The sequence below is a fragment of the Nocardia sp. GCM10030253 genome, assembly GCF_042675075.1.
GTDB lineage: Bacteria > Actinomycetota > Actinomycetes > Mycobacteriales > Mycobacteriaceae > Nocardia.
The window spans coordinates 224,885-281,840 of sequence record NZ_JBHTDL010000006.1 but is presented as its reverse complement, the minus strand read 5'-3'; the positions used below and the strand labels follow the sequence as shown (position 1 = coordinate 281,840).

The following is a 56,956-nucleotide window of genomic DNA, read 5'->3' as shown; positions in this document are numbered from 1 at the left end:
GGGCGGCACAATCGGATTTGTTACTGCTGGTGCGCAGGTGTACTCCTGTTACGGCAGTGAATGTTCGTGCTGTACTGATCTACCTGAAATACCTTGTGCTGGTTGCGGATTCGCGCTGACAAGCGGTCGGCGAGCAGTTGCTACGGCACAGGTGCTGTGAGGTGCGGCTCCACCCCATCGATGAGGCCGGTGCCGCGCGGTAGCCGGGTCGACGGAAGGGGCGAAGCACGTGACGAGGAAACCATTGCACCGGATAGCCATCGGGTTTCTGGTGTCCACCGTCGTGACAGTCGTTCTCGCGAGTCCGGTCTGGGGGGATTCCGGAAGTGCGGGGTCCGGCTCGGCATCCGGATCCGGGTCGGGCAGCTCCAGCGGCTCGGCGATGCTGCCGGTACCGAGCTCGCACGGGCTCGGAGCGCTCGCGGCGGCCGTGACGCAGACAGGCAAGGCCTACGAATGGGGCGCGGCCGGCCCCTTCACCTGGGACTGCTCGGCTCTGGTCCAATGGGCGTTTCGCCAGGTGGGGGTGAATTTGCCGCGGACAACGTGGCAGCAGGCCAGGGTGGGGATGCCGGTTCCGTTCGGAGCGCTCTCGCCGGGCGATGTGGTTGTGTTGAACCGCGACGCCTCCCACGTCGGCATCTACGCCGGGTTCGGGCAGATCTTCAACGCCTACGACTGGGGCGTGCCGGTCGGACTGAGCCCGCTGAACGAGTTCGACATCTTCACCATTCGTCGCTTCTGAGCGTTGCTCGTCCGCGACGCCGGTCGCGCCGCGGGCTCTGTCGAGCCACCATTCAACCGGATCACTGGTGCGGCCCGGCCGGCTGCGCATGCTGATGGAAGAGGCAGCCGGACCAGGGCCGTCTCGCGGCCGGAGAGTCCTGCGCGGCGTCAGTCGACGAGGGCGCGCACTCGCGGTCCGTACTCGGGATGCGCCAGGGCCGAGGCGAATTGGGCGACCAGGTAGTCGGCGGGGTTGCCGGTGTCGTACCAGCGGCCGTTGATGACCTGGCCGAAGACCGGGTTTTCGGCGGCGTGCACGTTGATGGCGTCGGTCAGGTAGACCTCGCCCTCGCGGTGTTCGTACCAGCGTTGGGTCTGCCTGCGCAGCTCATCGACGATGCCGGGAGTGACCACGTAGCCGCCGATCGCGGCGAAGTCGGACGGCGCGTCCTCCGGCTTGGGCTTCTCCATCAGGCCGGTGATGCGCAGCAGGCCGTTGCCTTGGTCGTCGGCGACCACCGGTACGCCGTAGCGCTGGGATTCGGACGGGTCCATCGGCATCAGCGCGAGCACCGGCGCGCCGGTGGCCTCGTAGGCGTCGATGAGCTGCTGGGCGCGCGGCACCTCGGCGACGAAGACGTCGTCGGGCCATAGGACCAGCATCGGTTCGTCACCCGCGTTGCGGGCCGCGTTCAGTACCGGGGTGCCGTTGCCGTAGGGGCCGTGCTGGTCGAGATAGGTGATGTGGCCGAGCCGGGAGAGTTCGCCGACCTCCTCGACGGCGTCGGCGTATGCGGTCTTGCCGTCCGCGCGTAGCTGCGCGACCAATTGGGGGTTGGGTCGGAAGTGGTCCTGGATCAACGACTTTCCGCTGCTGACGACGATGGTGATGTCGGTGATGCCCGACGCGACCAGCTCACGGACGGTGTGCTCGATGACCGGCTTGTCGCCGACCGGCAGCATCTCTTTGGGGATGGCCTTGGTCAGCGGGAGGAGCCGGGAGCCGATTCCGGCGGCCGGGATCACGGCCTTGCGGATCTTCATGAACCGATCATCACATACCTCGGTGGCCGAAAAGTCCGATCCCCGACCTTCGGCGGTTCCGCGACCTGGCACGTATACCTCGGGTTGCCTGCCGGATCGGGCCAGGTCACGGCCGTTTCGCCGCAGCGGGGGTGGTTCGGGAACGCGCCGTAAAGGCTTCAATGGCCTTTACCCAAGATCTGCGGCAACCCGACAGTGACCGCACAGTTCGGCGGGTGCCCGATCTGTCGGTAGGGCGGCGTAGATTTCGGGTCGTGAGCACCGACAACACCGCCATCGCCGCAGGCGCGGCAGGCGGCGTCCTCGGTGCGGCGGGTGCGACCGCGGCGGGTGTGGCGGCGTCTGCCACGAGCCGCGCGGCCCGGCGATGGGTGCTGCACATCGACATGGATGCCTTCTTCGCTTCGGTCGAGCAACTGACCCGTCCGACCCTGCGCGGTCGCCCCGTTCTGGTGGGTGGCACGGGCGGGCGCGGTGTCGTCGCCGGTGCGAGCTACGAGGCGCGGGTGTTCGGCGCGCGCTCGGCGATGCCGATGCATCAGGCGCGACGGCTGGTCGGCGGCGCCGCGGTGGTGGTGCCGCCGCGCGGAGCCGTGTACAGCGTGCTGAGCGCGCAGGTGTTCGACGCGTTGCGCAGCCGGATCCCGGTGCTGGAGACATTGTCGTTCGACGAGGCGTTCGGCGAGCCCGCCGAATTGGCCGGGGCGACGGCGCAGCAGGTGCACGAATTCTGCGAGCACCTGCGGAGGCTGGTGCGTGAGCGGACCGGGCTGGTCGCCTCGGTCGGGGCAGGAACCGGCAAGCAGCTGGCCAAGATTGCCTCCGGCCTGGCCAAACCCGATGGGATCCGGGTGGTTTCGCCGGATGAGCAGCATCGGCTGCTTGCCGGTCTGCCGGTGCGCAAACTGTGGGGTATCGGGCCGGTGGCCGAGAGCAGGCTGCGCTCGCTCGGCATCGAGACCGTCGGCGCGTTCGCGGCGCTGCCCGAGTCCGAGGCGGTATCGATCCTCGGCGGCAGCATCGGCGCGGCGCTGCATCGGCTGGCCCGCGGCATCGACGACCGCCCGGTCGCCGAACGCGCCGAGGCCAAACAGATCAGCGCCGAAACCACCTACGAGAGCGACATCGTCACCCTCGCCCAGCTGCGGCCCGCGATCGAGGCGATGGCCGGTGCCGCGCACGCCAGGCTCGACAAGGACGGACGCGCCGCCCGCACGGTGGTGCTGAAGCTGAAGAAATCCGACATGAGCATCGTGACCAGGTCGTTCACCCTGCCGTACGCGACAGCGGATCTGGCGACCCTGGGCACCGCCGCGCAGCGCTCCGCGATCGATCCTGCCGAGCTCGGCCCGATCCGGTTGGTCGGCGTGAGCTTCGGTGGACTCTCGACGGTGCGGCAGGAATCGCTGTTCCCCGAACTGGATCAATCGCCGGTCGAAGAGCACAGCGAGGAGCCCGAGTGGGTGCCTGCTCCCGTCGCGGAGCCGGGTTCCGAGGCGCCGCAAGCCGATTCGTCGACCAGGCGGGCGGCCCAGTGGTATTCGGGCATGGACGTGGCGCACCCCGAATTCGGACACGGCTGGGTGCAGGGCGCCGGACTCGGTGTGGTCACCGTCCGGTTCGAGACCAGCTCGACAGGGCCGGGTCCGGCGCGTACTTTCGCTGCCGACGACATCAGTTTGTCCCGGGCTGATCCACTAGGCAGTCTCCGCTGACCGGTAGCCTGTGATACTCGTGCAGCGGCGCAGGTTCGGTTGGACGCTGCCCGGGTTGACCCGTACCTACTCGAACGTAAAGGACGAGCAGTTGAAGCTTCGTAAGACTGGACGCATCGCGATCGCCGGCCTGGCCATCGCCGCCACCCTGAGCATGACCGCATGTGGTGGCGACGACAAGAAGGAAACCGCCACGCCGACCCGCACTACGACCAGCGCCGCGGCCGCGGCGTCGGCGAACAACCTGCCGCCGGTCCCGACCGTGGCGGAGCTGAACACCGCACTGCAGAAGGCGCTGGATCCGTCCATCCCGAACGCCGACAAGCTCGACATGGTCCAGGGTGCGCAGGCCGACCCGGAGCTGCCCAACCGCCTCGCCGAGGCCGCCAAGAGCGCCAACATCCAGGTCGCCGTCACCGAGGTGACGCCCTTCGGTGACAGCGTCAACGCCAAGGCGAACTTCACCATCAACGGCCAGACCAACATCGTCGACGTGCCCTTCGTCGCCGAAGACGGCAAGTGGAAGGTCCAGAAGACCTGGGCCTGCACCATGCTGAGCAACCTCGGCCAGCAGTCGGTGGCCTGCACCAGCTAGTTCTTTCGGTGTCGGTCGGCCCCTGCAGTTTCGGGGGTCGGCCGCGCCTCCACGGCACGCAGCCAACAAGTTTCGTCGGCAAACTATTCCGCTACTATCGGGCACCGTGGCTGACACGATGGTGTGGGCGGGGCAGCCGTCCGTCGAGGCATCCGAGCCCGGGACGGCACAACCGAAGAGACGTGGGGGATGGGCCGCGCCCGTCGCGTTGATCGCGGGTCTGCTCGGCGCACTGTTCGCGGTGGCAGTGCCCTTGCTGCCGGTGCGCGTGGACGCGGCGACGCTGACCTGGCCGCAGGCCGGATCCGCACGCAGTATCGAGGCCCCGCTGGTCTCTTATGCGCCACTGACTTTCGACGCCACCCTGCCCTGCGCGGCGATCAACCAGCTCAGCCTCACCGGCGGCGTGCTCGCCGCGACCGGACCGGCAGGAGCGCCGAATCTCGAGCGGTACGGGTTCGTCGCACGAGTGCAGCCACCCCGCGCCGACACTGCGGCGCGACTCGACGTGGTGCTGAGAAACCAGGCGCTGCTCAGCGTTCCGGTCGACCAATTGGTCCCTGGCTGCGAGCTCACCGTGCACGCCGACACCACCAGCGCGACCGCCACCCTGGTCGGATTCGAAGCTCCGGGCTTCCCGGTGGTGCTCAACGGCGACTTCCGACCACAAATGGTCGGCGTCTTCAGTGATCTGGCCAGTGCCGACGGCGCGCGGGTCACCGCGGCACTCGACACCAGGTTCTCCTCCACTCCCACGCCGATAAAGCGCGCGGCGATCTGGCTTGCGGTGCTGTGCACCGTCGTTTCGCTGGTCGCGCTGTACCGGCTCGATCGGCGCGACGGCCGCCGCACGCGTCGGGTCCTCCCGCAGCGCTGGTGGATGTTCTCCCTGCTCGACGGCGTGGTGCTCGGCACGATGGTGCTGTGGTATTTCATCGGCTCCACCACCTCCGATGACGGTTACCAGTTCGGCATGGCGCGCGCGTCCGGCGTCGCGGGCTATATGGCCAACTACTTCGCGTATTTCGGGGTGCCCGAAAATCCGGTCGGGACACCGTATTACGACCTGATCCGGCTCATGACGGAGGTGAGCACCGCCAGCCCATGGGTGCGGCTGCCCGCCCTGCTCTGCGGTGTGCTGATGTGGCTGCTGCTCAGCCGTGAGGCGGCGCCCCGCCTCGGAGTCGCGGTGCGGCACAACCGGGTCGCGATGTGGACCGGGGCGCTCGGCTTCCTGACCATCTGGTTGGCCTACGACAACGGGTTGCGTCCGGAACCGCCGGTCGCGCTCGGGCTGCTGCTGACGTGGTGCCTGGTCGAACGCGCCATCGGGACTCGGCGGTTGCTGCCCGCAGGCCTGGCGATCCTGGTCGCGGCGTTCAGTTGCACGGCAGGGCCCTCGGGTGTCATCTGTATCGCCGCGCTGCTTGCGGGGTTGCGGCCGGTCGCGCGAATCATCATGGCCCGCATCGGTGGCGAGGGTTCGGTGCGCGCGCGGGTCATCGGCTACGCGACGTTGCTCGCCCCGCTGCTTGCGGCAGGCGTCGTCGCGCTGGCGGTGATGTTCGCCGACCAGCCGCTTGCGGCGATGTTCGAGATGAAGCGCGTACATCACATCGTCGGCCCGGATGTGCAGTGGTTCGACGACTATCTGCGCTACCAGTACCTGTTCCAAGGCGAGACCGACGGTTCGGTCGGCCGCCGGATCGGCGTCTTCGCGATGCTGGTCGGGCTGGCCGTGTGTGTGCTCATGTTGCTGCGCAAGGGCGGCCGGATCCCGCGGACCGCGGCAGGCCCGACGCGACGCATCCTCGGCGTCACCGTCGGCGCGCTGCTGCTGGTCATGATCACGCCTACCAAGTGGACTCATCACTTCGGCGTGTACGCAGGGGTGGCCGGGGCCGTCGCGATGGTCACCGCCATGGCGGTCGGCCCACGGGTATTGCGGGCGCCGCGTAACCGGGCGCTGTTCGCCGGGCTGCTCGCGTTCGTGCTCGCGCTGGTGTTCTCCGGGCCCAACAAGTGGTGGTACGTCTCGTCTTACGGCATTCCGTGGTGGGACAAGCCGCCCGTCGTTGCCGGGCTCGGGCTCAACAAGTTGTTCCTCGTCGCGACTGTACTGTTGCTTGTCGTGGCTGCGTGGTGGCACATTCGTGCGCCGGAACCCGGTACACCGCATCGGATTTCGCGATTCGCCTGGCGAGTGTCGCTGCTGCCGCCGCTGACCATCGCGCTTGCGTTGCTCGTGGTGTGGGACGTCGGCTCGTTCGCCAAGGCGGCGGTGGCGCAGTATCCGGCGTTCTCGCTGGCGCGCTCGAATATCGCCGCGGTGTCGGGGGATACGTCAGGGCTTGCCGGCCAGGTGCTGGTCGAGACCGATCCGAATGCGGGGATGCTGCGGCCCTTGACCGGCGACGCGGTCAGCACATTGGCGGGCAGCAGCGGAACCGGATTCAGCGGCAACGGTGTCGCCAACGATCTGCGCCCTGACGACGAAGCGAGCTCCTCCGGCAGTATCGCCGACGTCCTCAGCAGCAAGTCGGCCACTGAGAACACCGCCGGAACAGCAAGTGCCGCATTGCCATTCGGTCTCGACCCGGCGACCACGCCGATGCTCGGCACCTACCGTTCCGGCGACGCGGGCCCCGCCGGCCTGACCACCGGCTGGTATCGCCTGCCCGACCCGGGTGATCGCGCGGGCATTTTCGTGCTGAGCGCGGCAGGGCGGATCAGGTCGGTCGACGCCGATGGCATCGTCACGCCGGGGCAGACTCTCGAAATCGAGTACGGTGCCACCGATTCCGCGACGACCGCGGAAGCCCTCGGCCGGATCACCCCGATCGACATCGGCCCTGCGCCGTCGTGGCGGAACCTGCGGGTGTCGTTCACCGACATTCCGGACGGTGCCGACGTGATCCGGATCGTCGCCGTCGACCGGGACCGCAACCCGAAGCAGTGGCTGGCGCTGACCCCGCCGCGGGTGCCACAGACCAGGACGCTCGACGAGTTCGTCGGCTCGAAGGTCCCGGTGCTGACCGATTGGATGGTCGGACTGCAGTTCCCGAACCAGCGTCCCTACGACCACCGCAACGGCATGGCCGAAATCCCGGCCTACCGAATCCTGCCCGACCGCCCAGGCGCCGAAATCACCAGCCTGTGGCAGAGCCACGACGGCGGCGGCCCCCTCGGCTGGACCGACCTGCTGCTGCGCTCCCGCAGCCTGGCCACCTACCTGAACAACGACTGGCGGCGCGACTGGGGCGAGCTCCAGCAGTTCAGCAGGATCGATTCGAGCGCAGATCCGGCACGGCCGACGATCTCTGAACAAGACCACTCCGGACTCTGGACCCCGGGGCACATCAACACGGACTACTGAGCGCCCGGGCACAGGGAACCGGCTCGTCAACGGAGCACGGTTTCCGTAGCATCCGAGGATGCGGTTCGGCAGTCGGCGATCACAGCTGTGGCGGAGAGTTCGGTGAATGGGTCCATCTGCGTGGTTTCGTGAGTGTGCCCAACGCCTGACCGCCGCATTCGGTAAGTCGGAGGAGGGGCCAGCCGGATTGGTCAGGCGACACGCCGCCGGAGTGGATGAGGTCGGGCGGGTTTCCCCTCGGGGTGATGGCGATAGCGCCGATGCCATCGGCAGAAGTGCCGCAGACATGGAGGCCGGGTCGTCCGCGACCCATTCGGCTGGATCTGCGCCTGGTCGTCGTGCCCCGCTGACCGACCTTTCGGATGTGCCACAGATGAGTGAACTTCTCCGTGTGGGACCGACTGCGACCAACGCGGAATTGCGTTCGCTGTTGTCCGGGATCGAACGACAATACGGTCCGTATACTTTGCAACTTCGCGACGTCCGATATTCGAACGCGACCGAGACCATCAGAAGCGGCCAGGGTGTTCCCGGGATTCGATACGATGCTATGCTTTCCGATAAGTACGGCAGGCATGTTGGAACTGTCTCCAACATATTTTATAGAGACCCGCAAGGGCGGTTGGTTGTCGAGAATGCCGATCTATCCTTGATTCCCAAGGCTCAGGGAAAGGGGTTCGCGACGACATTCAATGCTTCGATGGATCAATACTATCGTCGGTCTGGCGTTGATCGAATTGAACTGCAAGCAGTGGATGATGGCGGTCTCGTCTGGGCGCGGTCGGGCTACGACTACATTACCGACGACCCGAACTTGCTAGCGAAATCGAGATCCTCTATCGAGGAACGCATATCAAAAATATACGGGAAATGCTCGGACGCCGATAAGGCACAGCTGGACGACTTTATCAGAAGGTTTGGAACGGGAAACCCAGCTGAGTATCCTTCTCCGAACGAGCTGGCCAGCCTGACAAGCGCTGATCCTGGGCGTGGCGAAAAAGTTTCGCTCGGCGAAAAATTGATGAAGACTTCGAGATGGTTCGGAATGAGGGTTCTATGAACGTGTCACCCGCTGAAGAAAATTTCATCCGAGCGCGTAGCAAGGCAATGTCGGATCATTTCATGGAATTTGTTGTCGCTCGCGGACTCGACATGGATGCCGACACCTGGCCCGACGCTGATCGCAGCGAGTTCGAAGTACGCAACCGCGCTCTTATCGACGAATGGAAACGCAAAGCCGAGCGATTGTGAGCGCGGTGCCGAACTACACGGCGCCGAACTAACTGCCTCCAGCACCGATCGCCTGCACCCTGGTCCGCCTACTATTCCGGGCGCGGCGTAGGGCATCGGTGGTGAAGATGGCCAGTGCGGCCCAGATCAGTGCGAAACCGGCCCAGCGCGATGCGGGCATGGGTTCGTGGGCGACAGCGATGCCCCAGGCCATCTGGAGGGCGGGCGTGAGGTACTGGAGCAGGCCCATGGTGGACAGCGGAACGCGTTGCGCGGCAACGGCGAACAGCAGCAGCGGAACAAGCGTCACCGGACCGGTCGACATCATCAGCGCGGTATGCCCCGCGCCGGACCCGAATTCGCTGTCCCCCGCCACCGCCGACACGACGACGAACGCCAGCGCGAACGGCGCCGCGACCATGCCCTCGGCGGCGATCCCGCGCAGCGCATCGAGCGCGATCACCTTCTTGACCAATCCGTAGGTCGCGAACGAACAGGCCAGCGCGAGCGCGATGACCGGCGGCCTGCCGTAGTCGACGGTGAGCACCGCGACCGCGACGGCACCGAGACCGAGCGCGGCCCACTGCGCCCTGGCCAGTCGCTCGCGGAAGATGAGCACGCCGAATGCCACGGTTACCAGTGGATTGACGAAGTAGCCGAGCGCGCACTCCACCACGTGCCCGGAGGTGACCCCGAACACATACACACCCCAGTTCAGCGACAGCGCCGCCGAGGCCACCGCGGCGAGCCGCCAGGTCTTCGCGTCGACCCCGCGCATCTCGCGCAGTCGTCCGGTCGCCATCAGCACCACGACCACCAACACGAGCGTCCACAGAATCCGTTGCGCTACCACCTCCGCCGGACTGGCGAACGCCAGCAGCCCGAAGAACGCGGGGAAAAGACCCCAGATGAAAAATGCGCCCGCACCGAAGACAACACCTGGGACCGAGCTGCTACGCCGCACGCTACTGACCGTAGTTTCTCGGTAGCCTTGCGGTCATGTCGATAACCGTGCAGGCATCGGGTGCCACCGGACTAACCACGGCGGAAGTCGAGCAACGTCGCAACGACGGGCTCACCAACGACGTCCCGGACCGGGCCAGCCGATCGGTACGCGACATCATCCGGGCAAACGTCTTCACCCGGATCAACGCCATCCTCGGTGTGCTGTTCATCCTGATCCTGGCCACCGGATCGATCATCGACGGCATGTTCGGCCTGCTGATCATCGCCAACAGCGGGGTCGGCATCATCCAGGAGATCCGCGCCAAGCGCACCCTGGACCAGCTGGCCATCGTCAGCCAGGCCAAGCCGACGGTGCGCCGCGACGGCAAGTCGTTGGAACTCGCGCCGCGCGAGGTCGTGCTGGACGATCTCATCGAGCTCGGTCCCGGCGATCAGATCGTGGTCGACGGTGCCGTCGAGGAATCCGCGCAGCTCGAGATCGACGAATCGCTGCTCACCGGTGAAGCGGACCCGGTGGACAAGAAGGTCGGCGCGGAGGTGATGTCGGGCAGCTACGTGGTGTCCGGCAGCGGCGCCTACCGCGCCACCAAGGTCGGTCGCGACGCCTACGCGGCGAAGCTGGCCGAGGAGGCGAGCAAATTCACCCTGGTGAAGTCCGAGCTGCGCAGCGGCATCGACACGATCCTGAAGGTCATCACGTATCTGCTGATTCCCGCGGGTCTGCTGAGCGTCTACAACCAGTTGTTCTCCAGCAAGGAAAGCTGGCGGCCCGCGGTCAGCGGCATGGTCGCCGCACTGGTGCCGATGGTGCCGGAGGGCCTGGTGCTGATGACCTCGGTCGCGTTCGCGGTCGGCGTGGTGCGGCTCGGTCGGCGTCAGTGCCTGGTGCAGGAACTGCCGGCGATCGAGGGGCTGGCCCGTGTGGATGTGGTGTGCGCCGACAAGACCGGCACCCTGACCGAGAACGGGATGCGCCTGTCGGATATCAAGGTGCTCGGCGATGCGGACGACGCCGAGGTGCGGAAGGCGCTGGCCGCCTTGGCAACCGACGATCCGCGCCCGAACGCGAGCGTGCAGGCGATCGGTGAGGAGCTGCCCGACGGTCCCGGCTGGCAGCACACCGCGGTCGCTCCGTTCTCCTCGGCGAAGAAATGGAGCGGGTACTCCTACGGCGAGCACGGCGACTGGCTGCTCGGTGCGCCCGATGTGCTGCTCGACCCGGCGTCCGAAGATGCCAGGGTCGCCGAGGAACTCGGTTCGTCCGGCCTGCGCATCCTGCTGCTCGCGCGCAGCGACCGCCCCGTCGACGCCCCCGACGCTCCAGGCACCGTGGCGCCCGCCGCCCTTGTCGTGCTCGAGCAGAAGATCCGTCCCGATGCCCGCGCGACGCTCGAATACTTTGCCAGCCAGGACGTCTCGATCAAGGTGATCTCCGGCGACAATGCGGTGTCGGTGGGCGCGGTGGCCTCCTCACTCGACCTCCCCGGTGGCGACCACGCGGTCGACGCGCGCGAATTGCCCGATGATCGCGACGCACTCGCCGACGTCCTGGAACGCGAGACCACCTTCGGGCGGGTGCGCCCGGACCAGAAGCGAGCCATGGTGACCGCCTTGCAGTCGCGCGACCACACCGTCGCCATGACCGGTGACGGCGTGAACGATGTGCTCGCCCTGAAGGATGCCGATATCGGCGTCGCGATGGGCGCGGGTAGTCCCGCGACCCGCGCCGTCGCGCAGATCGTGTTGCTGGACAACAAGTTCGCGACGCTGCCGTACGTGGTCGGCGAGGGCCGCCGGGTCATCGGCAATATCGAGCGGGTCTCGAACCTGTTCCTCACCAAGACCGTGTACGCGGTGCTGCTGGCCTTCCTCGTCGGTATCGCCGGTGTCGGTTCGGAGATTTTCCACTATGAGCCGATCCCGTATCCGTTCCTGCCGAGACACGTCACGATCGCGGCCTGGTTCACCATCGGCATCCCGGCGTTCATTCTGTCGCTGGCGCCGAACAACGAGCGGGCCCGCACCGGATTCGTCCCCCGTGTGCTGCGTTTGGCCATTCCCTCCGGCGTGGTGATCGGCGTCGCGACCTTCGTGTCCTACCTGATCGCCTACGCCGGACCGGATGCCAGCGAGCAGCAGAAAGAGCAGGCGGGCACCACAGCGCTGATCACGCTCATCATGATCGCGGTATGGGTGCTCGCCATCGTGGCGCGCCCGTACGTGTGGTGGAAGGTCGTGCTCATCACGACTTCGGTTGTCGCGTACTTGTTCTTGTTCACCGTCCCGTTCACTCGGCACTTCTTCAAGCTCGACCCCTCGAACATCAGGCTCACCACCGCGGCGATCATCTGCGGCGCCGTCGGTATCGCGCTCGTCGAGGCCGCCTGGTGGATCAGTGCGGCGCTGCACGGAGAGGGACGAAAACTGCTTCCCGCCGCCCCCGGCGGCGGAGCCTGACGAACTGGACATCTGACTCGCCGCGCCGCGAGATACCTTGTGCGAGGCGATCATTCGGTGTTGGAGTACCTTCTCGAATATGGAGGTACTGCTGCACCAGATCGACGCGTTCGCCGACGCACCGTTCTCGGGCAACCCAGCCGCGGTCATGCCGCTGTCCGCGTGGTTGCCCGACGAGCTGCTGCAAAATCTGGCGGAGGAGAACAACCTCGCCGAAACCGCCTTCTACACCCCGCAATTACCCCCGGAGGCCGGCGCGCGACCGGGGGAGTGGCCCGCGTTCCATCTGCGCTGGTTCACGCCGACCCTCGAGGTGAACATGTGCGGCCACGCCACCATGGCCTCGGCGGTGCAGATCCTCGAAGACATCCACCCCGGCGAGGATCGGGTGAGCTTCTTCACTCGCAGCGGCTGGCTGCACGTCGACCGCACCGACGACGACGAGTACGTGCTCGACTTGCCCGCGCTCGAATCCAGGGAGGTCGAGCCCGATCCCGTGCTCGTGGACGCACTCGGCGTGCGCCCGCTGCGCGCGTTCACCGGATTCGACGAGGTGATCGTCCTCGGTTCCGAACAGGAAGTGCGCGACGCCCACCCGAACTTCGCGGCTTTCCCGCCGCTGGCGTTCGACGCGGTCATCACCGCCCGCGGCGAGACTTCAGACATCGTCTCCCGGGTTTTCGGCCCGGATCTCGGTGTGATCGAGGACCCGGTCACCGGATCGGCGCACGCTCAGCTGGTTCCGCTGTGGACCCGCGAACTCGGCCGCACCGCGCTCACCGCCCGCCAACTGTCCCATCGCGGCGGCAGCATGCGCTGCGAGCTCGCAGGCGACCGTGTGCTGCTCATCGGCCGCTGCCGCCGCTACCTCGACGGCGTGGTGACGCTGCCGGACTGAGGCGGACCCGCGGCATCGACTTCCAGGGTGCCGGGTGTGGATAGGGTGATGAGATGCCGCGCACCACGCTGACTCGGGAGCAGATCATCCGGGCCGCCGTCGCGGTGCTGGACGCCGAGGGCGTCGGCGGCCTGAACATGCGGCGGCTCGGTGCGGAACTCGGCGCGGCGCCAACGGCGATGTATTGGTACGTCAAGAGCAAGGACGAACTGGTGGTGCTGGCCGGGGACCATGTCTGGAGCGAGATCGAGCTACCCGACGCCGCGCAACTCGGCTGGCGGGCGGCCGCCGCGGCGCTCGCGCACGGGGTGCACGACATGGTGAGCAGGCACTTCTGGCTGGTGTCGACCATGGGGACGCACCTGATCTACGGCCCGGGCAAGGCCCGCTATGACGACCATTGCCTCGCGGTCTACGAAGCCGAGGGTTTCAGCGGAGCCGAGGCCGATCAAGCCGCCGCGACCGTACTCATGTTCGCGATCGGCGCCGCGCAGGGCGAAGCCGCCGAGCTGGCGTGGCGGGCTCGACTGCGCCGTGCGGGCGCGGACGAGGAACAGCAGCTGCGCGAGACGTTGGCCCACATGGGTGAGGTCGCACGGCAGTTTCCCAGGCTGCGCGAGCGCGTGCTGTCGACGCCCGAGGTCGACGCTGGCCCATCGAGCCGGTCCGCCTTCGAGTTCGGCCTCGACACCATTCTCGACGGCCTGCAAGCGCAGTCGAGAGCTCGTCAGCCGAAGTAGGCCCCCGCCGCCGGAGTGGTCAGCAGCACGATCACCAGAATCGAACCCAGCGTCGCAAGCGCGAAGCGGATTATGCCGAGTGGGCGCAGTGCGGCTGGAAACTCACGCGCCGCGGCCTCGACTACGGCTCGCCCGTCGAGCGCGCGGACCGCGACGTCGCTCGATTTCCGGAACGCCGCCTCGGTGTACCGTGCCGCGAAAATCTGCCCTGCCGTAATGAAGCCGACCACGACAAGCACGATCAGTTCGAGGATCCACGACGCGATCCGTCCGGCCTCGATCCCGGCGAGCGTCAGTGATCCGAGCACCGCCAGCGCCACTCCGATGCCGAAGGGGAGGATCGTCTCCCGTCCACTCTCGGCGAACCTGATCCGGTGCGCGGCCAACACCGCCGCCGACGACCCCTGCCGAATCATCTCGGCTTCGGCGGCCTGCTGCGCACCGTCTCCGTAGCGATAGGCGATCACGGGTATGACGAAAAATGTTGCCGCCAAAAAGAACTGAAGTGTCGAAGCAACCACTGCCATAGGCATGATCTCTCCCGAGGTCTCTTGTACTTAGTTCAAGTCGGAGGATACGGCCTACTTGAACTAAGTTCAATATCGAGACATCGACTGATCGAAAGGTCAGGTGTGGTCAGGTCGTGGGTGCTTCAGCAGGCGCCGAGGAGTCGGTCGGCGCTCGGCCGTCGCCTTGTCAACGCTCGGGCAGCGGGCCGTCGTCCGGACCGGGCAGCACGAGACCGGTCTGGTCCGGCAGCAGCGGGACCACGGCGAAGCGGCCGGATACGGCGTCCGAGGGGAGGGCTTGGACGGCGCGGATTCCGTTCTGGGTGGCCAGGACTCGGAGGTTGGGGAGCGTGCCGCGGACGACAAGGCCGACGGTGCAGGCGCAGCCTGCGCGCAGGCGGGCCGCCGAGATCGCGACGATGCGGGCGAAGCGCTCGTCGGAGACGGGTTGTGCGAGCAGTTGCCAGGCCGCGTTGTCGGCCGAGGCGACCGCTACCGCGTCGCCTGCCGGGACCTGGACGGTGACCAGCGGAGTTTGGACGCGGGGAATCTGGGCCTGGTGGATTACCTGGGCAATGCGGAGGCCGCCGCTGTGTGCCGGAATCCGGTCGGGGGTAAGGGTTTCGGTGAAGGAGACCAGGGCCCAGTGCTCGTCGGTGTCCGAGCCGGAGAGCGAGTCATCGGCTCGGGCGAGGTACTCCGCGACCGGCTCGCCCCGTTCGGGGCCGAGCCGGTCGGTGGAGACGCCGGACGGGACCGGTGGATTCAGCTTGCCGAGCACCGCCATGAGCGTGACAAGACCGACAGCCGCCACCGCGACGGCGATTGCGCGCCGAGGTGTGGACCGAGGGCCTGGTTCAGGCATTGCGCAGGACGTCGAGCGCGTTCTTCAAGTCCGCCGGGTACTCACTGGTGATCTCCAGGTACCGGCCGTCGGCGGGATGGTTGAAGCCGAGGGCGCGGGCATGCAGCCATTGGCGTTCCAGGCCGAGGCGCTCGGCAAGGCGCGGATCGGCGCCATAGGTGAGGTCGCCGCAACATGGGTGACGGATCGCGGAGAAATGCACCCGGATCTGGTGGGTGCGGCCGGTTTCCAGGTGGATGTCGAGCAGGCTGGCGGCCTGGAAGGCCTCGACGGTGTCGTAGTGGGTGATGCTCGGGCGTCCGTCGGCGATGACCGCGAACTTCCAGTCGTTGCCGCGGGCCCGGCCGATGGGGGCGTCGATGGTGCCGCTGCTCGGATCCGGATGCCCCTGCACCAGCGCGTGATACCGCTTATCGATGGTGCGCTGCTTGAAGGCACGCTTGAGCACGGTGTAGGCCCGCTCGGACTGCGCGACCACCATCACTCCGGAGGTACCGACGTCGAGCCGGTGCACAATGCCCTGGCGTTCGTGCGCGCCGGAGGTGGAGATGCGGTAGCCGGCCGCGGCCAGCCCGCCGACCACCGTCGGTCCGCTCCAGCCGACACCGGGATGCGCCGCGACGCCGACCGGCTTGTCCACCGCGACGATGTCGTCGTCGGCGTACAGGATGGTCATGCCCTCCACCGCTTCGGCCTCGATCGTCAGTTCCCGCTTCGGTTCCGGGAATTCGACCTCCAGCCAGGCCCCGCCGACGAGGCGATCGGATTTGCCCGCGGCGACGCCGTCGAGCTGCACCGAGCCGTCCTCGGCCAGCGCGGCCACCGCGGTGCGCGACAAGCCGAGCAATCGCGAAAGACCCGCATCGACGCGCATGCCGTCGAGCCCGTCGGGCACGGGCATGGTTCTGGTTTCCCTCATGCCGCGTTCTCCTGTCCGGTGTTCTCGGGCTTGCTGTCGGAATCCTTGCCGTCGGGCAGATCCCGGTCCGGCGCGGTGTCGGAATCACGGCCGGTGCGGCCGCCGTCGGGTTCGAACCCGAACACCGTCAGCACCACGAGCAGGATGGCTCCGCACACGATCGAGGAATCCGCCACGTTGAACACCGGCCACCAGCCGATCGCGACGAAGTCGACCACATGCCCCTGCAGCGGTCCCGGCGCACGGAACAACCGGTCGACCAGATTGCCGAGCGCGCCGCCGAGCACCATGCCGAGCCCGATCGCCCACCACAGCGAGCGCAGCGTGCGCCCGATGCGGATCACGCCGATCACCACGCCCGCGGCGACCAGCGTCAGCAGCCAGGTCATGCCGGTCGCCATCGAAAACGCCGCGCCAGGATTGCGCACCAGCGTCAGTCGCGCGAAATCGCCGATGATCGACACTGGTTCGCCGGGCGTCAGCTGGGCGACCGCGATCACCTTGGTGAGCAGATCCAGTCCGAGCAGCACCGCCGCGATGATCAGCAGTGTCCGCAGCCGCAAGGGCGCGGCCGTGGCGGCCGCCTCCTTTTCGGTCGATAGCCCAGGGGTCGATGGCACCGGTTCGGTCGGTGCACTGGCAGTGCTGTCCTCTGGCGGTCGGTCGTCACTCACGCCGACCATCATCTCTCGAGCAAGCATGGGCTGGTTACACGCGGTCACCCGCATGTCCCAGCTGACACTCAGGAAGCGGTCGTACTCTGATCCTCGTGACGGTGTTGTCTTCCCCCCACACTCCTCGGCTCGCGCGGTCGGGTGTGCTGCTGATGGTGCTCGCGCTGGGGCTTTCGGCGTTCGGTGTCGGTTGCGGCGACGGGACCGAGGCGCGCAGCGAATCCGACAGCACCGAGCCGCTCGGAATCGGTAAGGAAGTGACGGTGCCGATCGCGGCGGCGGTCACCACGGTCGTCTCACCGGGCGCCGAGCCGCGCGCTCTGCTGCGCCCGAGCTATCTGCCAGGCACCGCGCAGCAAGTGACATTGCGCACCGACTACCGCATCCAGCAGCAGATCAACGACCAGCCGCCGCGCGATTTCTCGACGCCTGCGCTGGCGATCCCGATGACCGCACGCGCGGGTGACGACGACGATGACGTCGACCTGACCCTCGGCACCATCACCAGCCCGGACCCCTCGCTCGCCAAGGCACTCACCGCCGCCGACGGTTCACGCGCCGGCTTCGATATGAGCGAGCTCGGCGCGATCACCGCGCTGCGACTGGAGCCGTCGCCGGATACTTCGAATGCCGCGCGGACCGCGCTCGAGCAAGCCTTCTACCAAGCGGTCTACCGCTCGATCGCGTTTCCCGACCAGCCGGTCGGCGAGGGCGCGGTGTGGACGGTGCGCCAGGAGGTGACCGGCGGCGTCACGCTCGACCAGGTCACAACGGCGACGCTGACCAAGCGCGAGGGCGACCGGCTGACCATCGAGCTCGAGGTGACGCAGACGCCGAAGTCGTCGGTGTGGGCGATGCCCAACAACGCGGGCACCCTCGACATCCAGGACTACGTCATGCAGGGCACCGGAACGATCACCGTCGACCTCGGGCTGCCACTGCCGGTGTCGGGCGCCATCACCGTCGGCGGGCATCAGGCCTACCGCGACTCGCGCAGCGACAGTGTGTTGCGGCAAACGATCAATACGCAGGTGTCGTGGACGGAATGAGCCGATGAATCGCGGACGGAATTCCTAGATCATCGGTTCGATCGGACATTTTTGTCCGCGCTCGGTAATAGGCTCGGCTAGTCCGACAAAAATCGCCTTCTCCCGGAGGTCAATCAATGTCCGATGTCAAGCCTCTTCCCGATGGATATCCGGTGGTCTCGCCAGGATTGGCGATCGATGGCGCCGCGGCTGCCATCGATTTCTACAAGCGCATCTTCGGCGCGTCGGAGCGGATGCGCATGCCGGGCCCGGACGGGAAGATCGCGCATTGTGAATTGATGTTCGGCAATTCCGTCGTCATGATCGGCGACCCCGCTCCCGAAATGGATTTCCTCGACCCGAAGACGGTCGGCGGAACTCCGGTCAACCTGCACGTCTACGTCGAGGACTCCGACGCCGCCCACGCCGCCGCCCTCGCGGGCGGCGCACGGGAAATCACGCCCGTGGCCAACCAGTTCTACGGCGACCGCAGCGGCTCGTTCGAAGACCCGTGGGGTCACCGCTGGACCGTGGCCACCCATGTCGAGGACGTCTCGCCGGAGGAGATGGACAAGCGGATGGCCGAACTGTTCGGCAATTCCTGACCGAACCGCTCACTGAAGCGTTCCTGGTCAGTGCGTCGCCCTGCGGGCGTTGCGCCGCGCCCGCCGGGTGGCCATCTGCATGCGCGCCAGGTAAGCAGGGCTGGGTGGTGCCCAGCCGAGTTGGGTCGCGGTGCCGAGGTCGTCGCGGTTGGCCCAGTGCTCGATCGCTTTGCCCTCGGCGATGCGGACCCAGTGGCTCTGGGTGGTGAGAATGCCGATGTTCTTGGTCTCGACGTCGGTATTGGACATGTCGATCTCCGTAGACTTCTATCGGACGAGCTCTACCCCAGGATCACCGAATCGCCCTCGACGCGAATATTCTTCGCGGCGAGTGGGCGGGTCGCGGGGCCGGTCACCACCGAGCCGTCGAGGCCGAACTTGCTGCCGTGGCAGGCGCAGTTGATGGTGCCGCCGGACACCTCGGCCACCTTGCAGCCCGCATGGGTGCAGACCGAGGACAGACCGACGAAGGACCCGGCGCTCGGCTGCGTCACTACGACGTCGCCGGTGATCAGGCCGCCGCCGACCGGGACGTCGGTGGTCTTGGCGATGGCACTCGGGTTCGGTTGTCCAGCGGCGGCATTCGGGCCGGGCGCCGCGGCGGTGGCGGGTTTCGGTGCGGGTGCCTGCGCGGAATCGTTCTTGCCGTAGGTGCTGCACGCGGTGAGCGCGGCCGCGGCTGCCACCACGCCCGCGCCCGCCACCACGGCGCGCCTACGGAGGATGAGTTCGTCGTTCGTCATGGGTCGATCTCCGTTCAGAAGGTGATGCCGTTGTTCTGGAAGAACCACAGGGCGGAGGTGAGCCAGATGCCGGTGAGGCCACTGAGTGTCAGGCCGCCCGCGACCGGAATCACCCAGCTCGGCAACCCTTTTCGGGTCAACAGCAGCATCTTGGCGACGAAGGCCCCATAGAAGAAGCAACCGAACAGCGAGTGCAGCAGCACCCGCGTGTCGTAGTCCTGGAACCCCAGGGCGTACAGGCAGTGCACCGCGACAGGAACGCTGGCGAGTACGGCGAGCCTGCCCGACCAGACGTGTGCCACGCCGATCCAGGACGGTGCGAATCCGCGGATTTTGCCGTACATGCTCAGCGCGGAAGCGAGTTGGAACAGGGCCAATGCGGTCGCGAGCGTGGCGAGCCACGTCTTCACCGCCGTTGGGCTGGAGAATCCGGCCACGTTGACCGAGAAAAACTGTGGGTCATGCACTTTCCCGTACACCCCGAGCGCTACGGCGACGGCCGCGCCGATCAGCGCCGGGATGACGATTGCCGCCGCCGACGCGGCGCTTGGCTGAACCCGCACGGTCGGGGCCTCTCGATCAGCCGACACTGTCACCACCACTTACCTTGTTCGCGGTTATCTTCTTGCCGTTGACGATGGCCGTCGCGTCGGTCGCGAGGGCGGGTGCGGGTGAGGTGGAACCGTCGGCCGCACGCTGGACTCCGGTGACGCCGCCGTTCGCGTCGACGATCCAGCTCTGGCGCTGGCCTCCTTCGCTGTAGACGTACAGCCCGGCAGGCGGTTGCACCGGCGCTGCGGTGAACCCCCATTGCTTGCCGCCGATCCACAGCGTCCCGTTCACGGCTCTGCCGTCGAAGCCGCCCTCGAGCCGGGCGTCGTTCTTGCCGGTCAGCCGCAACGATCCATTCGTCGCGCTGCCCTGCAGCCAGGACTCGATCGACTTGCCGTCACACGCGTATGCGGTCGCTTTGTCGCCCTGCACGGTGATCGAGAGGGTGATGGTGCCGCCGGACTGCACCGGGATCGTGCCGATGTAGTCGGCCTTGACAGGGAACGGGGTTGCCGCGGGGGTGCCGGTGGTCGGCTGGGGCTGTGTCGTCGGCCCCGCCGCGGGTGCGGTGGTCGTCGCGGACATCGAATTCGGCTTCGCCTGCGTCGGCTCGGTCTCCTTGGACATATTGACGACGAGCAGGACAATGGCCAGTGCGGCCACCGCCCCGAGGGTGAGCAATGGTCCCAGACGTTTCATAGGGTCTCCTAGATGTGCGGCCGTCGACGGACCGGCCGAAGCGATCTCCGAACCCCACGCTGCGTCGGTACCGCTGTCTCGCATTCTCTACGTGGTAGACCACCCGAGCGGTTCAAACGGACATTCACGGCACCGTCGATCGGCGTGTCATGAATGCGTGTTTGCTGGTCACGCGCCTGGCCCGCGACGGGCAGGGCGCGCGTGAATCAAGCCCGAGGCGTCAGGGCCGCGGAGGCCAGCGTGGACCTGCCGTGACCGCTATCGGGGCACTACGACGTCTCGGCCCGCGTTGCCTCCGGGGATTCGCGGTCGACGAACACCTGCCTGAGGTCGCCGGGCCGGAAGGCCATCAGCCGCGATCGGCCCCGGCGGTGTGATGCGATCGCTGCGCCGCTGCCGCCAGCGCTCTTGCCTCGCTCGGTGTCAGTTTGGCGCCCGCGACGTGGGCTGCGACAAACGCCCGATTACCGATAGCCGCTCGGACGGTGTCGGTAGGGCGGTCGATGTCCGGGCGTTCGGCGGGGAGCAGCGCAATACCGTTGGCCAGGCGGACGGCTTCGGCGGCACCCAAAAGGTGTGCGGCGGTGTCATATTCGCCGAGGCCCGCGCTGGCGGTGGCCAGTCCGGCGAGAGCGAAGGCCGTGTCGCGTGGCGCGGCGATGCGTTGGGCGCCGTCGAAGGCGGCGAGGTGGAGGTCGAGGGCGGCCGCGGACTCGCCCCGCTCTTCGAGGATGTAGCCGAGTTCGACCTGGAGCATCGGCAGGAACAGCGGGGTCTCTTCGGCGTCGGGCGGGGTCAGTGCGAGCATGTCGCGCAGGATGTGTTCCGCGACATCGGGTTTGCCGTCCCGGCGGGCGGCGAAGGCGAGTACCACCGAGGCGAAGACCCGGCCGGGACCGTAGCCGTGCTCGGCCGCGATCCGCTGTGCCTGTTCGCCGAGCGCGGTGGCACGGTCGAACTCGGTGTGCTGCATGGTGATCCAGCCGAGCCAGCACAGGTGGGTGCACACCTGGCCCCAGAGTTCCAGTTCCTGGGCGAGACCGAGCGCCTCGGTGTGGATCTCGGCGGCGCCGGACAGGTCGCCGGTCAATTCGGCGAGGCCGCCGAGCCATTCGGCGGCCTGCAGCCTGCCCCAGCGGTCGTCGATCTCGGCGAAGATCCGTGCGGCGGACCGGGCATTGTGCTCCAGGGCGGCCAAATCGACCCGACTGTGCGCGAACTTCGCCAGCGCCACGTGCGCGGCCGCGATACCCCAGCGGTCACCGAGCCGCTCACACACCGGAAGTGCCCGGCGCACCAGTGCTTCCAGCTCCGGCAGGTCGCCGGCTTCCAGCGCGGAGAAGGCGAGGAACAGCTCGGCACGAGCCCGTCCCGCCGGATCATCGACGGTGTCATAGACGGCGAACACCGCGGCGCGCTTCGCGGCACCGTCGGTGAATTCGCCTTGCTGGAAGGCGAGTCCGACCTTCCACGCGAGGGCGGGTGCGCGATGCTCTGGCGCACCGCCGAGCGCGAGGGCCGCTTCGAACCACCGCCGAGCCTCATTCAAGCGACCACGCAGTAGCCAGTACCAGGCCAGCGCATTCACCAGTCGCAGCGCATGATCGGCGTCGCCGCCGCGCACGAATCCATCCAGTGCGGCACGCAGATTCGCGCCCTCGCTGTCCAGGCGGTGCAACCACCGGTGCTGGTCCGCGCCATACAGCTCGGGCGCTGCCCGTTCGGCAAGCAGCAGGTAGTACCGGTGATGCGCCCGATGCACCGCAGCGGCCTCACCCGCTTCCGCCAGCCGATCCATGCTGAATGCCGCCACCGATTCCAGTAGCCGATACCGCCGCCCGGTTGTGTGCATCAGCGAGCGATCCACCAGTCGCGCAACAATATCGGCGACAGTGGACGGGTCGAGCCGGACCGGTGCGGTGGCAGCCTCCCCATCAATATCTGCCGCACATACTGTTTCGGCGGCGTCGAGAGTGCAGCCGCCCGCGTGTACGGCCAGTCGGCGCAAAACCGCGCGTTCGGCCTCGTCGAGCAGCCCCCAACTCCAGTCGATCATCGCGGTGAGGGTCTGCTGGCGGGGTGGGGCACCGCGGTGGCCGGTGGCCAGCAGGCGGAAGCGATCGTCGAGGCGGGCAACCATCTCGTGCACGCCGAGCGCCCGTACCCGGGTCGCGGCCAGTTCGAGGGCGAGGGGGATGCCGTCGAGTCGGCGGCACAGGGTGGCGACCGGTTCGGCGGTGTCGGCATCGAGAACGAAGTCGCGGGCGCTCGCGCGGGCCCTGGTGAGGAAAAGCTGGACCGCGCTGGACTGTTCGAGCTCGTCGATTGTCACCTCGCGCGCGGGCACCGGCAGCGGCTCCACCGGCACGATGTCCTCACCGGGCAGCCGCAGCTGTTCGCGACTGGTGGCGAGGATATGCAGATTCGGTGCCGCGCCGAGGAGCAGTTCGGCGAGGTCGGCCGCGTGGTCGACGACGTGTTCGCAATTGTCGAGGACCAGCAATAGCTCCTGGTCGGCGAGCACCTCGCAGAGCAGGTCCGCCGGATCGGTGCCGTCGGTGGCCCGGATGCCGAGCACCTGCGACACCGCCTCCGCCAGCCAGGTCGCGCCGTCGGTCGCGGTCGGTTGCAGCGGCGCCAGCTCGACCAGCCAGGTGCCCTGCGGGAACCGATCGGTCAGTCCGGCGGCCGCGGCCAGTGCGAGACGGGTCTTGCCGACACCGCCGGGACCGGTCAGCGTCACCAGTCTGATGTCGGATACCGTGTCGCGCAGGCGCGTCAGATCCGCGTCGCGGCCGATCAACTCGGTGCGTTGGGCCGGGATATTGGAGTTGCGCCGTCGGAGCAGGGTTTCCGGTCGTGGCGCGGCGAACTGGAGCTCTTGCCCGAGGATCGAGCGGTGCAGGGCAACGAGCTCCGGACTCGGGTCCAATCCCAAGTCGTCGGCCAGCTGTCTGCGCAGATCCTCGTAGCTATCGAGTGCCTCGGCCTGACGGCCCGCACCGTAGAGCGCCCGCAAGTAGCCCGCGCGCAGCCGCTCACGCAGCGGATGTTCGCGCACGAAGGCCGCGAGATCACCCGCTACCTCGCGGTATTCGCCCAGCGACAGCCGCGACTCCGCCAGTTCCTCGACGGCGACCAGGCGCTGTTCCTCCAGCTGCGCGATCGCGGGCTCGGCGAAGGTCGCATCCCGGAAGTCGGCGTAGGCAGGGCCGCGCCACAGGCCGAGCGCCTCGGTGAGTGCCCGCACACGCGCGGCCGTGTCCGTGGCTGCGCGGGCGGTGGCGACCAGTGCGCGGAAGCGTGACGCGTCGACATCGGTACCGCCGAGGCGGTAGCCGGGCGGCGGCGACACCACCAGGTCGCGACCACCGGGCTCGGCATCCTCCAGCGCCCTGCGTAACTGTGATGCCTTGGCCGCCAGCGTGCCCGCGGGGTTGCCCGGCGGGTCATCGGCCCAGATGTCATCGATGAGCCGGTCCGCCGAGACCGGCTGACCGCCGTTGACCAGTAGGTCTGCCAACAGTGCCCGCACCTTGGCACCCGGAATGGGTACCACCGCGCCGGCATCCGTCCAAACCGTCAACGGACCCAGCACACCGAAACGCATGTGCGCAGCTTATGCGGTGCCCTCGCCTGCGCTCGGCCGAGCGCGGGACTGTCGACGGACTCTGTCCGGCCGCGCCTATCGGGTGCCGCCGGAATCGGACCGTAAAGAAACCGGAAGGTGCGCGGGCCAGAGTTGGTGACAACGCAGAACACCGACCACCGAAGGAACCGACATGAAACTCGTCACCGCATTCGTCGCTGCTGCCCTCGCCGCCGCCGCGCTGCTGTCGGGCTGCTCAGCTGCCGATGACAAGAAGGCCCCCGCCGCCGCGTCGCCCGGCGCTTACGCCGACGTGAACGGCCTGCACATGTACTACGAGGTGCACGGCACCCCGACCGAGCAGCCGCCGCTGGTGTTGCTGCACGGCGCGCTGTCGGGCATCGGCACCGACTTCGGTGAGCTGATCCCGGAACTGTCCAAGACTCGTCAGGTGATCGCCGTCGAGCAGCAGGCTCACGGCCGCACCACCGACATCGACCGCCCCCTGCGCACCCCGCAGATGGCCGAAGACACGGTGGCGCTGCTGCAGCAGCTCGGCGTGCGCCGCGCGGATGTCCTCGGCTACAGCATGGGCGCCGGTGTCGCCCTGGAGATTACGCTGAAGCATCCCGAACTGGTGCGCAAGCAGATCCTGGCCGCGGGCGGACTCGATGCCGGCGCCATGCACCCGGGTCTGCTGGAGGGCCTGGCCGATCTGCAGCCCGAAATGCTGCACGGTTCGCCCTTCCACAACGACTACCTGAAGAACGCCCCGCGCCCCGAGGACTTCCCGAAGTTGGTCGCGCGGGTGAAGGACCACGACCAGAGCGGGATGCCCGCTTTCGCCGCGGAGGCGGTGCGCCAGATCAAAGCGCCCACACTCACGGTGATCGGCGACTCCGACATCGTCAGGCCCGAGCACGCCGTCGAACTGTTCCGGCTCTTCGGCGGCGGCATCATGGGCGACACTCCCGCGGGTCTGCCGAACGCGCAGCTGGCCATCCTGCCCGGCACCACCCACATCACTCTGGTGCACCGCCCCGACCTGTTGCTGCCGATCATCCCGGCCTTCCTCGAGGCAGCTGTCAAGGACGCCCGGTGAGCGAGCTCAGCGTTCGAACAGTGGGCACCGACGAACCGGGCACCAGCCCGGCCGTGGCGGTGCCCACCACGGGCCCGGTGCGGGTGGCGCTGATCCTCGGCAGCACCCGCATCGGCCGATTCGGGCCGACGGTGGCGGACTGGTTCGCCGGCCGGTTGCGTCGCCGCCGTGACGTGGAGCTGGACCCGATCGACCTCGCCGCCGTGAAACTGCCCGATCAGCTCACCGATCACGACCAACCGGTTCCCGCCTTGGTACGGAACCTGGGAAAGCGCTTGGCCGCCGCCGACGCCTTCGTCGTCGTCACTCCCGAATACAACCGCAGCTTCCCGGCGGCGGTGAAGAACGCCATCGACTGGTTCGACACCGAATGGGCCGCCAAACCGGTCACCGTCGTCAGCTACGGCCGAGATTCCGACGGCAGCCAGGCCGCCGCCCAGCTGCGGCAGGTGTTCGGCGAACTGAACGCCGTCCCCATTCGCCGCACCGTGGCAATCGCCAAGGTCTGGCAGCGCTTCGCCGCCGACGGCAGCTGGCCCCGCCGCGACGCCGAGCTCGACGAATCCGTCAACGGTGCGGTGGACCAACTCCTCTGGTGGGCACACGCATTGCGCGATGCCCGCGCCAGAGCACCTTTCGTGCTGTAAGAAAAACCCAACCGAACAAGGAGCAGACCATGGGAAAGATCATCGAATCCACCAATGTGTCCCTCGACGGCCTGATGGACAACATGCAGGATTGGCATTTCGAATATTTCCAAGAGGGAGCCATGGAATTCGCGGGCGCCCAGCTGAAATCGGCCGACGCTCTGTTGATGGGGCGTCAGACCTACGAGGGTTTCGCGCAGGCATGGCCGCAGCGCACCGGCGACTGGTTCTCCGACAAATTCAACGCGATGAAGAAATACGTCGTATCGAGCACCCTCACCGACCCGACGTGGAACAACACGACTGTCCTCGGCTCCGACGTCCCCGCCGAAATCGCTCGCGTCAAAGCCGAAACCGAGGGCGACATCCTGATGTACGGCCACGGCCCCGTAGCTCGTCTGCTCCTGGAACACGGCCTGCTCGATGAGGTCCGCCTCTGGATCCATCCGATCTTCGCGGGCCGCGCCGACCCCGAACACCTCATCTACCGCGACACCACCAAGACCCCGATGCGGCTGCTGGACACCAGGATTCTCGACACCGGCATCATCATCGCCACCTACGGCCCGGAAACCCCCGCCGCCTGAGCTCGGCGACCAGCGGTCCGGCGAATTCCCAGCCGCGCTATCGGGGGAGCGATACTGATGGCATGGTCGCCGTCACACGTACTCCGCGCAGCAGTTGGATCGAGCAGGGCCTGTCGGCGCTGGCGGCCGGCGGTCCGGATGCCGTTCGCATCGAGGCCCTCGCGCAGGCGCTCGGCGTCACCAAGGGTGGCTTCTACGGGCACTTCGCCGATAGGAACGCACTGCTGGCGGAAATGCTCGACACCTGGGAACGCAAGAGCACCGACGAAGTACGGGCCCAGGTCGAACGCGAGGGCGGCGACGCACAGACCAAGATCCGCCGCGCGGGCCTGCTCACCTTCTCCACCGACCGCCAGCTACCGATCGACCTCGCCGTCCGCGACTGGGCCCGACGCGACGAAGCGGTCGCCGAGCGCCTCCGCCGCGTCGACAACTACCGCATGGAATATGCACGCGAACTGTTCGGCAGCATCTGCTCGGACCCCGACGAAATCGAAGTCCGCAGCCTCCTCGTCTTCTGCCTGGCTATCGGCAACCATTTCCTCGCCGCCGACCACCCCGGCCGTACCCGTCACGAAGTAGTCGTCCGCGCCGCCGACTTCCTGTTGGAACGCCCGCGGGCTCGTTGAGCGGGTCGCCGGCCTGGCGTGTCAGAGATTTTCGTGCACGGCAATCTGCCGAAGCAATCGAGACTTGGCCTTGAATTGCACGAAAAGCGTTCTGCTCCCATGCCTCTCGCGGTACGAGACCGTTCCTTCGGGAGGTATTCTCGGATTGACGTCGACGTCGTCCAAGGAAAAATTGAACAGCCCGCGCAGGTCGCCCTGGTTTACCCGGACGTCATCTCGCACCTTCATTGCCACCAGGCTGGTCGGCTCGCCCTCGGGTGATTTGGGCCCACGATATTCGATAACGGAAAAAGGTCCGTCGTCGGGATTTCCCTCGTATTGCTGCATTGTGCTGCTCATGGATGTGCTCTCGTGCAACAAGACCGCACATGCATCCGCAACGGCCGTCGGCGTGAAGGAGCCCTGGATGCTCAATACGCGATCGACCAGCCTACGTATCTCGATCTCGAACCCGTCGGTCAAAACGTTTCCCTCCCGACTTCCTCGTCCCAGATACTTCGGTACAGGTTGACATAGTAGTCGTGGTAGTTACCCTCTCCGGTGCTCAACTCCTCGTCCCGGAAGAAGTTACGGCCGACCTCGATACGAGCCTCATCTCTGGTCAACTCACCTGCCACATGCCGGTCGTATATGTCCATGTACGGCACCGGGAACTTCCGGATCTGATCAGGCTGCAGGCCGTCATTGTCCATTATCTCGCGAAACGTCTGGTGCGTGATCAGCTCGGCCTCACCTTCCATCTTCATCATGACACCGACCCGATCGGAAACCCACTGGTCTCGTGTCATTCCCGATGTCAATGGAACGAATTCCTTCGGGTACAGGGCGTGGCCGACCTCATGAGAAAGAACTCGCGTCGAATAGACGCTGCCCCTTATCAACTCGCCATCGATAACAATGATCTTGTCGTCGAGCTCTGTGTAAATTCCGTCGCCTTCCGGACCGTATTGTATCTTCCATCCGTCACGTTGCAGCTGAGCTACTCTTGCCGAGAGTGAGGGAGACTTGGCAACCAGTGCGTCGACCTTCGCGCCCAGCCCTGTTTCGACGAGCGGCGATGGTCCGATCCCGTCTCGGTTCTCACCGGAATCTTCTACCGGCTCACCGTCATTTCTTCGCTCCGGCGCATGAACTCGAGTATCTGCGCCGTGCAATCGCCCATTCGGCGTATCGGTGGGCTCATCGACGGCATTCCGGCGGACCCTCCCTCCGCCGTCACCATCGGCAACGGGAATTACCCGGGTGCCCTTTACTCGCTCTGCCGCACCGTCGAACAATTTTGCAGTGTGGCCCGCAGCTTGGCCCAATGATTCGACCAAGTCGTTCGCCACTCGCTGGACGACAATGGCCGACTTCGAGAACTCCACCCGCACGCCCACCTCACTTCACCTCATCGCACCCGGACGCCACCCAACCCTGCTCCATCGCAGAAGAAGACACGCATCCAATCCAAAACGTACTACCCAGCGCCTCGTCGGGAAGGTCGGTGCTCCCAAGCCTGAGAACAACAGTCGCGATTGAAGACTGGAACCAAGCACGGACACCGGCACGCGAAGCGCTCGAGCGCTGGTGTCCCTGGACGCGGAGCGGCGGACCCGGTCCCCCTCATCGTTGTGGTGATCGGGTCCGCCGCATTCCGCGTCGCCTATCCGCGCGCGATGGTCTCGAAGACCTTCGGGTCGACGAGGGTCGAAGTATCGCCGAGTTCTCGGCCCTCGGCAACGTCGCGGAGCAGACGGCGCATGATCTTGCCGCTGCGGGTTTTCGGGAGTTCGGGGACGATGTGGATTTCGCGTGGGCGGGCGATCGGGCTGATCTCCCTGGACACTTCGGCTTTCAGTTCGGCGATCAGTGCCGCGCCGGTGTTGTCCGCGCCCGCGGTGAGAATGACGAACGCGACGATGGCCTGACCGGTGGTGTCGTCGGTGGCGCCGACCACCGCGGCCTCGGCGACTCCGGAGTGGCCGACGAGCGCGGATTCGACTTCGGCGGTGGAGATGCGGTGGCCGGAGACGTTCATGACGTCGTCGACGCGGCCGAGTACCCACAGGTCGCCGTCGGTGTCGAGCTTGGCGCCGTCACCGGCGAAATACCAACCGGCGTCGGCGAATCGGTCCCAGTAGGTTTCCCGGAACCGGTCCATGTCACCCCAGATGCCGCGCAACATCGACGGCCACGGCTGGTCGAGGACCAGCAAACCGGAGCGGCCGCTGTCGAGTTCGATGCCCTCGTCGTCGACGATCTTGGCGGAGATGCCGGGCAGCGGCGCCATCGCAGCGCCCGGCTTGGTCGCCGTGACGCCGGGCAGTGGAGAGATCATGATGGCGCCGGTCTCGGTCTGCCACCAGGTATCCACGATCGGAGTTCGGTTGCCGCCGATGACATCCCGATACCACCGCCACGCCTCCGGGTTGATCGGCTCGCCCACCGAGCCGAGCAGCCGCAGCGAGGAGAGGTCGTGCGCATCGGGGATCTCCCTTCCCCATTTCATGAATGTCCGCACCAGGGTTGGCGCGGTGTAATAGATGGTGACGCCGTACTTTTCGATGATCTCGAAGTGCCGGTGTTCGTCGGGGGAGTTGGGTGTGCCCTCGTAGACGACCTGCGTCGCCCGGTTCGCGAGCGGGCCGTAGACGATGTAGCTGTGTCCGGTGACCCAGCCGATGTCGGCGGTGCACCAGTAGACGTCCTGTCCGGCTTTGTGGTCGAAGACGTTGTGGTGGGTATAGGCGGCCTGGGTCAGGTAGCCGCCGGAGGTGTGCAGGATTCCCTTGGGCTTTCCGGTGGTGCCGGAGGTGTAGAGGATGAACAGCGGGTGTTCGGCGTCGAAGCCCTGCGCCCGATGGTCCGGAGAGGCATCGGTGACCGTGTCGTGCCACCACAGGTCACGGCCTTCGGTCCACGGTACGTCGATATTGGTGCGGCGCACCACCAGTACGTGCTCGACGGTCGACGCCGCGCCGCCGAGTGCCTCGTCCACCGCGGCCTTGAGCGGCGCGGCCGCACCGCGCCGCCACTGGCCGTCGGTGGTGATCACCAGCCGCGCCTCGGCGTCGTCCACCCGCTGCCGTAGGGCGATCGGGGAGAACCCCGCGAACACGACCGAGTGGGTGAGACCGAGGCGGGCACACGCCAACATCGAGACGATGGCCTCCGGCACCATCGGCATGTAGATGGCGACCCGGTCGCCCGCCCGCATCCCGAGCTCGGTGAGATAGTTCGCCGCCCTGGACACTTCGGCGAGCAGCTCGCTGTAGGTGATGTCCCGGGAGTCGCCGGGCTCGCCTTCCCAGTGGATCGCGACCTGATCGCCGTGGCCGTCGACCACGTGCCGGTCCACGCAGTTGTAGGCGACATTCAGTGTGCCGTCGACGAACCACTTCGCGACCGGTGCATCGCTCCAATCGAGGACCTGCGTCCACGGCTGATCCCAGTGCAACCGCCGAGCCTGCTCGGCCCAGAACCCGAGCCGATCGGCCGCGGCCCGGTCGTACATGGCCGCACCGGCATTAGCGGTCGCGGTGAACGCCGCATCCGGCGGGTAGGTCGCCGGTGTGGCACCGGGCGCACTGTCGACGCCGGTAGTGTCGAGGTCGGTGGTTGCGCTGGTCAACGTAATTCTCCTATCGAAACAGCAAGTGGCGCAGTCTCATCCACGTGGGGATGGCGGGATGGCAAGGCTCAGTGCACGACTGCCTTCTCCGCGCCGACGCCGGTGAGCGAGCGGACCTCCATCTCCGAGGCCTTGGCCGGGTTTTCCTGCTTGCGGCCGCCGAGGAAGGTGCCGAGCGCGCCGAGCGCGAAGGCCAGTGGGATGGAGACGATTCCCGGATTCGACAGCGGGAACCAGTCGAAGTCGGACCCCGGGATCATCGCGCTCTTCGTGCCGGACACCGCCGGGGAGAACACGATCAACACGATCGTGGAGATCAGGCCGCCATACATGCTGAACAGCGCTCCCGTGGTGTTGAACCGTTTCCAGAACAGCGAGAACACGATGGTCGGCAGGTTCGCCGCGGCGGCGACCGCGAAGGCGAGTGCCACCAGGAACGCGACATTCTGGCCGTTGGCGAGGATGCCGAGCCCGATGGCGAGCACACCGATGATCACCGCGGTGATCCTGGAGACCCGGACCTGCTTGTCCTCGTCGACCTGGCCTTTCTTGATCACGCTCGCGTAGATGTCATGCGCGAACGACGCCGAGGCGGTGATGGTCAGTCCGGCGACGACCGCGAGAATGGTGGCGAAGGCGACCGCCGAGATAATGCCGAGCAGCACAACGCCACCCAGTTCGAACGCAAGCAGCGGCGCCGCGGAGTTCTGCCCACCGGCCGCGGCCAGGATGCGGTCGGGGCCTACGATCGCGGCCGCGCCGTAGCCGAGCACCAGGGTGAACAGGTAGAACGCGCCGATCAGGCCGATCGCCCAGACCACCGAGCGCCGAGCCTCTTTCGCGGTGGGCACCGTGTAGAAGCGCATCAGCACATGTGGCAGCCCGGCGGTGCCGAGCACCAGCGCCAGGCCGAGGGAGACGAAGTTCAGCTTGGAGGTCGAGCTGCCACCGTACTGGGCGCCAGGGGCAAGCACGTCACGCGCGGCCACGCCCTTGTTTGCCGAGCCGGACACCGCGTCCTGGGCCGAGCCGAGGATGTCGGAGAAGTTGAAGCCGAACTTGGCGAACACCATGACCGTCATCAGCGCGGCGCCGGTGATCAGCAGCGCGGCCTTGATGATCTGCACCCATGTGGTGCCCTTCATACCGCCGACCAGCACATACACGATCATCAGCAGGCCGACGACGGCGATCACGATGGACTGCCCGGTCTTGTCGGAGATGTCGAGCAGCAGCGCGACCAGACCACCAGCGCCCGCCATCTGCGCCAGCAGATAGAACAGTGAGACGGCCAGCGTGGTCAGCGCGGCGGCGGTGCGGACGGGGCCTTCCTGCAACCGGAAGCTGAGCACATCCGCCATGGTGAATTTGCCGGTGTTCCTGAGCATTTCGGCGACGAGCAGCAGCGCGACCAGCCAGGCGACCAGGAACCCGATGGAGTAGAGGAACCCGTCGTAGCCGTATACCGCGATCGCGCCCGCGATGCCGAGAAAACTTGCCGCGGAAAGGTAGTCGCCCGCGATGGCGACGCCGTTCTGTGGACCGGAGAAACCACGTCCGCCGGTGAAGTAATCGGCGGCGGTGCGGTTGTTGCGACTGGCCCGGATCACCACGACCATGGTGATCACCACGAAGATGCCGAAGATGGCGATGTTCGCGGCCGGATTGCCGACGGTCCCGGCGGCCAGGAATTGCGTGTCAGCGAAGGCGGTCATGCCTGGCCTCCCTCGAGATAGTGACGAATAGCGGCCGCGCGCGGGTCGAGTTCGCGGTTGGCGAACCGGACATAGACCGCGGTGATGGCGAAGGTGGAGACGAATTGCGCCAGGCCGAGCAGCAAGCCGAGGTTGATGTTCCCGAAGACCTCGGTGGCCATGAACTCGTGCGCGTACGCGCCGAGCAACACGTAGCTCAGGTACCAGACCAGGAATAGTGCGGTCATCGGGAACACAAAGCGGCGCAACCGGCTTCGCAGCTCCTGGAATTGAGGACTCGCTTGCACGGCGGCGAAGTCTTCGGCGCTCGGCGTGCGCGGCGGCGCGGCGGCATCCGAGCGCCGAGGCTCGGTGCTCTCGCCGTCGAGGTCGATACTGGTCATCAGGAGTCCTAGCGTGTGACGTGGCTTACTGCGCAGACCGTAGCCAGGTCGGCGTGAGGGAATCATGATGTGGCGCAGGTCACTCTGTAAAGGTGCCCGATTGTGCGGTGAACGGTCGGCTCGACGCGACGAACGGTCGGCGGCGAAGGAGCCGAGATCGGGTCGCTCGGCCCGGTGGCGGCCTCAGCTCGAGCGAAGGACGCGCTCCCGATCGGCACCCATGCCGAGCCTTTCCGGCGCGTGCAGGCGCACGAAGATCCGGCCGACCGTCCGTGCGCTCTGACCTCGCGTCACCTTGCTGACCAGGATCATCGATGCGAATGCCAGGGGGACGCTGATCGCCGCCGGATAGCCGAGTACCGCGGCGGGCCAGCCGCCGGCGACGTCGTCGGAGACGCCGCCGAGCACCGAGACCACCGTCGCGCCGCCCGCCGCGAGACCGCCGGTGATCAGCCCGGTAGCGGCGCCGAAAGCGGTCAGACCGCGCCACCAAATGCCGAGGGCCAGCAGCGGACAGAGCGTCGACGCCGCGACCGAGAAGGCGAGCCCCACTGTGCGGGACAGATCGAGCGAGGCGACCGTGAGTGAAAGACCGAGAGGCACGGCACCGGCGAACAGTGCCGCTGCCCGGAAATCGCGAATGCGCCCGCGCAGCATGTCCGTACTGAGCACACCCGCGATGCTGACAAGCAGACCCGACGAGGTGGACAGGAACGCGGCGATCGCGCCCGCGGCCGCCAGCGCCGCGAGCAGTTGTCCAGGCAGACCGGCGAGCACCGATCCGGGCAGCAGCACTACCGCGGCATCGGAGGTGCCGGTGATCAGCAGCTGCGGCACATAGAGTCGCGCGAAAACCCCGAGCAGCACCGGGAACAGATAGAACACGCCGACCAGACCGATCACCGCCAGCGCGGTGGTCCGCGCGGCACGGCCGTCCGGGTTGGTATAGAAGCGCACCAGCACATGCGGCAACCCCATGGTGCCGAGGAAGGTAGCGACGATCAGGGAGAACACCTGGTAGGTCGGATGCGATCCGCCGAACCCGCCGCCCGGCAGCAGCCAGGCCGCGCCGTCCGCGGGCGCACCGGCCACCACTGGTACCGCGGAGCCCGCTTCGAGGACCAGTTGGGTGCCAGCGGCCAGCTCGTGTTCGCCGGGTGTCAGCAGCACCGATCCGGTGACCGTGCGTTCGTCGAGGGTGCCGTTGATCGAAACCTGTTGTGGCGCGGCAACCTGGACCACCACATCGGTGCTCACATCGACCGTCGTCCGCTCGGTGACGGTCGGGGGAGCGGGTGCGGCGAGCTCGCGATCATCGGCGAGGAAATGCCCGAGCAGCACCAGTGCGGGTATCGCCACCGCGGTCAGCTTGAGCCAGTACTGGAAGGCCTGCACCAGCGTGATGGACCGCATCCCGCCGCCTGCCACATTCGCGATCACGATGGCGCCCACCGCCACCGCGCCGACCCAATCCGGTACACCCAACAGGATCCGCAGCGTCAACCCGGCGCCTTGGAACTGCGGAATCATGTACACCCCGCACACCAGCACCACCACGACGGCCGCCAACCTGCGCAGCCGCACCGACCCGAGCCGGAACTCCGCGAAGTCGGGCACCGTATAGGCCCCCGACCGCCGCAGCGGCGCGGCGACGAACAGCAGCAGCCCCAAATACCCGGCGGTGAACCCGACCGGATACCAGAGCGCGTCGGCGCCGTACTTGGCGATCAGCCCGGCAACGCCGAGAAATGAAGCGGCGGAAAGATACTCGCCGGAAATCGCGGCGGCGTTCCAGCGTGGCCCTACGCTGCGCGAGGCGACAAGGAAATCCGACGTGGTGCGCGCCAGTCGCACGCCGTACACACCGATGGCGACGGTGGCGAGCGCCGCGAGCAGCAGAGCGGCGATCGTCAGCGCGGGCGCCGTCCCGGTGCTCATCGCAGTCCTCGGCTGTCTCGACGCATGGGATCGGCTACCGCAGAGGTGTTCACTTCACTCGTCCGCCAACTCGAGGAAGTCCTGTTCGTTGCGTTCGGCCAGGTGAACGTACAGGCGTCCGACGACATACAGCAGGGGATAGACGGCGACACCGAGCACCAGCCACGGCAGTCGGACGCCGAAGACCTCGAACGAGCCGACCGCCCCGATCCGGAAGAGCAGCGGCAGTGAACACAGCACGAGAACCGTGACGAGACCCACTCGTAGTGCGAGGCCGAGCTGGGCGCGAATCAGCCCGCCGATCATCGCCTCGCCGATCTCGGTCTGCTCGGCCACCTCGACGCGGGTGCGGACTCGCCGCGCGCCACGACGCTCGGCGAGCACCACGCGCTGGCGGGTCGGGCGCTGCTGGGGTCCGGTCACGGGTGGTTCCACTGCTGCCGTGGGCCGTGCACAAGACGCTGTTTCAGCTCTCGGACCTGTCGGCGACTGACCGGCAGTTCCACCGGCGCGGCATGCCCATCGGCGCGCAGGCACACCACCGTGCCGGTGCCCACCGTGCGCAGTCCGGTCACCAACCGCAGCGCCACCAGATAGGACCGGTGCACTCGCAGGAATCCCGCGTTCTCCCAGCGAGATTCGAGAGCCGACAACGGTATCCGCACCAGATGCGACCCCGCGCTGGTGTGCAGCCGTGCGTAGTCCCCGTCCGCCTCCACCCAACTCACGCTCGAACGGTTCACCAACGTGGTGACTCCGCCCAGCTCGACGGGTATGACCTCGTTCGGGTCGGCGCGCGGGTCCGCGGCGGCGGGTGCCGGGGTGCTGCGTGCGGCCGCGAGCCGCCGCACCGCCTCGGCCAATCGTGCTTCCCGCAGTGGCTTCAGCAGATAGTCGACCGCGCCGAGGTCGAACGCCGCCACCGCCCGATCGTCGTGGGCCGTCACGAACACCACGGCGGGCGGGCTCGCGAACTCCGACAGGATCCCCGCCAGCTCCATCCCGTCCAGCCCGGGCATATTGATGTCCAGGAACACCGCGTCGATGGGATGGGCGCGCATCAGCCGTAGCGCGGTGGTCGTATCGCTCGCGCTGTGGATCTCGCCGACACCCGATTGCGCGCGCAGCAAATACACCAGCTCGTCCAGAGCCGGTTTTTCGTCGTCCACGGCAAGCACGCGTAGCGCTCCAGCGGACTGGTCAGTGGTCCGAGTCACAACCGGTCCATCGTAAGCGCTGGCTTCGGAGCATCGGATCGGGTCGACCTCTCAGGCTTGGATGCCCGCACGGAACTTGGGGACCCGCAGGCTCACCTTGGTGCCCGCGCCCGGCGCGGTTTCCACGATCAGGCCGTAGTCGTTGCCGAAGGCGGCGCGCAGCCGGTCGTCGACATTGGCCAGGCCCACGTGGGCGGATTCACCGGAAGCCGCTGGGCCGGTGCCGGTTTCGATCGCATCGAGGGCGCCGGAGCGAAGTACATCCGGATCCATCCCGATGCCGTCGTCCTCGACGCTGATGACACAGTCGGTTCCCGCATCGATGGCGACAATGCTCACCGTGCCGCCTTTGGTCGCCCCCGCCAAGCCGTGCCGGACGGCATTCTCCACCAGCGGTTGCAGGGCGAGGAAGGGCAACACGACCCCGAGCACCTCCGGCGCGATCTGCAGTCGCACCTCGAGGGCGTCGCCGAAGCGGGCGCGTTCGAGGGCGAGATAGCGCTCGATATTGCGCAGTTCGTCCGCGAGCACCGTGAATTCGCCTGCGGCGCGGAAGGAATAGCGGGTGAAGTCCGCGAATTCGAGGATCAGTTCCCGCGCCCGGTCCGGGTCGGTGCGGACGAACGACGCCACGGTATTGAGTGCGTTGTAGATGAAGTGCGGGCTGATCTGGGCGCGCAGCGCGCGCACCTCGGCCCGGTCGAGGCGGGCCCTCGAGGCATCGAGTTCCGCCAGTTCGAGCTGGCCGCAGGCATACCGTGCCACCTCGGCCACCGCGCCGAGCCGACCCGGCCCCGGCTGCCCGGTGGTCACCACACCCAACGCTCCGGCAACTCCGGAGTTTTCGATCAGCAACGGCTGGGCGATCAATGTGCGCCCCGCGTGCTCGACGCGGCCCGGCCCCGACACCAGGACCGGCCGTTCGGTCGCCATGGCGCGCCGCGCGGCATCGGCGAAATGCACGGCGAGATCGGAGTGCGGGCCGTCCCAGGCGAGCAAGGTGCCCTCCGGATCGGCGACACCCAGCGCCTCGGCTCCGGTGAGGGCGCGCAGATGCGGCGCCGATTCCTGCGCGGACTGATCGGTCAAGCCCTGCCGCAACGGGCGCGCGGCCAGCGACGCGATATGTAACGCGGTGTACACCGCGCGCTCTGCCGGTGTGGTCACGCTCCGACGGGTCCGCGACCACACCAGCAGCGCACCGACAAGCAGCGCCACCGAGGCGACAACGGCTACCACCGCCGTCGTCAATGCGTACCCGTCGAATGGTGGTGTCGCTGCCACGTCATCGCCCGATTATGCCGATGCCACCACCCGGTCGGTGGTGGCAGCGCCGAAGAACCGGCTACGGCTGATACTGAGTAACCGTGAATTCACGCGTTCCGGGTTCGGGCACGTGCACGGCGCCGATGGTCACGGTGCTGGTGAAGTTGCCGATGCCGGGTTGGAAGATTGCGGCGGGGCCGCTGTTGCTCCAGTACCCGGGGCCGTTCGCGGTCACTTTGAACGACCCCGTCGCGCCGTCGGCGAGATTGCGCCAGTTCAGTGTGACCGGCAGCGTGCACGGTCCGATGCCGAACATGGTCGTATTCACGGTGAATCCCGCGCTCGACGGATAGGCGTCACCGTTGACAGACGTCTCGACCTGCGCGAAACAGGCGCCCTGGGTGAGCGAGTAGACGGTCGCGAACTTGCCTTCCGCGGTGGCGGGTGCGGCTGTGGCCAGTAGCGCCACGGCAGCCACGGGTGTTGCGGACAGGACGAACAGAGATCTGGCTGTATTCATCAGCACCCCTGCAGAGTTGGGTCGGTTCCTTGGTTGTGCGGTCACGCCCGCACGTTCATCCCGATAAACGTTGCCACGAGTACCGCCTCGGTGGCCGAGATTCCGTCGATCCGGCAGCGATGCGCAAGCGCGACCGGACTCGTTCGGCCGACCGGCCCGCGGGGAACTGTTGCTGCCGATCGGTGCCGTCGATGTGAAGATCCCGCCCGCGACAATGGTTGGTCCGGCTCGAAATTCGTCTGGCGGAGGAAACAAGACCGCGGCCATCGCGTAGTGTCGACCGTTCCGCGCTAGACGTCATTCGCGGAAAATTGGACAGCTCCATGGCGACTCACCAGACGCGCCGGTGATCTTCGACACCGACACGCCGGGCCCTCCTGGGACGTCTCATTGCGGCGTGCGCGCCTCGAAAAACTTGTCGTACCGACGTGCCTAGAATCGCTAGGCCAACCCCCGTCGAGACCTTGGGAGGAAGGACCGTCTTGGCCGCCTCGTCCGGATCGTTCGTTCACCTGCACAACCACACCGAGTACTCCATGCTCGACGGTGCGGCGAAGATTTCGCCCCTGTTCGCCGAGGCGAAACGGCTGGGGATGAACGCGGTCGGGATGACCGACCACGGCAATATGTACGGCGCCTCCGAGTTCTACAACTCGGCCAAGAAGGCGGGCATCAAACCGATCATCGGCATCGAGGCCTACATCGCGCCCGCCTCGCGGTTCGACACCAAGCGCATCCAGTGGGGTGATCCGAGCCAGAAGGGCGACGACGTCTCCGGCTCCGGCGCCTACACGCACATGACCATGGTCGCGGAGACCGCGACCGGGCTGCGCAACCTGTTCAAGCTGTCGTCGCTGGCGTCGCTCGAGGGTCAGCTCGGCAAGTGGGCGCGGATGGACGAGGAGATCATCGCCCAGTACGCCGAGGGCATCATCGCGACCACCGGCTGCCCGTCGGGCGAGGTGCAGACGCGGTTGCGTCTCGGCCATGACCGTGAGGCGCTGGAGGCGGCGGCCAAGTGGCAGGAGATCTTCGGCAAGGAGAACTTCTTCCTGGAGATCATGGACCACGGGCTGTCCATCGAACGCCGGGTCCGCGAGGGACTCATCGAGATCGGCAAGAAGCTCGGCATTCCGCCGATCGCGACCAACGACTGCCATTACGTCACCAAGGATCAGTCGACCAATCACGAAGCGCTGCTGTGCATTCAGACCGGCAAGACGCTCAGCGACCCGACCCGCTTCAAATTCGACGGTGACGGTTACTACCTCAAGTCCGCCGAGGAGATGCGCGCGATCTGGGACGCCGAAGTGCCCGGCGCCTGCGACAACACCGTGGCCATCGGTGAGCGCGTGCAGCCATACGACGACGTGTGGGAGTTCCGCGACCGGATGCCGGTGTTCCCGGTGCCCGAGGGCGACGACCAGAACTCCTTCCTCCGCAAGGAGGTCGACCGCGGTCTCGCGCGCCGCTTCCCGGACGGTGTGCCCGACGAGTACTACACCCGGGCCTACTTCGAGCTCGACGTCATCAAGCAGAAGGGCTTCCCCGCCTACTTCCTCGTCGTCGGTGACCTCGTCACGCACGCCAAGGAGGTCGGCATCCGCGTCGGCCCCGGCCGTGGTTCGGCCGCCGGTTCGCTGGTCGCCTACGCGCTCGGCATCACCAATATCGACCCGATTCCCTACGGCCTGCTGTTCGAGCGGTTCCTCAACCCGGAGCGTCCGTCCGCGCCCGATATCGATATCGACTTCGACGATCGCCGCCGCGGTGAAATGGTCCGCTACGCGACCGAGAAGTGGGGCACCGACCGGGTCGCCCAGGTCATCACCTTCGGCACCATCAAGACCAAGGCCGCCATCAAGGACTCCGCGCGAGTGCTGTTCGGCCAGCCCGGTTTCGCCATCGCCGACCAGATCACCAAGGCGCTGCCGCCGCCGATCATGGCCAAGGACATCTCGGTGTCCGGCATCACCGACCCCGATCACGAGCGCTTCAAGGAAGCCGCCGAGGTCCGTGAGCTGATCGCGAACAACCCGGATGTCGCGAAGATCTACGAGACCGCGCGTGGCCTGGAGGGCCTGATCCGCAACGCGGGCGTGCACGCCTGCGCGGTCATCATGTCCTCGGAGCCGCTGACCGACGCCATCCCGGTCTGGAAGCGGGCCCAGGACGGCGCCATCATCACCGGCTGGGACTATCCGTCCTGTGAGGCCATCGGCCTGCTGAAGATGGACTTCCTCGGGCTGCGCAACCTCACCGTCATCGGTGACGCGATGGACAACATCAAGGCCAACCGCGGCATCGATCTCGACCTGGACCATCTGCCGCTCGACGACCCCGCCACCTACGAATTGCTGTCCCGCGGTGACACTCTCGGCGTCTTCCAGCTCGATGGTGGTCCCATGCGCGACCTGCTGCGCCGCATGCAGCCGACCGGCTTCAACGACATCGTCGCGGTGCTCGCGCTGTATCGCCCCGGCCCGATGGGCATGAACGCGCACAACGACTACGCCGACCGCAAGAACGGTCGTCAGCCGATCAGTCCGATTCATCCGGAGCTCGAGGAACCGCTGAAGGACATCCTCTCGGAGACCTACGGTCTGATCGTCTACCAAGAGCAGATCATGTTCATCGCGCAGAAGGTTGCCTCCTACTCGATGGGCAAGGCCGACGCGCTGCGTAAGGCCATGGGTAAGAAGAAGCTCGAGGTCCTGGAAGCCGAATATAAGGGCTTCCACGAGGGCATGACCGCCAACGGGTTCTCCGAGGCCGCGGTGAAAGCCCTGTGGGACACCATCCTTCCGTTCGCCGGGTACGCGTTCAACAAATCGCACGCCGCCGGATACGGCCTCGTTTCGTTCTGGACCGCCTACCTCAAGGCCAACTATCCGGGCGAATACATGGCAGGCCTGCTCACCAGTGTCGGCGACGACAAGGACAAGGCCGCGGTCTACCTGTCGGACTGCCGTCGCCTCGGCATCACCGTGCTGCCGCCGGACGTCAACGAGTCCGAACTGAACTTCGCCTCGGTCGGCACCGATATCCGATTCGGCCTCGGCGCGGTGCGCAATGTCGGCGCCAACGTGGTTTCCTCGATCATCGCCGCGCGCAAGGAGAAGTCGAAGTTCACCGACTTCTCCGACTATCTGAACAAGATCGACGCGGTCGCCTGCACCAAGAAAGTCACCGAATCCCTCATCAAGGCAGGCGGATTCGACTCGCTCGGGCATCCGCGCAAGGGTCTGCTGCTCATCCACTCCGACGCCATCGACGCGGTGATGTCCACCAAGAAGGCCGAGGCGATCGGGCAATTCGATCTCTTCGGCGGGATGGACGACGGCGACGATTCGATGGCGTCGGTGTTCAACGTTAAGGTGCCGGAGGACGAGTGGGAGACCAAGCACAAGCTCGCGCTGGAGCGCGAGATGCTCGGACTGTACGTGTCCGGGCATCCGCTCAACGGCGTCGAGCATGTCCTTGCCGCGCAGGCGGATACCCAGATCCCCGCCATCCTCGAGGGTGATGTCAAGGACGGCGCCCAGGTGACAATCGGCGGCATTCTCGCCTCGGTCAACCGTCGGATCAACAAGAACGGTCTGGCCTGGGCTTCGGCGCAGTTGGAAGACCTGACCGGTGGCATCGAGGTGCTGTTCTTCCCGCAGTCGTACTCGGTCTACGGCATGGACGTCGTCGAGGACGCGGTCGTGCTGGTGAAGGCCAGGGTCTCGGTCCGCGACGACCGAATCTCGTTGATCGCCAACGACCTCGCCGTTCCCGACCTTTCCTCGATCGGCGTAGCCAAGCCGCTCGCGGTGATCCTGCCGACCAGGTTGTGCACCCCCGACAAGGTGAGTGCCCTCAAGCGAGTCCTGACCAGCCACCCCGGCACCGCCGACGTCCATCTGCGGCTGGTCGGCGCCCGCGACAAGACCACCCTCTTGAAACTCGATGACAGCCTGCGTGTCTCGCCGTCGTCGGCACTGATGGGCGATCTGAAGGCGCTGCTCGGGCCCGGCTGCCTGGCCAGCTGACTTACCTTCGGTGAGAGAGTTCGGCGAGCGGCTGGGGCGCGGGTGCCGGAACGGTGGGCCCGCGCTGTAGGCGGTGCGCCCATGCGACGGTGGCGAGCATGGCGATGCCCATGACCGCGCCGATCCAGCCGACCGATGCGTAGCCGAGGCCTGCACCGATGGCGATGCCGCCGAGCCAGGGGCCAAGAGTGATCCCGACGTTGAAGGCGGAGTAGTTGGTGGCGGTTGCGAGGGTGGGGGCGGCGCCCGCCAGCGCGAAGACGCGGGTGTTGAGGGCGGGGTTGGTGGCGAAACCGAAGGCGCCCAAGAGGAATACGAGGACTATCGCCGGGGCGGGTAGATCCGCGGTCAGTGCCAGGCCGGCGGCGATGATGGTCATGCCCGCCGCGCCTACATAGAGCGTGCGGAAGGGGTGGGCGTCGGAGGTTCGGCCGCCGATGCTGATGCCGACGAGGCTGCCGAGGCCGTAGAGCCCGAGCACCGCGGGCACCCACGCCTCGGAGATGCCGGTGGTGTCCGCGAGCATGGCGCCGAGGTAGGCGAAGGTCACGAAGATCGAGCCGGTGGAGAGCGCGGTGGTGCCGTAGGACAGCCACAGCCGCGGGTTGGCCATGGTGCGCAGTTCATCGCGCAGCCGCGGGATCTCGGTCGGCCGTCCGCCGGGGATCTTCGCGAGTACGCCGATCGCCGAGAGCGCCGACAGCGCGGCGACCACCCAGAAGGCCGCGCGCCAGCCGAAGTGCTGGCCGACCACGGTGCCCGCGGGCAGCCCGATGATGGTGGCGATGGTGAGCCCGCCCGCGACAATGCTCATCGCCTTGCCGCGCGCGTTCTGTGGCACCAGGCTCACCGCGGCGGTCGCCGCGAGCGCCCAGAACCCCGCGTAGACGAAAGCACTCACCACCCTGGTCGCGAACAGCACCCAATAGTCCGACGTCAGCGCACCGGCGACGTGCGCGGCGATGAAGAGGGCGACGAAGCCGAGCAGCGAATCCCGGCGTGGCCAGCGCAGCGTGACCACCGCGAGCACCGGTGCGCCCACCAGCATGCCGAGCGCGAACGCCGAAATCAGCAGTCCCGCTTGCGGAATGGACACCCCCAGATCAGTGGCCATTTCGGGCAGCAGTCCCGCGATCATCAGCTCCGAGGTGCCCTGGGCGAAGATGGACAACCCCAGGACATAGATGGCTAACGGCATCGGGTACCTCTCTAGTTTTGGATTGATCGGTTCAAAATGAACTCGAAAGAAAAGGCGGCGCAATGCCGCCTCGTGGGTCCTACAGTGCGCTCAGTGCGGTGGTGGCAATGGCCGTCAGCGCATCCCGTCCCGCTCCGCCGCGTGCCGCCACGCGCATCCCGGCGATGGTGGCATTCACGAAATGGGCGAGATCGCGCGCATCCCTACCTCGCTCGATGTCACCAGCGCGCTGGCCGCTTTCGATGGCGGCCGTCAGTGCGGCCAGTCGCTGCTCCTGATCGGTGCGCAGCGTCGCGGCCACTGCTGGATCGCGTGGTGCCAGCTCGACGGTCGAATTGACGACAAGGCAGCCGGTCGGCTCATCCTCTGGTGCATCGATCACCTGCCACAGCAGCGCCTGAATCTTGGCCTTGGCCGACTCGTCGGTGTCGAGCAGCTCGAAAATGGTGGCGTTCTTGGTGGTCATGTACCGCCGCAGCGCTCGATCGAACAGATCGTGCTTGCTGGTGAAGGTGTTGTAGATGCTGCTGCGCCCGAGTCCTGTTGCATCGCACAGGTCTTGGGTGGAGGTGCCTTCATATCCCGCTGCCCAGAACGCGCGCATCGCCGCGTCTACTGCCCGCTGCTCGTCGAATCGTCTCGGTCGTGCCATGTGGTCAACGCTAACACATTCTGTACAGATCGTTCCAATATGTGCGCAGTGGCTGCGACCGGGTGGATAGCGCTGCCACGTATCGACTGTCCGGATCGTCTCGGATCGCTAGGGCGATACCGCGACACCGAGGGAGAGGGCGGTGAAAAACTTGGGGCCGCCCTCATAGAAGACATCGATGTCGCGAATCTCGAAGCCGGCGGCCTCCACCAGGCCGCGGATATCGCGGTTGAGGTGGCAGCCGCCCGCGATGGCCTTCTCGATCGGGTTGAGCCGGTGCTGCCAGACCTGCACCTTCGGATCCGGCGCCAGGCCGTGCTCGACGAAGTGCAGGGTGCCGCCGGGGATGAGCACCCTGCGCACTTCGGCCAGCGCGGCCGCGATATCCGGGATGGTGCACATCGTCCACGTCGAGAGGGCGGCGTCGAAGGAGTTATCGGAGAAGGGGAGCGATTGGCCGTCGAGCCCGGCGCGTTCGATCGGTACGGTCGCCTTCGCGACACGTTTGGCGGCGAGCTTCCATCCGAGGTCCGCGGGTTCGACCGCGGTGATCGACTGCACCGCCGCCGGATAGAAGGGCACATTGAGCCCGGACCCGAAGCCGATCTCCACCACCCGCCCATGCAGTCCGGCGCAGACGCGCTTGCGCTGCGGATTGTTGAACTTCGCCCCGCAGGCCACATCCACGAGCCGCGGCACGATCTGATCGTTGTAGATACCCACGCCTTCACTGTGTCAGTGCGGGCTCGGTAGCGCCAGGCGTCCGCGCCGACCAGGGATCGAGCGAGGGTCGGCGCGGCAGTGGGCTCGACAGGTGTGGGGGTGGCTGCCGTGCGATGCTGGCGCGGTGACACTGTTCGAGGTGTGGGCGCCGCGTCCGGAGCGGGTGCGGGTGGAGGTGGACGGTTCGGCTCATCCGATGACGAGGTCCGCCGATGGATGGTGGCGGGCCGAGGTGGCCTGCGCGCCGAATGCGCGCTACGGCTACCTCCTCGACGAGGATTCGACCGTCCTGCCCGATCCGCGCTCGTCCCGCCAGCCCGACGGTGTGCACGCCCGCTCGGCACTGCACGCCCTCGACCCGGCGGCATGGACGGACTCCGGCTGGACCGGACGACAGCTGTCGGGCGCGGTCTACTACGAACTGCACATCGGCACCTTCAGTCCGGCGGGGACGTTCGACGCCGCCATCGAACGCCTCGATCACCTGGTCGATCTCGGTGTCACCGTGGTCGAGCTGATGCCGGTGAACGCCTTCGACGGCACCCACAACTGGGGCTACGACGGCGTGCTCTGGTACGCGGTGGCCGAGCCCTACGGTGGGCCCGACGGCCTGCAGCGCTTCGTGAATGCCTGTCACACAAGAGGATTGGCGGTCGCGCTCGACGTCGTCTACAACCACCTCGGCCCATCGGGCAACTACCTGCCACGTTTCGCCCCTTACCTGACCGACGGTCGCAACACCTGGGGCCAGAGCCTCAACCTGGACGGGCCCGGCTCGGATCCGGTGCGCCGCTTCATCGTCGACAACGCACTGCGCTGGCTGCGCGACTTCCACATCGATGCGCTGCGGCTGGACGCGGTGCACGCACTGGTGGACCGCACCGCCACCCACCTGCTCGCCGAACTGGCCGCCGAGACCGAACGCCTCGCCGCGCACCTGGGCAGGCCGCTGACCCTGATCGCGGAGAGCGACCTCAACGACGCGACGCTGATCACCCCGCGCGCCGCGGGCGGCTACGGGCTGACGGGGCAGTGGAACGACGACCTGCACCATGCCGTGCATACCGCGGTTTCCGGTGAACGACAGGGCTACTACGCCGATTTCGGCTCGCTGGGTTGCCTCGCGCACACGCTCACACACGGGTTCTTCCATGCCGGAACCTATTCCAGCTTCCGTGGCCGCACCCACGGCCGTCCGTTCGACACGCGAGTGATACCGGCGAGCGCGCTACTGGCCTATACCTGCACCCATGACCAGATCGGCAACCGAGCGATCGGTGACCGGCCGAGCGTCAACCTCGCCGACGGTCAACTGGCAATCAAGGCCGCCCTCGTGCTGCTCTCGCCCTACACACCGATGCTGTTCATGGGCGAGGAGTGGGGCGCGAGCACACCCTTCCAGTTCTTCACCTCGCACACCGATCCGGTGATCGGCGCCGCCACCGCCACCGGCCGCAAGGCGGAATTCGCCGAGCACGGCTGGGAAAGCGGCGATGTCCCCGACCCACAGGACCCGGAAACGTTCCTGCGCTCGAAACTCGACTGGTCCCAGCTCGAGGACACACGCCATGCCCGGCTACTGGCCTGCTACCGCGAACTGATCGCGCTGCGCCGCGCGCGGGCGGAGCTCACCGACCCGTGGCTGACCCATATTTCGGTCGACTACGACGAGGACGCTCGATGGATCGTCGTGCACAGAGGGTCTTTGCGGCTGGTGTGTAACCTGTCCGCCCATCCGGTCGCCGTCCCGGTTGTCGGGACGGTGCTGCTGTCCTGGGATGAACCTGTCGAAGCTGAGTCCGGGACAGTCGTTCCCGGGCATTCGTTCGCGGTCGTGTCGGTGGGCGCGGCCGCCGAATCGGGGCGGACTCGGTAATCGCGGGCGGTATGGCCCAACCGAGCCAGAACCGAACGGTAATTGTTATCGGCACGTTGTCTGATTGCTGATCGACCGCGCTGACCTGCGACGTTCTCGTTCCGGCAGCGCTATCGGACGATCGCCCGTAGCCGGATTCCGCGCGCTGTGGACAGCCGAGACCAACTGTCCGAGACAATGTCCGTTGCCGAGTGTGACCGGCGCCATTACCGTTGAATAATGAGCAACGTGGCTTCATCCGGGGACTTCGCTCAATCCGGCGACCTCCCCGTCGGGGTGGGCGGCAGCGCCGCCGCTGAATTCGGACCGCTGGTGCGCCGTTTCGCGAAGACATTCGGAAGCCGTCGTGGCGCGGGCGCGGGGTTGGCGGTGCATCTGCACGGTGAACCCCTCGTCGAGATCTGGACCGGGAGCGCGGGGAGCGCACCGTGGACCAAGGACACCGGATCCATCATCTTCTCGGCGACCAAGGGCATCACCGCCACGGTCATCCACCGGCTGGCCGACCGCGGTTTGCTCGACTACGCGGCCCCGGTCGCCGAATACTGGCCGGAGTTCGGCGCCAACGGCAAGCGCGCCATCACCGTCCGTCAGGTGATGACCCACAGCGCGGGGCTCTCCGCGCTCAGCCCGATCGCCTCCGGCCTCGAGATACTCGATCACCAGCTGATGGAGGAGCGCCTGGCCGCCGCGAAACCCGATCACCTGCTCGGCATTCCGGCCTACCACGCGCTCACCTACGGTTGGCTGCTCGCCGGACTGGCCCGCGCGGTCACCGGCCACGGCATGGCTGACCTGTTCCGTATCGAGGTCACCGAGCCGCTCGGCATCGACAGCATTCACTTGGGTCGCCCGCCGGTCTCCGCGTCGACCAGCTATGCCGAGCTTGCAGGCACCACGCTGCGCCCGATCGGAAACCCGCTCACCGCAAAGGTATTGGGTCTCAGCTATGGCATTCCCGGAGCGCTCGGCGCTGCGGCCCGATGCCTGTTCCTGCCCGGTCTGGAAGCGATTCTGGAGGGCGAGGATCCGCCCTTCCTGCGCACCGAACTCGGTGCGGGCAACGGCGTGAGTACCGCATCGGGGCTGGCCACCATGTACGGTGCGCTTGCCAACGACGGCATGGCCGACGGCCGTCGGTATCTGTCGCCCCAGACCATCAAGGCGCTGCGCCGAATCCAGAGCTACCGTCTCGACCGCGCGCTGTTCTACGCACCGATGTTCTGGCACCTCGGCTACCACTCGCTGCCGATGCCCGGCGCCCATGCCGGCCTCGGCCATATCGGTCTCGGTGGCTCGTTCGGCTGGGCCGAGCCGCGCCTCGGGCTTTCCGTCGGCTTCGTGCACAACCGGCTTTCGGTGGGGCAGTTGACCTTCGATCAGTCCTCGGCGGCCTGGCTGCTGCCGTTGGTGGTGGCCGGTGTGCGTTCGACAAGGCGGGCCGCCGCCCTCATGGAGACCCCCGAAGCGGCATAGCGACAGGTCTGGACAAACGTGTGCCGCCCATCGGACGAAGGGCGGCACACGAGTCGGATGCGTCAGGTCAGATAGCGGTAGGCAGGGGAACCCGGTTCCAGTCGCTCGCACTGGATGGGGGAGTCCGCGATGCGTTCCTGCAGTGGCCCCAACCCCTCGGGCGCACCGAGTTCGATACCGACCAGTGCCGCGCCGGTTTCCCGGTTGTTGCGCTTGACGTATTCGAACAGGGTGATGTCGTCGTCGGGTCCGAGCACCTCGTTGAGGAAGCGGCGCAGCGCGCCCGGCTCCTGCGGAAAGTCCACCAGGAAATAGTGTTTCAGGCCGCGGTGCACCAGCGAGCGCTCGATGATCTCGCCGTAGCGGGATACGTCGTTGTTGCCACCGGAGATCAAGCACACCACCGTCGAGCCGGGCTCGACGGTGAATTCACTCAACCCCGTGACCGCGAGCGCGCCTGCGGGCTCGGCGATGATGCCTTCGTTCTGGTAGAGGTCGAGCATGGTGGTGCAGATCGCGCCCTCGTCCACCTGCATGATGCGGAAAGCGCCCGCGCCCCCGGGAGATTCGGTAGCGGTCAGTAGGGGCAGCGAGCCATGGGAGACCACCCGGCCGCCGAAGTTGGAGACCGCCGCGAAGGGCACGTCGCCGATCCGGCGGACGGCGGCGCCGTCCACGAACGGATCGATCTCCGGCAGCGTCACCGGACCGCCTGCGACCAGCGCCGCGGTCATCGAGGCCGCGCCTGCCGGTTCGACACCGAGAATGCCGGTTCGTGGTGAACGGTCGCGCAGGTAGGTGCCGACGCCTGCCAGGCACCCGCCGCCACCCACCGGCACCACCACCAGATCCGGGGAGGTGCCGAGCTGCTCGAGGATTTCGGCGGCGATGGTGCCCTGCCCGGCCGCGGTGCGCACATCGTCGAACGGCGGCACCATGGTCGCGCCGGTGCGTTCGACATCGGCGACAGCGGCCGCCGCGGCGGCATCGTAGGTTTCTCCGACGGCGATCAGCTCCACGAACTTGCCGCCGTGTACCCGGATGCGGTCGCGCTTCTGTTTAGGTGTGGTGGTCGGAACGTAGATGCGGCCGACGATTCCCATCGCCTTGCAGGCGAAGGCCACGCCCTGGGCGTGATTGCCCGCGCTGGCCGCGACCACGCCCGCGGCTTTCTCGGCCGCGGTGAGCTGGACGATCAGGTTGTAGGCGCCACGCAGCTTGTAGGAACGGACGGCCGAGAAGTCCTCGCGCTTGAGGTAGACCTGCGCGCCGGTCAGCGCCGTCAGCCTGGCGCTGAACTGCAGCGGGGTCGGCTCGATAATGTCGGCAATGCGCTTGGCGGCGGCGTCGATCTCGTCCGCGCTCAGCGCGGGCCGGGAAGCGGACAGTTCGTCGAGAACATCAAGCGGATTGGACACCCGAAATATGCTGCCACCCGTCGCGTCGGCGTGACGCGGCGGGTAGGCCTGCGGTGTTCGATTCGCCGGTGGTTCGCCCGCGCCGAATTACTGCGGGGTGAGTACGAAGACCGGGATCTGGCGGTCGGTCTTCGTCTGGTAGTTCGCGTAGTCCGGCCAGACCGCGACCGCTCGTTCCCACCACTGAGCCTTCTCGTCACCGAAGACCTCGCGCGCGACATAGTCCTTGGTCTCGGTGCCGTCGCGCAGTTCGACGTGCGGCTCGGCCTTGATGTTGAAGTACCAGACCGGGTGCTTCGGTGCGCCGCCCAGCGAGGCGACGACCGCGTATTCGCCGTCGTGTTCGACCCGCATCAGCGGGGTCTTGCGCAGCAAGCCGGTCTTGGCGCCCCGCGTGGTGAGCAGGATTACCGGCTTGCCCTGTAGTGAGGTGCCCGTGGTGCCGCCGGAGTTCTCGTACTGTTCGGCTTGCTTGCGGGCCCAGTCGGATGTGCTCGGTGCATAGTCTCCTGTGAGTGGCATAACTTCGGCAACGCGGCAGCATTCCTCGGTGTTCCCGTCCAAATGTTCGGTGGACCGAACTTCGTTATCCGTATATCCTGACCAGATGGCAATGGTTCACCCCTCCACCGTCGACATCGCGGGTACCGCGTGGCCGACGTACAAGCTCGAGGCACTCGCCGCCGGGCTGGTGACCTGCCTGATCCTGGCTGTGATCACCGGCTCACTGCAGGTCGCGGTGCTGGTCGCGGCGGCAGTGGCAGGCGCCCGCTGGATATTCGGGCAAGCCGGTCAGCGCCGGGCGACATCAGCGCGCCGAACGAACCGGGTCCTCTCCGCGCACTGACTGTGCCGATCAGTGCCAATTGATCGAGTCGATGGCGCGCTCTGCCGTGCAGCGACCGAGTCGATGGTGCGATCAGTCGGTCATGTCAGCGGCCATGCCGGGTGATCTGCATTGCCGGGGATCTGCCGTGTCGAGTGATCGGCCCGGCGACGTCATCGGTCGATCAGGCGATCAGGCCGCCTCCCGATTCCTCCAGCGCTTCCGCTCGGCCGCTGTCAGTCGGCGTCGAGAGGTAGATCGGCGAGCTCGCCTCGCGACAGCACGCCCAGCTTCGGATACGCCTTGTACAGGTGGTGTCCTACCGTCCGCGGACTGAGGAACAACTGTGCCGCGATATCCCGGTTGGACATCCCCTGCGCCGCCAGCCGCACGATCTGCAGTTCCTGTGGCGTCAGCCGGGCCAGCACCCCGTTCGCCGGACGCGCCGCGGTGCCGACGCCGAGCGCGGCGAGTTCGGCGCGGGCTCGCTCGGCCCATGGTGCGGCGCCGAGTCGTTCGAAGATTTCCAGCGCGGGCTGCAGCTGGATGCGTGCGTCGACCTTGCGGCGGTTACGACGCAGCCATTCGCCGTACAGCAGCTGGGTGCGGGCCCGCTCGAAAGGCCGACCGCCGAGGGTGAGCGCGGCCTGAAAGTGGTCCTCGGCCTGTGTGTCCGGCGCGAGCAGCGCCTGGCAGCGGCGGGCCAGCGCGGCGATCCAGTCCTGTCGCGCGCCCGCGGCCCACGACCGTAGCCTTTCCATGGCATCGCCTGCTCGCTCCGGGCTGCCGAGCCGCACCGCGGCCTCGATCACATCGGGTAATGCGTGCATGCCTGCGACATGATGGCGGGCTGGTTCGACGGTCAGCAGCTCCAGCCGGGACAGCGCGGTGTCGACCTTGCCCTGGCCGAGCTCGAGCAGGCCGAGCGCCGAATTCGTCCATGGCGCACCGGGTGCCGCGGCGCCGCCGAGCTCCTCGGCCACTGCGCGTTCGACCAGCGCCCGGCAATCCTGCTCACGTCCTTCGAGCGCGGCGAGATAGGCGAGGTAGCTGCAGAGCTGGCTGATCCAGTGGTCCTGCCCGATGTCCTCGGCGATCCGCAGTCCCTCGGTCGCGGCGATCCGGCCCTCCCTCGGTCTGCCGAGGAATACCTCGGCCTCGGCGCGGAAGAACAGCAGTGTCGGCAGCAGGGCGATGCGGCCCTGGTCGCGGCATTCGGCGATGAGGGTCTGCGCCAGCTCCGCGACCTGCTCGTCCTGGCCGACGACGAGGCCTGCGCCGCACATCTGCACCAGATCGCGCGGACTGTCGGCGCCGTTGCGCCGCGCCGTGGCCGCCGTCGCGCGCAGGTCGACGGTGAATCGGCCGTCGATGGCGGCGACGGTGTAGCGGGCGATCGGCGTCATCGGATCGGACTCGGGCAGCCGCAGCGCGGTCAGGCGTGCGGCGACATCCGCGAGTTCGGGTGCGCCGAGGTACCACGCCGTGTGCACCGCCTGCGACAAAATGCGGGCCGCGTGCACCGGCGCGCCGTCGCGCACCAGTTCCGAGCCCGCCAGCAGCAGCTGGTGCGCCGAAAGTGGTTTGCCCGCACCGAATTCCGCGGTCGCCCGCACCAGATCCAACCTGGCGTCGAGCATCGGGTCGCTGTTCTGGCCGGCCGCGCGTTCGGCGAGGGTGCGGGCGCGGTCCAATTGTCCTGCCTCGCTTGCGGTTTCGGCCGCCAGAACGAGGCGGCGGACGCGTGCCTTCGTATCGGTGCTCAATCCGGCCGCGCGCTCGTAGGCGGTGACGGCGCCGGAGAAGCCGCTGCGCTGTCGCGCACGGTCGGCGGTGTCCTCCAGCGCGGCGGCTGTCGTTTCGTCGGGACCCGTTGCCGCGGCCGCCAAATGCCAGGCGCGTAGGTCCGCATCCGCGGGGTCGGTCAACGCCTCGGCGAGCGCGCCGTGCACGGCGAGGCGCTGCGCGAGCGGTGCGCCCTGGTAGACCGCCGAACGCAGCAGCGGATGGCGGAAGCCGAGCGTCCGGCCGTTGCTGTGCATCAGACCGGTGTCCTCGGCGGGTTGCAGATCCGACAGTTGTGGGCCGAGAGCCGCCGCAGCCCGCAACACGGTGCCGAGATCATCGGTGCCCGCCGCGGCGGCGACGAGCAGCAGCGTCCGTGTCGGTGTGGGCAGCCTGCTGACCTGGCCGTGGAAGGCCACCTGCAAGCGCTGGGTCAACGGTAAGGGGTTGGGCCCCGCGCTCGCCGAACCCGACCCGGTGGCCTCGACGGCCAACACGGCGGGCAATTCCAGCAGCGCGAGCGGGTTGCCCGCCGCCTCGGTCAACAGTCGATAGCGCAGGGTGGGAGCAAGATCCGCGGTGTGGCTGTCCACCAGCGCCGCCGCCGCGTCCTGCCGCAGCCCGGTCACAGTCAGCTCCGGTAGCCCCGGCGCGGGGAAATCGTCATCCGCCGGGCGGGTGGCGAAGATGATGACGACGCCCTCGGCATCCAGCCGTCGGGCCGCGAACAACAGCGTTTCGGCCGTCGCGCGATCCAGCCAGTGCGCGTCATCGACCAGACACAGCAGCGGCCCCTCGGCAGCTTCCTCGGCCAGCAGCGACAACACCGCGAGACCGATCAGCATCCGGTCGGCCGGATTGTGCTCGGTCAGACCGAAAGCGCCGCGCAGCGCATCGCGCTGCGGGCCGGGCAGTGTGTCCACCAGCTCGATTCCCGGCCGCACCAAGAGATGGAGCGCGGCGAAGGGCAGCTCCGCCTCCGACTCGATTCCGGCACTGCGCACCGTCGGAATGCCCTGGGCCGCCGCATAGTCCAGCAGCGCGGTCTTCCCGATTCCCGGCTCGCCGCGGACCACGAGAGCGCCGCTGCGCCCCTCCCTGGCTCCTTGCAGAAGCCGGTCGATGAGCGTTTGTTCGGCTTCGCGTCCATGGAGCATCTGCTCACCGTAGCCGTCGACTGGACAGTCGCTCAGCGGCGCACGAGTACCCCCGGGAAAACCGGCTCACCCAGTGCCTCGCCCGCAGGTAACGTCGGGCTATGGCACATGAAGACATGACCGATCAGGGACCGTCCTTCCACGCTGATCAGGTCGATTCCGGACAGATCGACACACTTGTCGCCATTCTCGATGTCCAGGCGCAACTACCCGGTATTCAGCGGATGCGGCACTGGGCGCACGAGGCGCTCGCGGTCACGGCGGGTGAGCGCGCACTCGACATCGGATCGGGCACCGGTTCGGAGGCCATGGCGTTCGCCGAACGGGTCGGCGCGGACGGCGAGGCTGTCGGGATCGACCCGAATCCCGCCATGGTCGCCATCGCCGAGCGCCGCGCCGCGGCAGCCGGGTCGACGGCGCGGTACGTCGATGGCTCGGTCTACGAATTGCCGTTTCCCGACGGCCACTTCGATGCGATCCGCTGTGAGCGGGTGTACCAGCACCTCGACGACCCCGCCGCCGCGACCGCCGAGATCGCCAGGGCGCTGCGCCCCGGCGGCCGGGTGCTGCTCATCGACAGCGACTGGCACACCTCGATCACTCATCCCGGTGATCCGGCGGTCGTGCGGGCCATATCGGAGACGCTGCTGGCGAATACACCCAATCCGGCGTCCGGCCGTCGCCTGCGCGGTCTGCTGGTCGCCGCGGGTTTCGAGATCGACGACATGGGCTCGGAGGCGGTGATCTGGGACCCGGGATCGGCGCTGCCGCTCTACGACGAGATGACCGAGCGAGCTGTCGCGGCCGGAGCGGTCACCGCCGAACAACATGACCAGTTCCGCGCCGACCTGAACGCGGGCATCGCCGTGGGCGACTATCACCTGTCGGTGACCATGTTCGCGGTGCTGGCGCACAAGCGGTAGACGCTGGGAAACGACACGCATCTCGAGCCGTGTCCTAGCCCGTTGTTATAGCGGCGCGCTACTAGAATTCCCGTCATGCGGTCGAACGTGACAAAGGTAGCTCTGGTGCTCGCCGGAGTGTGTCTCGCTGCTCTTTCGTCGGTGGCCTCGGCGCCACACGCCGAAGCCGACACCGTCACCCTGCCAGCGCACGAGAAGACCTACGCGTCGCCGCTGGGCGGCAACCTGATGGTGGGCAGCAGGGATGAGACGGTCACCCGCATCGCCCCGTTGAACATGGTGGCCACCACCAGGGAGGCCCTGGTCAGCACCGTTGCCTACGGCAGGATCGACGAGGCGGGGGGCAAACTGCGGGTGGGGTATCACGTCGGTTGCGCGGTGTCTGTCGGTGCGGGCACTTTCGGCGCCGAACCCGACATCATCGTCACGATAGACCCGGACGAAACCGAGGACTTACCGCCCGTGATCCTCAACCCCAACCCAATTGTGGCCTTGAATCTGGAGCCCGGCGATGTCGCGGAGGTCTCGATGACCGAGAAGGAAATGATTCCGGGAAGGCTTATTCAGACGGTGGTTCGGGACTTCCATATCAAGGTCAATACCTGCACCGGTCCGGTCAACATCCGGCAATTCACCTATGTGTTTGCCACCTCACCCGAGGTCGACGACATGGGCGCGGTGTTCGGCGACCCTACCTGGTTGTGAGACCTCCCCCGAAGAAGCCCCGGTACGCCGGGGCTTTTCTGGTTTTCATGGCCTTCCCCCATGGACACGCCGGGTATTCATCTACTGAAATGCATTGTTTTCATTAACATCTCGTGTCCGAACCCCGATGATTCGAGTAGTCCAGTACGCAGGTTTCACACGGGGATGCGGCGGGAGAATTCGCTCATGAAACGCTTGGTAGTTTGTTGCGACGGCACCTGGAAAGCCGAATCGAGCAGCACGGTATCCAACATCATCAAGATCGCTCAGACCATCAGCTTCTCGGCTCCGGGACCGACCGGAGAGCCGATTCAGCAGTGGGTGAGCTACGTGTCGGGGCCGGGTGCGCGCGGGTTCCTCACCGACCGGCTGATGGGCGGTGCGTTCGGGCTCGGGCTGGAGGCGAACCTGTCGTCGGCGTATTGGCATCTCGCGTTGAACTGGGAGCCGGGCGACGAGATCTACATCTTCGGCTTCAGCCGCGGTGCCTTCACCGCGCGCAGCCTGGCCGGACTGATCGGCCGTATCGGGATCATGACGCCGGAGGCGATGATCGACGGTCAATATCCGCGGGCGCTGCGCATTCATCGGCAGGTCGCACCGAAGCGAACGGCGGACAACCCGGATCCGCCGGAGCCGCAGGAGTGGATCGACTTCCGTAGCGAATACTGCAGGCACCCCGCCAAGGTCGACTTCCTCGGTGTGTTCGACACCGTCGGCGCGCTCGGCGTGCCGGGACTGACCTCCGTGCTGCACAAGTTCCACGATGTGAAGCTCTCGTCCAATGTGCATTGCGCGCGCCAGGCCCTGGCGATCGACGAGCGGCGCCGCAATTTCGAACCGTGCCTCTGGGAGGTGCCGATCGAACCGAACGTCAAGTACCGCAAGCACTTCGAGCGGGTGAAGCAGGTCTGGTTCGAGGGTGTGCACAGCGATATCGGCGGCGGCTACGCCGAGTGCGGCCTGTCCGACCTCACCCTGCAGTGGATGGTGACCGAGGCCGAATCGGTCGGCCTCGTCTTCGATCGGGTACGGCTGGAAGGCCTGTCGAAGCGCTGCCAGGCTGAGGGCGCCGAGCACCTGGTGCTGCACAAGTCCCTCGGCATCGGCTATCGCATCCTGAATGTGCTTCGGACGCTGCGCAATCCACGCAACCGGCGCTTCCATTGGGATTCGTGGCGGCGGCTGGCCACGCCGATCGACCAGGGTGTCCGGATAGCCTCCAGCACCCAGGACGAGTCGGAGTACCGACCCGCGAATTTGCGGCGCTGGCGCGAGGAGTTCGGCGGGATGTTCCCGGAGGACCTGATCGAGAAGACCGGCGCGGTGACCACCCTGTTAGCGGACGAGCAGGGCGACGGGTAAGCGGGCGAAGAGCTTCTCCAGTCGGGCCCGACCCTGGAAGGTGTGGCCGGTCAACCGGTCGGTCCAGCTGCCCTGTGGTAGTTCCAAGGTGGTATCGCCCCACCCGGTTTCGGCAAGGCCGATGCTGTGCCGGGTGGCGGCGACGATCACCTCGGGCGCCTCGCCCGCCCGGCCACGGGCATAGCTCACCAGCCTGCTTGCGTGGTCGCCGGTGGCGAACAGCGGCAGATAAGTGCCGCCGACGAAGCAGTCCGGCCGCTCCCTGCGCAGCCACAGTGCGTACGCGACGATCCACATCTTCGCCGCCCCGTTGGTGTTCAAGGCTGGTGTGCCGGTGAGTGATTGCAGCAGCCCGGCGCGTGCCGCGAAGTCCACCGGACGCCGGTTGTCCGGGTCCACCAGGGAGTCCTCCCACAGCTCACAGCCCTGATAGATGTCCGGGATGCCGGGACCGCACAGCTGGAGCAGCTTCTGCGACAGCGAATCCGACCAGGCGTGCGGGGCGAGCTCGTGCACCAGATCACCGATTTCGGAGCCGACCGGTCCGTCGATCACCGCATCCAGCCAGCCGTGCACCGACGCCTCGAACTCGGCATCCGGTTCCTCCCATGAGGTGTGCACACCCGCCTCACGAATCGACTTCTCCGCGAACCGATGCAGCCGCTCGCGCAGGCCGGACACCGAGGAGGCGGGGCGGCCGTCCGCTGGCCACACGCCGAACATGTTCTGCAGCAGGAACAGCGTCGTCGCGCCGTCGGGGCCCGGCGTGGTCTCCTCCCAGGACTCGACCGACCGCGCCCAGGTCTCGGCGACCTGGGACAGCACCCCGATCCGCGCGCGCACGTCCTCACCGCGCTTGGTGTCATGGGTGGACAGCGTGGTCATGGTCGCGGGCCAGCGCTGCGCGCGTTCACTGTTGGACAGGTGGAACTCGTTGAGCGAGTGGCCGAATCGGGCTGGGTTGCCGCCCACCTCTTGCAACGAGACCAGCCGGGCCGCCTGATAGAACATGGTGTCTTCGACGGCCTTGGCGGTCAGCGCACCACAGACCTGACTGAAACGCACGGTGGCCTCGCCTTCCAAGGCCAAAGCGGACACCAGGACGTTCAGCGGCGCGGTGAGTTCGGTGTTGCGCTTCTCCACTTCGGCGATCACCGCGCCGGTCATGCCGGCAAGCGGCGCGTAGTCGACGCGGTACACCGGCATGAACGCCAGCACCTCGATGGTGGCGTTGGTCAGCGCCATGGTGTCGAAACTTTCGGCCCGCGCGT

Annotated in this window: 50 protein-coding genes (1 of these 50 only partly in view); 22 read left to right on the top strand and 28 right to left on the bottom strand. The window is 67.1% G+C overall.

Going from position 1 to position 56,956, the window contains the following annotated elements:
* Positions 1 to 229: 229 nt before the first annotated feature.
* Entirely contained in the window at positions 230 to 745 is a 516-nt protein-coding gene (locus ACFQZZ_RS13615; protein WP_378679155.1) for an NlpC/P60 family protein, read from the top strand.
* 149 nt (positions 746 to 894) lie between these two features.
* Here the strand turns inward: ACFQZZ_RS13615 and ACFQZZ_RS13610 are convergent, their stop codons facing one another.
* On the bottom strand, positions 895 to 1,770 hold the full coding sequence (locus ACFQZZ_RS13610) for a UTP--glucose-1-phosphate uridylyltransferase (protein ID WP_378679153.1): 876 nt from the start codon (positions 1,768 to 1,770) through the stop codon (positions 895 to 897).
* Between the two features lie 386 nt (positions 1,771 to 2,156).
* Here ACFQZZ_RS13610 and ACFQZZ_RS13605 point away from each other — a divergent pair, with 386 nt between their 5' ends.
* The 5 genes from ACFQZZ_RS13605 to ACFQZZ_RS13585 all read left to right on the top strand — a co-directional run bounded on the left by ACFQZZ_RS13605 (position 2,157) and on the right by ACFQZZ_RS13585 (position 8,707).
* A complete protein-coding gene (locus ACFQZZ_RS13605; protein ID WP_378680516.1) occupies positions 2,157 to 3,485 on the top strand; it encodes a DNA polymerase IV in 1,329 nt (442 codons plus the stop codon).
* Between the two features lie 91 nt (positions 3,486 to 3,576).
* Positions 3,577 to 4,080: a hypothetical protein gene (locus ACFQZZ_RS13600; protein WP_378679151.1), complete on the top strand. Its 504-nt coding sequence runs from the start codon at positions 3,577 to 3,579 to the stop codon at positions 4,078 to 4,080.
* 106 nt (positions 4,081 to 4,186) lie between these two features.
* The gene (locus tag ACFQZZ_RS13595) at positions 4,187 to 7,456 is read left to right on the top strand and encodes an arabinosyltransferase domain-containing protein (protein WP_378679148.1); all 3,270 of its coding nucleotides are present in this window, start codon (positions 4,187 to 4,189) and stop codon (positions 7,454 to 7,456) included.
* A 373-nt stretch (positions 7,457 to 7,829) separates the two neighbouring features.
* Complete coding sequence (locus ACFQZZ_RS13590) at positions 7,830 to 8,516, top strand: hypothetical protein (RefSeq protein WP_378679146.1); 687 nt, start codon at positions 7,830 to 7,832, stop codon at positions 8,514 to 8,516.
* Entirely contained in the window at positions 8,513 to 8,707 is a 195-nt protein-coding gene (locus ACFQZZ_RS13585) for a hypothetical protein (protein ID WP_378679143.1), read from the top strand. Before ACFQZZ_RS13590 ends, ACFQZZ_RS13585 begins: the two co-directional genes overlap by 4 nt.
* Before the next feature lie 28 nt (positions 8,708 to 8,735).
* Here the strand turns inward: ACFQZZ_RS13585 and rarD are convergent, their stop codons facing one another.
* Positions 8,736 to 9,650 carry an EamA family transporter RarD gene (gene rarD, locus ACFQZZ_RS13580; RefSeq protein WP_378679140.1) on the bottom strand — a complete coding sequence of 305 codons (915 nt, stop codon included), beginning with the start codon at positions 9,648 to 9,650 and terminating at the stop codon, positions 8,736 to 8,738.
* A gap of 35 nt (positions 9,651 to 9,685) precedes the next feature.
* On the opposite strand from rarD, the gene ACFQZZ_RS13575 reads away from it, so the two are divergent.
* The 3 genes from ACFQZZ_RS13575 (at position 9,686) to ACFQZZ_RS13565 (ending at position 13,747) form a co-directional block, all read left to right on the top strand.
* On the top strand, positions 9,686 to 12,109 hold the full coding sequence (locus tag ACFQZZ_RS13575; protein WP_378679137.1) for an HAD-IC family P-type ATPase: 2,424 nt from the start codon (positions 9,686 to 9,688) through the stop codon (positions 12,107 to 12,109).
* Between the two features lie 79 nt (positions 12,110 to 12,188).
* Positions 12,189 to 13,007, top strand: a complete 819-nt coding sequence (locus ACFQZZ_RS13570; RefSeq protein WP_378679134.1) for a PhzF family phenazine biosynthesis protein — start codon at positions 12,189 to 12,191, stop codon at positions 13,005 to 13,007.
* A 53-nt stretch (positions 13,008 to 13,060) separates the two neighbouring features.
* Positions 13,061 to 13,747: a TetR/AcrR family transcriptional regulator gene (locus tag ACFQZZ_RS13565; RefSeq protein ID WP_378679131.1), complete on the top strand. Its 687-nt coding sequence runs from the start codon at positions 13,061 to 13,063 to the stop codon at positions 13,745 to 13,747.
* On the opposite strand, the gene ACFQZZ_RS13560 is transcribed toward ACFQZZ_RS13565, so the two are convergent.
* The 4 genes from ACFQZZ_RS13560 to lspA form a co-directional block, all read right to left on the bottom strand.
* Complete coding sequence (locus ACFQZZ_RS13560) at positions 13,735 to 14,280, bottom strand: hypothetical protein (RefSeq protein WP_378679128.1); 546 nt, start codon at positions 14,278 to 14,280, stop codon at positions 13,735 to 13,737. The two genes, ACFQZZ_RS13565 and ACFQZZ_RS13560, sit on opposite strands and share 13 nt — an antisense overlap.
* Positions 14,281 to 14,443: 163 nt before the next feature.
* The gene (locus ACFQZZ_RS13555) at positions 14,444 to 15,121 is read right to left on the bottom strand and encodes a hypothetical protein (RefSeq protein WP_378679125.1); all 678 of its coding nucleotides are present in this window, start codon (positions 15,119 to 15,121) and stop codon (positions 14,444 to 14,446) included.
* Positions 15,114 to 16,040, bottom strand: a complete 927-nt coding sequence (locus tag ACFQZZ_RS13550) for an RluA family pseudouridine synthase (RefSeq protein ID WP_378679122.1) — start codon at positions 16,038 to 16,040, stop codon at positions 15,114 to 15,116. Before ACFQZZ_RS13550 ends, ACFQZZ_RS13555 begins: the two co-directional genes overlap by 8 nt.
* Complete coding sequence (lspA, locus tag ACFQZZ_RS13545; protein ID WP_378680513.1) at positions 16,037 to 16,723, bottom strand: signal peptidase II; 687 nt, start codon at positions 16,721 to 16,723, stop codon at positions 16,037 to 16,039. The genes ACFQZZ_RS13550 and lspA overlap by 4 nt, the downstream gene beginning before the upstream one ends.
* A 143-nt stretch (positions 16,724 to 16,866) precedes the next feature.
* On the opposite strand from lspA, the gene ACFQZZ_RS13540 reads away from it, so the two are divergent.
* Both ACFQZZ_RS13540 and ACFQZZ_RS13535 read left to right on the top strand, forming a co-directional pair.
* Positions 16,867 to 17,763 carry a hypothetical protein gene (locus ACFQZZ_RS13540; RefSeq protein WP_378680510.1) on the top strand — a complete coding sequence of 299 codons (897 nt, stop codon included), beginning with the start codon at positions 16,867 to 16,869 and terminating at the stop codon, positions 17,761 to 17,763.
* A gap of 116 nt (positions 17,764 to 17,879) precedes the next feature.
* Positions 17,880 to 18,347, top strand: coding sequence for a VOC family protein (locus ACFQZZ_RS13535; protein ID WP_378679119.1), 468 nt, complete (start codon positions 17,880 to 17,882; stop codon positions 18,345 to 18,347).
* A 27-nt stretch (positions 18,348 to 18,374) separates the two neighbouring features.
* Here ACFQZZ_RS13535 and ACFQZZ_RS13530 read toward each other — a convergent pair whose 3' ends face one another.
* The 5 genes from ACFQZZ_RS13530 to ACFQZZ_RS13510 all read right to left on the bottom strand — a co-directional run bounded on the left by ACFQZZ_RS13530 (position 18,375) and on the right by ACFQZZ_RS13510 (position 23,951).
* Complete coding sequence (locus ACFQZZ_RS13530; RefSeq protein ID WP_378679116.1) at positions 18,375 to 18,596, bottom strand: hypothetical protein; 222 nt, start codon at positions 18,594 to 18,596, stop codon at positions 18,375 to 18,377.
* A 32-nt stretch (positions 18,597 to 18,628) separates the two neighbouring features.
* Complete coding sequence (locus ACFQZZ_RS13525) at positions 18,629 to 19,090, bottom strand: Rieske (2Fe-2S) protein (protein ID WP_378679114.1); 462 nt, start codon at positions 19,088 to 19,090, stop codon at positions 18,629 to 18,631.
* A gap of 14 nt (positions 19,091 to 19,104) precedes the next feature.
* Positions 19,105 to 19,680 (bottom strand): DUF6529 family protein, encoded by a 576-nt coding sequence (locus ACFQZZ_RS13520; RefSeq protein ID WP_378680507.1) that lies wholly within the window; start codon positions 19,678 to 19,680, stop codon positions 19,105 to 19,107.
* Positions 19,670 to 20,341 carry a hypothetical protein gene (locus ACFQZZ_RS13515; protein WP_378679111.1) on the bottom strand — a complete coding sequence of 224 codons (672 nt, stop codon included), beginning with the start codon at positions 20,339 to 20,341 and terminating at the stop codon, positions 19,670 to 19,672. Before ACFQZZ_RS13515 ends, ACFQZZ_RS13520 begins: the two co-directional genes overlap by 11 nt.
* Before the next feature lie 349 nt (positions 20,342 to 20,690).
* Entirely contained in the window at positions 20,691 to 23,951 is a 3,261-nt protein-coding gene (locus ACFQZZ_RS13510; protein ID WP_378679108.1) for a BTAD domain-containing putative transcriptional regulator, read from the bottom strand.
* A gap of 172 nt (positions 23,952 to 24,123) precedes the next feature.
* Between ACFQZZ_RS13510 and ACFQZZ_RS13505 the strand changes: the two genes are divergently transcribed.
* The 4 genes from ACFQZZ_RS13505 (at position 24,124) to ACFQZZ_RS13490 (ending at position 26,895) form a co-directional block, all read left to right on the top strand.
* The gene (locus ACFQZZ_RS13505) at positions 24,124 to 25,032 is read left to right on the top strand and encodes an alpha/beta fold hydrolase (protein ID WP_378679105.1); all 909 of its coding nucleotides are present in this window, start codon (positions 24,124 to 24,126) and stop codon (positions 25,030 to 25,032) included.
* Positions 25,029 to 25,679, top strand: coding sequence for an NADPH-dependent FMN reductase (locus tag ACFQZZ_RS13500; protein WP_378679102.1), 651 nt, complete (start codon positions 25,029 to 25,031; stop codon positions 25,677 to 25,679). Before ACFQZZ_RS13505 ends, ACFQZZ_RS13500 begins: the two co-directional genes overlap by 4 nt.
* A gap of 29 nt (positions 25,680 to 25,708) precedes the next feature.
* Positions 25,709 to 26,266 (top strand): dihydrofolate reductase family protein, encoded by a 558-nt coding sequence (locus tag ACFQZZ_RS13495; protein WP_378679099.1) that lies wholly within the window; start codon positions 25,709 to 25,711, stop codon positions 26,264 to 26,266.
* A 62-nt stretch (positions 26,267 to 26,328) separates the two neighbouring features.
* Positions 26,329 to 26,895, top strand: a complete 567-nt coding sequence (locus ACFQZZ_RS13490) for a TetR/AcrR family transcriptional regulator (protein ID WP_378679096.1) — start codon at positions 26,329 to 26,331, stop codon at positions 26,893 to 26,895.
* Between the two features lie 21 nt (positions 26,896 to 26,916).
* Here ACFQZZ_RS13490 and ACFQZZ_RS13485 read toward each other — a convergent pair whose 3' ends face one another.
* The 10 genes from ACFQZZ_RS13485 to ACFQZZ_RS13440 all read right to left on the bottom strand — a co-directional run bounded on the left by ACFQZZ_RS13485 (position 26,917) and on the right by ACFQZZ_RS13440 (position 37,547).
* Positions 26,917 to 27,357: a hypothetical protein gene (locus tag ACFQZZ_RS13485; protein ID WP_378679094.1), complete on the bottom strand. Its 441-nt coding sequence runs from the start codon at positions 27,355 to 27,357 to the stop codon at positions 26,917 to 26,919.
* Entirely contained in the window at positions 27,354 to 28,274 is a 921-nt protein-coding gene (locus ACFQZZ_RS13480) for a hypothetical protein (protein ID WP_378679091.1), read from the bottom strand. The genes ACFQZZ_RS13485 and ACFQZZ_RS13480 overlap by 4 nt, the downstream gene beginning before the upstream one ends.
* Before the next feature lie 266 nt (positions 28,275 to 28,540).
* Positions 28,541 to 30,508 (bottom strand): acetate--CoA ligase, encoded by a 1,968-nt coding sequence (gene acs / locus ACFQZZ_RS13475; protein ID WP_378679089.1) that lies wholly within the window; start codon positions 30,506 to 30,508, stop codon positions 28,541 to 28,543.
* A 68-nt stretch (positions 30,509 to 30,576) separates the two neighbouring features.
* Positions 30,577 to 32,223: a cation acetate symporter gene (locus ACFQZZ_RS13470; protein ID WP_378679086.1), complete on the bottom strand. Its 1,647-nt coding sequence runs from the start codon at positions 32,221 to 32,223 to the stop codon at positions 30,577 to 30,579.
* Complete coding sequence (locus ACFQZZ_RS13465; protein WP_378679083.1) at positions 32,220 to 32,606, bottom strand: DUF485 domain-containing protein; 387 nt, start codon at positions 32,604 to 32,606, stop codon at positions 32,220 to 32,222. Before ACFQZZ_RS13465 ends, ACFQZZ_RS13470 begins: the two co-directional genes overlap by 4 nt.
* A gap of 183 nt (positions 32,607 to 32,789) precedes the next feature.
* Complete coding sequence (locus tag ACFQZZ_RS13460) at positions 32,790 to 34,544, bottom strand: cation acetate symporter (RefSeq protein ID WP_378679080.1); 1,755 nt, start codon at positions 34,542 to 34,544, stop codon at positions 32,790 to 32,792.
* Between the two features lie 54 nt (positions 34,545 to 34,598).
* Positions 34,599 to 34,967 (bottom strand): hypothetical protein, encoded by a 369-nt coding sequence (locus ACFQZZ_RS13455; RefSeq protein WP_378679078.1) that lies wholly within the window; start codon positions 34,965 to 34,967, stop codon positions 34,599 to 34,601.
* The gene (locus tag ACFQZZ_RS13450) at positions 34,964 to 35,761 is read right to left on the bottom strand and encodes a LytR/AlgR family response regulator transcription factor (RefSeq protein WP_378679076.1); all 798 of its coding nucleotides are present in this window, start codon (positions 35,759 to 35,761) and stop codon (positions 34,964 to 34,966) included. Before ACFQZZ_RS13450 ends, ACFQZZ_RS13455 begins: the two co-directional genes overlap by 4 nt.
* A 51-nt stretch (positions 35,762 to 35,812) precedes the next feature.
* Positions 35,813 to 37,012 carry a histidine kinase gene (locus ACFQZZ_RS13445; protein WP_378680504.1) on the bottom strand — a complete coding sequence of 400 codons (1,200 nt, stop codon included), beginning with the start codon at positions 37,010 to 37,012 and terminating at the stop codon, positions 35,813 to 35,815.
* 94 nt (positions 37,013 to 37,106) lie between these two features.
* Positions 37,107 to 37,547, bottom strand: coding sequence for a hypothetical protein (locus ACFQZZ_RS13440; protein ID WP_378679074.1), 441 nt, complete (start codon positions 37,545 to 37,547; stop codon positions 37,107 to 37,109).
* Positions 37,548 to 38,029: 482 nt separating this feature from the next.
* Here ACFQZZ_RS13440 and dnaE point away from each other — a divergent pair, with 482 nt between their 5' ends.
* Entirely contained in the window at positions 38,030 to 41,581 is a 3,552-nt protein-coding gene (gene dnaE, locus ACFQZZ_RS13435) for a DNA polymerase III subunit alpha (protein WP_378679071.1), read from the top strand.
* A 1-nt stretch (position 41,582) separates the two neighbouring features.
* Here the strand turns inward: dnaE and ACFQZZ_RS13430 are convergent, their stop codons facing one another.
* The 3 genes from ACFQZZ_RS13430 to ACFQZZ_RS13420 all read right to left on the bottom strand — a co-directional run bounded on the left by ACFQZZ_RS13430 (position 41,583) and on the right by ACFQZZ_RS13420 (position 44,154).
* Positions 41,583 to 42,779, bottom strand: a complete 1,197-nt coding sequence (locus ACFQZZ_RS13430) for a Cmx/CmrA family chloramphenicol efflux MFS transporter (RefSeq protein WP_378679068.1) — start codon at positions 42,777 to 42,779, stop codon at positions 41,583 to 41,585.
* Between the two features lie 79 nt (positions 42,780 to 42,858).
* Positions 42,859 to 43,431 carry a TetR/AcrR family transcriptional regulator gene (locus ACFQZZ_RS13425; protein WP_378679066.1) on the bottom strand — a complete coding sequence of 191 codons (573 nt, stop codon included), beginning with the start codon at positions 43,429 to 43,431 and terminating at the stop codon, positions 42,859 to 42,861.
* 108 nt (positions 43,432 to 43,539) lie between these two features.
* On the bottom strand, positions 43,540 to 44,154 hold the full coding sequence (locus tag ACFQZZ_RS13420; RefSeq protein ID WP_378679063.1) for a class I SAM-dependent methyltransferase: 615 nt from the start codon (positions 44,152 to 44,154) through the stop codon (positions 43,540 to 43,542).
* A 124-nt stretch (positions 44,155 to 44,278) separates the two neighbouring features.
* Here ACFQZZ_RS13420 and treZ point away from each other — a divergent pair, with 124 nt between their 5' ends.
* Entirely contained in the window at positions 44,279 to 46,030 is a 1,752-nt protein-coding gene (treZ, locus tag ACFQZZ_RS13415) for a malto-oligosyltrehalose trehalohydrolase (RefSeq protein ID WP_378679060.1), read from the top strand.
* Positions 46,031 to 46,249: 219 nt separating this feature from the next.
* Positions 46,250 to 47,506 carry a serine hydrolase domain-containing protein gene (locus ACFQZZ_RS13410; protein WP_378679057.1) on the top strand — a complete coding sequence of 419 codons (1,257 nt, stop codon included), beginning with the start codon at positions 46,250 to 46,252 and terminating at the stop codon, positions 47,504 to 47,506.
* A 62-nt stretch (positions 47,507 to 47,568) separates the two neighbouring features.
* Here the strand turns inward: ACFQZZ_RS13410 and ilvA are convergent, their stop codons facing one another.
* Both ilvA and ACFQZZ_RS13400 read right to left on the bottom strand, forming a co-directional pair.
* Positions 47,569 to 48,924, bottom strand: a complete 1,356-nt coding sequence (gene ilvA, locus ACFQZZ_RS13405; RefSeq protein WP_378679054.1) for a threonine ammonia-lyase IlvA — start codon at positions 48,922 to 48,924, stop codon at positions 47,569 to 47,571.
* An 87-nt stretch (positions 48,925 to 49,011) separates the two neighbouring features.
* Complete coding sequence (locus ACFQZZ_RS13400; RefSeq protein WP_378679051.1) at positions 49,012 to 49,446, bottom strand: nitroreductase family deazaflavin-dependent oxidoreductase; 435 nt, start codon at positions 49,444 to 49,446, stop codon at positions 49,012 to 49,014.
* A gap of 85 nt (positions 49,447 to 49,531) precedes the next feature.
* On the opposite strand from ACFQZZ_RS13400, the gene ACFQZZ_RS13395 reads away from it, so the two are divergent.
* A complete protein-coding gene (locus ACFQZZ_RS13395; protein ID WP_378679048.1) occupies positions 49,532 to 49,771 on the top strand; it encodes a hypothetical protein in 240 nt (79 codons plus the stop codon).
* 215 nt (positions 49,772 to 49,986) lie between these two features.
* On the opposite strand, the gene ACFQZZ_RS13390 is transcribed toward ACFQZZ_RS13395, so the two are convergent.
* Positions 49,987 to 52,692 (bottom strand): AAA family ATPase, encoded by a 2,706-nt coding sequence (locus ACFQZZ_RS13390; RefSeq protein ID WP_378679045.1) that lies wholly within the window; start codon positions 52,690 to 52,692, stop codon positions 49,987 to 49,989.
* Between the two features lie 101 nt (positions 52,693 to 52,793).
* On the opposite strand from ACFQZZ_RS13390, the gene ACFQZZ_RS13385 reads away from it, so the two are divergent.
* From ACFQZZ_RS13385 to ACFQZZ_RS13375, 3 genes are all read left to right on the top strand, one after another.
* Complete coding sequence (locus ACFQZZ_RS13385; RefSeq protein ID WP_378679042.1) at positions 52,794 to 53,615, top strand: methyltransferase domain-containing protein; 822 nt, start codon at positions 52,794 to 52,796, stop codon at positions 53,613 to 53,615.
* A 75-nt stretch (positions 53,616 to 53,690) separates the two neighbouring features.
* The gene (locus ACFQZZ_RS13380) at positions 53,691 to 54,320 is read left to right on the top strand and encodes an MspA family porin (protein WP_378679039.1); all 630 of its coding nucleotides are present in this window, start codon (positions 53,691 to 53,693) and stop codon (positions 54,318 to 54,320) included.
* Between the two features lie 186 nt (positions 54,321 to 54,506).
* Positions 54,507 to 55,685, top strand: coding sequence for a DUF2235 domain-containing protein (locus ACFQZZ_RS13375; protein WP_378679036.1), 1,179 nt, complete (start codon positions 54,507 to 54,509; stop codon positions 55,683 to 55,685).
* On the opposite strand, the gene treY is transcribed toward ACFQZZ_RS13375, so the two are convergent.
* A protein-coding gene (gene treY, locus ACFQZZ_RS13370) for a malto-oligosyltrehalose synthase (RefSeq protein WP_378679033.1) crosses the window boundary here: on the bottom strand, positions 55,659 to 56,956 show its 3' portion. 1,141 nt of this gene lie beyond the right edge of the window; the window shows 1,298 of its 2,439 coding nt (coding positions 1,142–2,439); the start codon falls outside the window, past its right edge; it ends in the stop codon at positions 55,659 to 55,661. The two genes, ACFQZZ_RS13375 and treY, sit on opposite strands and share 27 nt — an antisense overlap.

What these genes read in the sequence shown, in the direction of transcription:
- ACFQZZ_RS13610 (WP_378679153.1), bottom strand. Translation starts at nt 1,770, where the DNA reads ATGAAGATCCGCAAGGCCGTGATCCCGGCCGCCGGAATCGGCTCCCGG.
- ACFQZZ_RS13605 (WP_378680516.1), top strand. Translation starts at nt 2,157, where the DNA reads ATGGATGCCTTCTTCGCTTCGGTCGAGCAACTGACCCGTCCGACCCTG.
- ACFQZZ_RS13590 (WP_378679146.1), top strand. Translation starts at nt 7,830, where the DNA reads ATGAGTGAACTTCTCCGTGTGGGACCGACTGCGACCAACGCGGAATTG.
- ACFQZZ_RS13585 (WP_378679143.1), top strand. Translation starts at nt 8,513, where the DNA reads ATGAACGTGTCACCCGCTGAAGAAAATTTCATCCGAGCGCGTAGCAAG.
- ACFQZZ_RS13575 (WP_378679137.1), top strand. Translation starts at nt 9,686, where the DNA reads ATGTCGATAACCGTGCAGGCATCGGGTGCCACCGGACTAACCACGGCG.
- ACFQZZ_RS13570 (WP_378679134.1), top strand. Translation starts at nt 12,189, where the DNA reads ATGGAGGTACTGCTGCACCAGATCGACGCGTTCGCCGACGCACCGTTC.
- ACFQZZ_RS13565 (WP_378679131.1), top strand. Translation starts at nt 13,061, where the DNA reads ATGCCGCGCACCACGCTGACTCGGGAGCAGATCATCCGGGCCGCCGTC.
- ACFQZZ_RS13560 (WP_378679128.1), bottom strand. Translation starts at nt 14,280, where the DNA reads ATGCCTATGGCAGTGGTTGCTTCGACACTTCAGTTCTTTTTGGCGGCA.
- ACFQZZ_RS13555 (WP_378679125.1), bottom strand. Translation starts at nt 15,121, where the DNA reads ATGCCTGAACCAGGCCCTCGGTCCACACCTCGGCGCGCAATCGCCGTC.
- ACFQZZ_RS13550 (WP_378679122.1), bottom strand. Translation starts at nt 16,040, where the DNA reads ATGAGGGAAACCAGAACCATGCCCGTGCCCGACGGGCTCGACGGCATG.
- lspA (WP_378680513.1), bottom strand. Translation starts at nt 16,723, where the DNA reads ATGGTCGGCGTGAGTGACGACCGACCGCCAGAGGACAGCACTGCCAGT.
- ACFQZZ_RS13540 (WP_378680510.1), top strand. Translation starts at nt 16,867, where the DNA reads ATGGTGCTCGCGCTGGGGCTTTCGGCGTTCGGTGTCGGTTGCGGCGAC.
- ACFQZZ_RS13535 (WP_378679119.1), top strand. Translation starts at nt 17,880, where the DNA reads ATGTCCGATGTCAAGCCTCTTCCCGATGGATATCCGGTGGTCTCGCCA.
- ACFQZZ_RS13530 (WP_378679116.1), bottom strand. Translation starts at nt 18,596, where the DNA reads ATGTCCAATACCGACGTCGAGACCAAGAACATCGGCATTCTCACCACC.
- ACFQZZ_RS13525 (WP_378679114.1), bottom strand. Translation starts at nt 19,090, where the DNA reads ATGACGAACGACGAACTCATCCTCCGTAGGCGCGCCGTGGTGGCGGGC.
- ACFQZZ_RS13515 (WP_378679111.1), bottom strand. Translation starts at nt 20,341, where the DNA reads ATGAAACGTCTGGGACCATTGCTCACCCTCGGGGCGGTGGCCGCACTG.
- ACFQZZ_RS13510 (WP_378679108.1), bottom strand. Translation starts at nt 23,951, where the DNA reads ATGCGTTTCGGTGTGCTGGGTCCGTTGACGGTTTGGACGGATGCCGGC.
- ACFQZZ_RS13505 (WP_378679105.1), top strand. Translation starts at nt 24,124, where the DNA reads ATGAAACTCGTCACCGCATTCGTCGCTGCTGCCCTCGCCGCCGCCGCG.
- ACFQZZ_RS13495 (WP_378679099.1), top strand. Translation starts at nt 25,709, where the DNA reads ATGGGAAAGATCATCGAATCCACCAATGTGTCCCTCGACGGCCTGATG.
- ACFQZZ_RS13490 (WP_378679096.1), top strand. Translation starts at nt 26,329, where the DNA reads ATGGTCGCCGTCACACGTACTCCGCGCAGCAGTTGGATCGAGCAGGGC.
- ACFQZZ_RS13470 (WP_378679086.1), bottom strand. Translation starts at nt 32,223, where the DNA reads ATGACCGCCTTCGCTGACACGCAATTCCTGGCCGCCGGGACCGTCGGC.
- ACFQZZ_RS13465 (WP_378679083.1), bottom strand. Translation starts at nt 32,606, where the DNA reads ATGACCAGTATCGACCTCGACGGCGAGAGCACCGAGCCTCGGCGCTCG.
- ACFQZZ_RS13460 (WP_378679080.1), bottom strand. Translation starts at nt 34,544, where the DNA reads ATGAGCACCGGGACGGCGCCCGCGCTGACGATCGCCGCTCTGCTGCTC.
- ACFQZZ_RS13440 (WP_378679074.1), bottom strand. Translation starts at nt 37,547, where the DNA reads ATGAATACAGCCAGATCTCTGTTCGTCCTGTCCGCAACACCCGTGGCT.
- ACFQZZ_RS13430 (WP_378679068.1), bottom strand. Translation starts at nt 42,779, where the DNA reads ATGCCGTTAGCCATCTATGTCCTGGGGTTGTCCATCTTCGCCCAGGGC.
- ACFQZZ_RS13425 (WP_378679066.1), bottom strand. Translation starts at nt 43,431, where the DNA reads ATGGCACGACCGAGACGATTCGACGAGCAGCGGGCAGTAGACGCGGCG.
- ACFQZZ_RS13410 (WP_378679057.1), top strand. Translation starts at nt 46,250, where the DNA reads ATGAGCAACGTGGCTTCATCCGGGGACTTCGCTCAATCCGGCGACCTC.
- ACFQZZ_RS13400 (WP_378679051.1), bottom strand. Translation starts at nt 49,446, where the DNA reads ATGCCACTCACAGGAGACTATGCACCGAGCACATCCGACTGGGCCCGC.
- ACFQZZ_RS13395 (WP_378679048.1), top strand. Translation starts at nt 49,532, where the DNA reads ATGGCAATGGTTCACCCCTCCACCGTCGACATCGCGGGTACCGCGTGG.
- ACFQZZ_RS13390 (WP_378679045.1), bottom strand. Translation starts at nt 52,692, where the DNA reads ATGCTCCATGGACGCGAAGCCGAACAAACGCTCATCGACCGGCTTCTG.
- ACFQZZ_RS13385 (WP_378679042.1), top strand. Translation starts at nt 52,794, where the DNA reads ATGGCACATGAAGACATGACCGATCAGGGACCGTCCTTCCACGCTGAT.
- ACFQZZ_RS13380 (WP_378679039.1), top strand. Translation starts at nt 53,691, where the DNA reads ATGCGGTCGAACGTGACAAAGGTAGCTCTGGTGCTCGCCGGAGTGTGT.
- ACFQZZ_RS13375 (WP_378679036.1), top strand. Translation starts at nt 54,507, where the DNA reads ATGAAACGCTTGGTAGTTTGTTGCGACGGCACCTGGAAAGCCGAATCG.